The 56,705-nt window shown below is 68.6% G+C and carries 57 protein-coding genes and 1 riboswitch (2 of these 58 cut by a window edge); of the genes, 14 read left to right on the forward strand and 43 right to left on the reverse strand.

Going from position 1 to position 56,705, the window contains the following annotated elements; all coding sequences use genetic code 11:
- On the forward strand, positions 1 to 641 hold the 3' portion of the coding sequence (locus VKV57_15240; protein ID HLW61256.1) for a DMT family transporter. The gene continues 349 nt to the left of window position 1, outside the view; only the last 641 of its 990 coding nucleotides appear in the window; its start codon lies beyond the left edge, outside the window; its stop codon occupies positions 639 to 641.
- 33 nt (positions 642 to 674) lie between these two features.
- Here the strand turns inward: VKV57_15240 and dnaB are convergent, their stop codons facing one another.
- The 21 genes from dnaB to lexA all read right to left on the reverse strand — a co-directional run bounded on the left by dnaB (position 675) and on the right by lexA (position 22,471).
- Positions 675 to 3,767 (reverse strand): replicative DNA helicase, encoded by a 3,093-nt coding sequence (gene dnaB / locus VKV57_15245; GenBank protein ID HLW61257.1) that lies wholly within the window; start codon positions 3,765 to 3,767, stop codon positions 675 to 677.
- A gap of 219 nt (positions 3,768 to 3,986) precedes the next feature.
- Complete coding sequence (rplI, locus tag VKV57_15250; protein ID HLW61258.1) at positions 3,987 to 4,433, reverse strand: 50S ribosomal protein L9; 447 nt, start codon at positions 4,431 to 4,433, stop codon at positions 3,987 to 3,989.
- The gene (locus VKV57_15255) at positions 4,430 to 5,515 is read right to left on the reverse strand and encodes a DUF2232 domain-containing protein (GenBank protein HLW61259.1); all 1,086 of its coding nucleotides are present in this window, start codon (positions 5,513 to 5,515) and stop codon (positions 4,430 to 4,432) included. The genes rplI and VKV57_15255 overlap by 4 nt, the downstream gene beginning before the upstream one ends.
- Positions 5,516 to 5,554: 39 nt before the next feature.
- Positions 5,555 to 5,815, reverse strand: coding sequence for a 30S ribosomal protein S18 (rpsR, locus tag VKV57_15260; protein HLW61260.1), 261 nt, complete (start codon positions 5,813 to 5,815; stop codon positions 5,555 to 5,557).
- Positions 5,816 to 5,868: 53 nt separating this feature from the next.
- The gene (ssb, locus tag VKV57_15265) at positions 5,869 to 6,282 is read right to left on the reverse strand and encodes a single-stranded DNA-binding protein (protein HLW61261.1); all 414 of its coding nucleotides are present in this window, start codon (positions 6,280 to 6,282) and stop codon (positions 5,869 to 5,871) included.
- Positions 6,275 to 6,706 carry a 30S ribosomal protein S6 gene (gene rpsF, locus VKV57_15270; GenBank protein ID HLW61262.1) on the reverse strand — a complete coding sequence of 144 codons (432 nt, stop codon included), beginning with the start codon at positions 6,704 to 6,706 and terminating at the stop codon, positions 6,275 to 6,277. The genes ssb and rpsF overlap by 8 nt, the downstream gene beginning before the upstream one ends.
- A 243-nt stretch (positions 6,707 to 6,949) precedes the next feature.
- A complete protein-coding gene (ychF, locus tag VKV57_15275; GenBank protein HLW61263.1) occupies positions 6,950 to 8,047 on the reverse strand; it encodes a redox-regulated ATPase YchF in 1,098 nt (365 codons plus the stop codon).
- A gap of 63 nt (positions 8,048 to 8,110) precedes the next feature.
- The gene (locus VKV57_15280) at positions 8,111 to 10,372 is read right to left on the reverse strand and encodes a diguanylate cyclase (protein HLW61264.1); all 2,262 of its coding nucleotides are present in this window, start codon (positions 10,370 to 10,372) and stop codon (positions 8,111 to 8,113) included.
- Positions 10,373 to 10,549: 177 nt separating this feature from the next.
- Positions 10,550 to 10,792 carry a DUF951 domain-containing protein gene (locus tag VKV57_15285; protein HLW61265.1) on the reverse strand — a complete coding sequence of 81 codons (243 nt, stop codon included), beginning with the start codon at positions 10,790 to 10,792 and terminating at the stop codon, positions 10,550 to 10,552.
- A 7-nt stretch (positions 10,793 to 10,799) separates the two neighbouring features.
- Positions 10,800 to 12,293, reverse strand: a complete 1,494-nt coding sequence (locus tag VKV57_15290; GenBank protein HLW61266.1) for a fused MFS/spermidine synthase — start codon at positions 12,291 to 12,293, stop codon at positions 10,800 to 10,802.
- Positions 12,278 to 14,914, reverse strand: coding sequence for an ATP-dependent chaperone ClpB (gene clpB / locus VKV57_15295; protein ID HLW61267.1), 2,637 nt, complete (start codon positions 14,912 to 14,914; stop codon positions 12,278 to 12,280). The genes VKV57_15290 and clpB overlap by 16 nt, the downstream gene beginning before the upstream one ends.
- Before the next feature lie 23 nt (positions 14,915 to 14,937).
- Positions 14,938 to 15,927, reverse strand: coding sequence for a DnaJ C-terminal domain-containing protein (locus VKV57_15300; GenBank protein HLW61268.1), 990 nt, complete (start codon positions 15,925 to 15,927; stop codon positions 14,938 to 14,940).
- A 34-nt stretch (positions 15,928 to 15,961) separates the two neighbouring features.
- Positions 15,962 to 16,573 (reverse strand): nucleotide exchange factor GrpE, encoded by a 612-nt coding sequence (locus tag VKV57_15305; protein ID HLW61269.1) that lies wholly within the window; start codon positions 16,571 to 16,573, stop codon positions 15,962 to 15,964.
- Between the two features lie 47 nt (positions 16,574 to 16,620).
- Positions 16,621 to 18,534, reverse strand: a complete 1,914-nt coding sequence (gene dnaK, locus VKV57_15310; GenBank protein ID HLW61270.1) for a molecular chaperone DnaK — start codon at positions 18,532 to 18,534, stop codon at positions 16,621 to 16,623.
- Between the two features lie 85 nt (positions 18,535 to 18,619).
- A complete protein-coding gene (locus VKV57_15315; protein HLW61271.1) occupies positions 18,620 to 19,006 on the reverse strand; it encodes an Hsp20/alpha crystallin family protein in 387 nt (128 codons plus the stop codon).
- A 51-nt stretch (positions 19,007 to 19,057) separates the two neighbouring features.
- Positions 19,058 to 19,423, reverse strand: coding sequence for a MerR family transcriptional regulator (locus VKV57_15320; protein ID HLW61272.1), 366 nt, complete (start codon positions 19,421 to 19,423; stop codon positions 19,058 to 19,060).
- 508 nt (positions 19,424 to 19,931) lie between these two features.
- Positions 19,932 to 20,270 carry a thioredoxin gene (gene trxA / locus VKV57_15325; GenBank protein ID HLW61273.1) on the reverse strand — a complete coding sequence of 113 codons (339 nt, stop codon included), beginning with the start codon at positions 20,268 to 20,270 and terminating at the stop codon, positions 19,932 to 19,934.
- Between the two features lie 123 nt (positions 20,271 to 20,393).
- Positions 20,394 to 20,939 (reverse strand): tetratricopeptide repeat protein, encoded by a 546-nt coding sequence (locus tag VKV57_15330; GenBank protein HLW61274.1) that lies wholly within the window; start codon positions 20,937 to 20,939, stop codon positions 20,394 to 20,396.
- A 125-nt stretch (positions 20,940 to 21,064) separates the two neighbouring features.
- Complete coding sequence (locus tag VKV57_15335) at positions 21,065 to 21,547, reverse strand: reverse transcriptase-like protein (protein ID HLW61275.1); 483 nt, start codon at positions 21,545 to 21,547, stop codon at positions 21,065 to 21,067.
- A gap of 4 nt (positions 21,548 to 21,551) precedes the next feature.
- Entirely contained in the window at positions 21,552 to 21,848 is a 297-nt protein-coding gene (locus VKV57_15340; GenBank protein HLW61276.1) for a hypothetical protein, read from the reverse strand.
- On the reverse strand, positions 21,839 to 22,471 hold the full coding sequence (lexA, locus tag VKV57_15345; protein ID HLW61277.1) for a transcriptional repressor LexA: 633 nt from the start codon (positions 22,469 to 22,471) through the stop codon (positions 21,839 to 21,841). Before lexA ends, VKV57_15340 begins: the two co-directional genes overlap by 10 nt.
- 239 nt (positions 22,472 to 22,710) lie before the next feature.
- Between lexA and VKV57_15350 the strand changes: the two genes are divergently transcribed.
- The 9 genes from VKV57_15350 to VKV57_15390 all read left to right on the forward strand — a co-directional run bounded on the left by VKV57_15350 (position 22,711) and on the right by VKV57_15390 (position 31,253).
- On the forward strand, positions 22,711 to 23,643 hold the full coding sequence (locus tag VKV57_15350; GenBank protein HLW61278.1) for an SMP-30/gluconolactonase/LRE family protein: 933 nt from the start codon (positions 22,711 to 22,713) through the stop codon (positions 23,641 to 23,643).
- A 427-nt stretch (positions 23,644 to 24,070) separates the two neighbouring features.
- On the forward strand, positions 24,071 to 25,168 hold the full coding sequence (locus tag VKV57_15355) for a sugar ABC transporter substrate-binding protein (protein ID HLW61279.1): 1,098 nt from the start codon (positions 24,071 to 24,073) through the stop codon (positions 25,166 to 25,168).
- Between the two features lie 84 nt (positions 25,169 to 25,252).
- Entirely contained in the window at positions 25,253 to 26,761 is a 1,509-nt protein-coding gene (locus VKV57_15360) for a sugar ABC transporter ATP-binding protein (GenBank protein ID HLW61280.1), read from the forward strand.
- Positions 26,758 to 27,759 carry an ABC transporter permease gene (locus VKV57_15365; protein HLW61281.1) on the forward strand — a complete coding sequence of 334 codons (1,002 nt, stop codon included), beginning with the start codon at positions 26,758 to 26,760 and terminating at the stop codon, positions 27,757 to 27,759. Before VKV57_15360 ends, VKV57_15365 begins: the two co-directional genes overlap by 4 nt.
- Positions 27,760 to 27,767: 8 nt before the next feature.
- Positions 27,768 to 28,760 (forward strand): ABC transporter permease, encoded by a 993-nt coding sequence (locus VKV57_15370; GenBank protein HLW61282.1) that lies wholly within the window; start codon positions 27,768 to 27,770, stop codon positions 28,758 to 28,760.
- Positions 28,761 to 28,804: 44 nt separating this feature from the next.
- Entirely contained in the window at positions 28,805 to 29,647 is an 843-nt protein-coding gene (locus tag VKV57_15375) for a cyclase family protein (GenBank protein ID HLW61283.1), read from the forward strand.
- On the forward strand, positions 29,644 to 29,880 hold the full coding sequence (locus VKV57_15380; protein ID HLW61284.1) for a hypothetical protein: 237 nt from the start codon (positions 29,644 to 29,646) through the stop codon (positions 29,878 to 29,880). The genes VKV57_15375 and VKV57_15380 overlap by 4 nt, the downstream gene beginning before the upstream one ends.
- Positions 29,870 to 30,886, forward strand: a complete 1,017-nt coding sequence (locus VKV57_15385) for a TIGR03617 family F420-dependent LLM class oxidoreductase (protein ID HLW61285.1) — start codon at positions 29,870 to 29,872, stop codon at positions 30,884 to 30,886. The genes VKV57_15380 and VKV57_15385 overlap by 11 nt, the downstream gene beginning before the upstream one ends.
- A 31-nt stretch (positions 30,887 to 30,917) precedes the next feature.
- Entirely contained in the window at positions 30,918 to 31,253 is a 336-nt protein-coding gene (locus VKV57_15390; protein ID HLW61286.1) for a nitroreductase family deazaflavin-dependent oxidoreductase, read from the forward strand.
- Between the two features lie 109 nt (positions 31,254 to 31,362).
- Here the strand turns inward: VKV57_15390 and VKV57_15395 are convergent, their stop codons facing one another.
- The 10 genes from VKV57_15395 to metG form a co-directional block, all read right to left on the reverse strand.
- Entirely contained in the window at positions 31,363 to 31,704 is a 342-nt protein-coding gene (locus tag VKV57_15395) for a hypothetical protein (GenBank protein HLW61287.1), read from the reverse strand.
- A gap of 307 nt (positions 31,705 to 32,011) precedes the next feature.
- Positions 32,012 to 33,514, reverse strand: a complete 1,503-nt coding sequence (gcvPB, locus tag VKV57_15400; protein ID HLW61288.1) for an aminomethyl-transferring glycine dehydrogenase subunit GcvPB — start codon at positions 33,512 to 33,514, stop codon at positions 32,012 to 32,014.
- Complete coding sequence (gcvPA, locus tag VKV57_15405; GenBank protein ID HLW61289.1) at positions 33,511 to 34,854, reverse strand: aminomethyl-transferring glycine dehydrogenase subunit GcvPA; 1,344 nt, start codon at positions 34,852 to 34,854, stop codon at positions 33,511 to 33,513. The genes gcvPB and gcvPA overlap by 4 nt, the downstream gene beginning before the upstream one ends.
- Complete coding sequence (gcvH, locus tag VKV57_15410; protein HLW61290.1) at positions 34,851 to 35,237, reverse strand: glycine cleavage system protein GcvH; 387 nt, start codon at positions 35,235 to 35,237, stop codon at positions 34,851 to 34,853. The genes gcvPA and gcvH overlap by 4 nt, the downstream gene beginning before the upstream one ends.
- A gap of 72 nt (positions 35,238 to 35,309) precedes the next feature.
- A complete protein-coding gene (gene gcvT, locus VKV57_15415; GenBank protein HLW61291.1) occupies positions 35,310 to 36,410 on the reverse strand; it encodes a glycine cleavage system aminomethyltransferase GcvT in 1,101 nt (366 codons plus the stop codon).
- A gap of 1 nt (position 36,411) precedes the next feature.
- Positions 36,412 to 37,074 (reverse strand): phosphoribosyltransferase family protein, encoded by a 663-nt coding sequence (locus tag VKV57_15420; GenBank protein ID HLW61292.1) that lies wholly within the window; start codon positions 37,072 to 37,074, stop codon positions 36,412 to 36,414.
- Positions 37,075 to 37,130: 56 nt separating this feature from the next.
- Entirely contained in the window at positions 37,131 to 37,601 is a 471-nt protein-coding gene (locus VKV57_15425; GenBank protein HLW61293.1) for a DUF4446 family protein, read from the reverse strand.
- An 82-nt stretch (positions 37,602 to 37,683) separates the two neighbouring features.
- Complete coding sequence (locus VKV57_15430; protein ID HLW61294.1) at positions 37,684 to 38,577, reverse strand: alpha/beta fold hydrolase; 894 nt, start codon at positions 38,575 to 38,577, stop codon at positions 37,684 to 37,686.
- Between the two features lie 64 nt (positions 38,578 to 38,641).
- Positions 38,642 to 39,064 (reverse strand): hypothetical protein, encoded by a 423-nt coding sequence (locus VKV57_15435; GenBank protein HLW61295.1) that lies wholly within the window; start codon positions 39,062 to 39,064, stop codon positions 38,642 to 38,644.
- A 92-nt stretch (positions 39,065 to 39,156) separates the two neighbouring features.
- Positions 39,157 to 41,142: a methionine--tRNA ligase gene (gene metG / locus VKV57_15440; GenBank protein ID HLW61296.1), complete on the reverse strand. Its 1,986-nt coding sequence runs from the start codon at positions 41,140 to 41,142 to the stop codon at positions 39,157 to 39,159.
- 439 nt (positions 41,143 to 41,581) lie between these two features.
- Here metG and VKV57_15445 point away from each other — a divergent pair, with 439 nt between their 5' ends.
- Positions 41,582 to 42,499, forward strand: a complete 918-nt coding sequence (locus VKV57_15445; GenBank protein ID HLW61297.1) for an NAD(P)-dependent oxidoreductase — start codon at positions 41,582 to 41,584, stop codon at positions 42,497 to 42,499.
- Positions 42,500 to 42,559: 60 nt separating this feature from the next.
- Here the strand turns inward: VKV57_15445 and VKV57_15450 are convergent, their stop codons facing one another.
- The 8 genes from VKV57_15450 to rsmI form a co-directional block, all read right to left on the reverse strand.
- Positions 42,560 to 43,366 (reverse strand): hypothetical protein, encoded by an 807-nt coding sequence (locus VKV57_15450; GenBank protein HLW61298.1) that lies wholly within the window; start codon positions 43,364 to 43,366, stop codon positions 42,560 to 42,562.
- A 117-nt stretch (positions 43,367 to 43,483) separates the two neighbouring features.
- Entirely contained in the window at positions 43,484 to 44,698 is a 1,215-nt protein-coding gene (locus tag VKV57_15455) for an aspartate kinase (protein HLW61299.1), read from the reverse strand.
- Positions 44,695 to 45,597: a homoserine kinase gene (thrB, locus tag VKV57_15460; protein HLW61300.1), complete on the reverse strand. Its 903-nt coding sequence runs from the start codon at positions 45,595 to 45,597 to the stop codon at positions 44,695 to 44,697. The genes VKV57_15455 and thrB overlap by 4 nt, the downstream gene beginning before the upstream one ends.
- Positions 45,594 to 46,688, reverse strand: coding sequence for a threonine synthase (gene thrC, locus VKV57_15465; protein ID HLW61301.1), 1,095 nt, complete (start codon positions 46,686 to 46,688; stop codon positions 45,594 to 45,596). Before thrC ends, thrB begins: the two co-directional genes overlap by 4 nt.
- The gene (locus tag VKV57_15470) at positions 46,678 to 47,982 is read right to left on the reverse strand and encodes a homoserine dehydrogenase (GenBank protein ID HLW61302.1); all 1,305 of its coding nucleotides are present in this window, start codon (positions 47,980 to 47,982) and stop codon (positions 46,678 to 46,680) included. The genes thrC and VKV57_15470 overlap by 11 nt, the downstream gene beginning before the upstream one ends.
- A gap of 148 nt (positions 47,983 to 48,130) precedes the next feature.
- A complete protein-coding gene (locus VKV57_15475) occupies positions 48,131 to 49,039 on the reverse strand; it encodes a dihydrodipicolinate synthase family protein (GenBank protein HLW61303.1) in 909 nt (302 codons plus the stop codon).
- Positions 49,036 to 49,266, reverse strand: coding sequence for a DUF2007 domain-containing protein (locus VKV57_15480; GenBank protein ID HLW61304.1), 231 nt, complete (start codon positions 49,264 to 49,266; stop codon positions 49,036 to 49,038). The genes VKV57_15475 and VKV57_15480 overlap by 4 nt, the downstream gene beginning before the upstream one ends.
- Before the next feature lie 4 nt (positions 49,267 to 49,270).
- Positions 49,271 to 50,152: a 16S rRNA (cytidine(1402)-2'-O)-methyltransferase gene (gene rsmI / locus VKV57_15485; protein HLW61305.1), complete on the reverse strand. Its 882-nt coding sequence runs from the start codon at positions 50,150 to 50,152 to the stop codon at positions 49,271 to 49,273.
- A 136-nt stretch (positions 50,153 to 50,288) separates the two neighbouring features.
- A riboswitch (cyclic di-AMP (ydaO/yuaA leader) is annotated at positions 50,289 to 50,429 on the forward strand.
- Positions 50,430 to 50,526: 97 nt separating this feature from the next.
- On the opposite strand from rsmI, the gene VKV57_15490 reads away from it, so the two are divergent.
- Genes VKV57_15490 through VKV57_15500 form a run of 3 tightly spaced genes read left to right on the forward strand, consistent with a single transcriptional unit; the run spans position 50,527 to position 54,713 of the window.
- Positions 50,527 to 52,839: a bifunctional alpha,alpha-trehalose-phosphate synthase (UDP-forming)/trehalose-phosphatase gene (locus VKV57_15490; GenBank protein ID HLW61306.1), complete on the forward strand. Its 2,313-nt coding sequence runs from the start codon at positions 50,527 to 50,529 to the stop codon at positions 52,837 to 52,839.
- A complete protein-coding gene (locus VKV57_15495) occupies positions 52,832 to 53,512 on the forward strand; it encodes a DUF5752 family protein (GenBank protein ID HLW61307.1) in 681 nt (226 codons plus the stop codon). The genes VKV57_15490 and VKV57_15495 overlap by 8 nt, the downstream gene beginning before the upstream one ends.
- Positions 53,502 to 54,713, forward strand: a complete 1,212-nt coding sequence (locus VKV57_15500; protein HLW61308.1) for a glycosyltransferase — start codon at positions 53,502 to 53,504, stop codon at positions 54,711 to 54,713. The genes VKV57_15495 and VKV57_15500 overlap by 11 nt, the downstream gene beginning before the upstream one ends.
- A gap of 9 nt (positions 54,714 to 54,722) precedes the next feature.
- Here VKV57_15500 and VKV57_15505 read toward each other — a convergent pair whose 3' ends face one another.
- The 4 genes from VKV57_15505 to VKV57_15520 all read right to left on the reverse strand — a co-directional run.
- Positions 54,723 to 55,559 (reverse strand): arsenite methyltransferase, encoded by an 837-nt coding sequence (locus VKV57_15505; protein ID HLW61309.1) that lies wholly within the window; start codon positions 55,557 to 55,559, stop codon positions 54,723 to 54,725.
- Between the two features lie 30 nt (positions 55,560 to 55,589).
- Entirely contained in the window at positions 55,590 to 55,943 is a 354-nt protein-coding gene (locus tag VKV57_15510) for a metalloregulator ArsR/SmtB family transcription factor (protein HLW61310.1), read from the reverse strand.
- Between the two features lie 93 nt (positions 55,944 to 56,036).
- Entirely contained in the window at positions 56,037 to 56,462 is a 426-nt protein-coding gene (locus VKV57_15515; protein ID HLW61311.1) for a DoxX family membrane protein, read from the reverse strand.
- Positions 56,455 to 56,705: the 3' portion of a tetratricopeptide repeat protein gene (locus VKV57_15520; GenBank protein HLW61312.1), read on the reverse strand. 232 nt of this gene lie beyond the right edge of the window; only the last 251 of its 483 coding nucleotides appear in the window; its start codon lies off the right edge, out of view — the gene reads right to left on this strand; it ends in the stop codon at positions 56,455 to 56,457. The genes VKV57_15515 and VKV57_15520 overlap by 8 nt, the downstream gene beginning before the upstream one ends.

Below are 56,705 nucleotides of genomic sequence, written 5' to 3' on the forward strand. Positions count from 1 at the left end.
AGTTCATCTCCTCCGCTCGCGCCGCTCTGATCTTCGCCACGATGCCGTTGCTGACGATGGTGCTGGCGGCCGCGTGGGGGCACGAGCGGGTGACCTGGACGAAGTCCCTGGGAGTTCTCTTGACCCTCGCCGGGGTCGGGTTCGCGCTGGGGGAGCGGGCCGTTGCTGGGGCGGGGGGCGCCGCCGAGTGGATTGGTGACGCTGCTGTGTTCGCGAGTGCCGCGAGCGGGGCGGTCTGCAGCGTCTTGTACCGTCCCTACCTGCGAAAATATCCGACACTGTCGGTGAGTGCGTTTGCCATGCTCGCTTCGGTTGTCTTTCTCGCCTTCCTCGCCGGGGGGGAGGGGTTTTTCAGTTCACCGCCGCGCTTGACCACGGGCGGGTGGCTGGCGGTCGGCTTCATCGGGGTCAGCAGCGGCATCGGGTACTACCTCTGGCTGTGGGCGCTGAATCACGCGACACCGACCAGGGTCACCGTGTTTCTGGCGCTCAGTCCCATTACCGCGACGGGAATGGGGGCTCTGTTCCTCGCAGAAAAGATCACCGCGCTGTTCGTGGTGGGGCTGGTCAGTGTGGCCTTGGGGCTGTGGCTGGCGCACCGGCAGGACGGCGCGGCGGATGGACCGGTGGCTTCGCCGTGAGGCCGGCCGATCGCGCGCGGACACGCCGCCGCATCACGTTCCGCGCCGCTTGGCCAGGTTCTCGAACCGGCTGAACTCCTTGTGGAAGAAGAGTTCTATGCTGCCGATCGGACCGTTGCGGTGTTTGGCGATGATGATTTCGCAGACGTTCTCTTTGTTCTCCTTCTGGGCTTTGTCGACGTCGTAGTAGTCCTCGCGGTACAGGAACATGACGAGGTCCGAGACCTGCTCGATTTCTCCGGAATTGTGACTCACTATCCCGTCCGCCAACCACGACGCCGGCCCCGGCACGGTAAGATCGAACACTTCCTCTACCCCGGCCGGCTCAACGGCCACCACGCCGTCCCAGGACAGGTTGGCGGTCGCGTCGGGGGACGGGATCGCCTCGTCCCGGAGGCTTGCAGGCGCCGGGACGGCGTCGCGGGGCGGGAGGAGGCCTCGGTGGGGAGACGCTCCCGGGTCCGTCCCGGATGTGGCGGCCGGCAGGCGGCGCGGGACCGCCGCGGTCGCTCTTTGCTTGTGGCCCGCCGCCACGAGACCGGGGTGGGTTCGAGCGATCCCAAGCCGGTCGCCGACGATCAAGTCCTTGACGCGGACCCATCCCGCGGTGCCGTACAGGCGATGCATCGGGGTGGCGCGGATGGAACGGCCGCTCGCCAACCGGACCTCAAAGAGAGGCCGGGGCCCCACGGCCCAAACGAGATCGGCCCGCGCGGGGAGAACGCGCCCTTCGGGCGATAGGGCGAGCACGGACGGTGTGGTCCCAACGAGATCCCGAATTGGCACCCGCCGCCCATCGGCGAGCCACACGGGCGTATTCCCCGTCACGCATTCTCGCAGGTGGCTGAGCATCGGCCGTTTTGATCCCAGGGTCTCCACGGCCCGGCTGAGCTGGGAGACCGCGATGATGGGGATGTCGAGCTCCTTGGCGAGCGACTTGATGCCCCGGGCGATCTCGCTCAGCTCCTGAGTGCGGTTCTCGGTATGCTTGTAAGACTGGATCAACTGGATGTAGTCGATCACGATCAGCCCCAGCCCGTGCTCCGCTTTCAACTTCCGGGCCTTGGCCCGCATCTCCATGACCGAAAGGCTCGCCGAATCGTCGATGAAGATCGGCGCCTCGCTGAGGTTGCCCATCGCCCGGGCGAGCTTCCGCCAGTCCTCGTCGGCGAGATACCCCGTGCGGAGCTTGGTGTTGTCCACCCGAGCCTCGGAGCAGAGAATTCGTTGCACGAGCTGTTCCTTGCTGGTTTCGAGGCTGAAAATCGCGACCGGGATCTTGTGGGTGAGCGCGGCATGTTGTGAAATGTTGAGCGCCAACGTGGTGTTGTGGACGCAGATGTCGTTGGCCACAAAGTTGTGCGTTTGGGGGATGGTGAGATCATAGACCTGTTTCGGTCCGACCCACCCGATCGACGTGATCTCGTCCCAGCAGACATCGCCGGCCGGGAGGCGTTCTGGATCTTTCGGCATCGCCGCCCGGACGCCAGGGCGGCCGGACACGGCACCAGGATCGGGGCTCGACGTGCGGTCGGGGGCGTCGGGGAGGGCGCGCACCTTTTCGATCTGCCCCTCCTTCCCAAAGATCCCGATGTCGCGCGCAAAGGCCCGGACGGCTCGCGGATCGGCTATCTGGAGCCGCCAGGACGAACGGCGTGCCCCGGGGTGCGCGACGGCGCGTTTCCGCAGTCGCGAGATGATCCCGAAGCGGAGCAAGAGGTGCTGGACCTGTTTCCCCATCCGCTCGCTGGGGGTCGAATACCCGATGTGCGCCGACTGGCCCGCTGTGATCCCTACCCATCCGTTGGTGGCGAAGAGGCGGTTCAGAAACAGCGCGAGTTGCGAGCGCGGCAGGGTGAACACCGCCGGCGGAGTCGACCGGCGGTGCGCGTCGTTGCCCCGCGCCGTGTGTTCGATGAGCCAATGAGCCAGAACGCCTTGGGTGTTCCCGCCGCCTGGCATCGAGTGACCCACCGAGCGTCGGATCCAGGCGGAGCTGACGATGAGCTCCCGATCGCGCCCTCGGACAGTTTTCAACGCCCGGACCGCCGCCTCGAAGTCCCGGACGATCCTGGCGTCGGCGTTGGCGGGCAGGGCGTTCCCGCTGGCGCGCCCGCCCCCGGCGAAGTACGCAAGCAGCTTGACCTCACACTCGCGGAGCGGGCGACTGCCGAAGGTATCGACCTTGCTCGGCACGGCGACGCGCTCTCCGGCACGGAGGGCGGACAGGGGGAGCCAGCCCGCGGGCGTCAGGAACGGGTGGGCGGCGGTGCACTCGACCGCCCGGCCGAGGTATGTTGTTACCCGAAACACCGGTTTGACTCCGTCGTCGACAAACGCCGACGGCTCGGTCCATCTGAACTTCCCATCGCCTCCGAGCGTCATGAGCCGTCCTTCGCGCCGTCGGTAGATTTCCTCGATGGTGGCCAGGCTGCCGTCCTCGAGCAGGATCTCCGAATCGGCACTGAGGCATTTCCCGACGCTCGGCCTGGCCGCCACGATGACCATGTCGGCCGGTTGGAGCCCGGAGGTCAGCATATCGAAGTCCGAAAAGCCTGTCGCGACCCCGGTGACGGTCCCCTTCTCCCGGTAGCGCTGGTCGATTTTCTCGAAGCTCGCTTTGAGGATCTCCTTGATCGTTTGGAAATCCTGAATGTTGCGGCGCGCGGCGATGCCGTAGACGAGCTTCTCTGCCTGGTCGATGAGGTCCGACACATCGTCTGCGCCGTCGTATCCGAGCGAGGCGATCTGCGTGCCCGCGGTGATGAGAGCGCGCAGCATGGCCTTTTCCAGGACGATCCCGGCGTAGAATTCGACGTTGGCGGACGTGGGCACCGTGTTCGGCAGGGAGGTGAGATAAGTGGCGCCCCCGATGTCTTCCAGCTTGCCCATGCTGGCGAGCTTGTTGGTTACGGTAATGAGGTCGACCGGTTCGCCGCGCTCAAAGAGGTCCAGAATCGCCGTGTAGATCGTCCGATGCAGGTCGCGGTAGAAATCTTCCGGCCGGAGCGCCTCAACCACACGTGCGATCGCATCGCGATCGAGCATCATTGAGCCGAGCACGCTCTGCTCGGCGTCCAAATTCTGAGGGGGGATGCGCGGTTCGACTGGCCGGGTGATGCTCACCTGTGGGGGCCTCCGTGGGGGTCGTCGAGGCCATTATACAAACATATGTTCGGTATTGTCAATGCCCCTTTGCCCAACCGTCATCATGGAACGAATCTCCTCAATGCGAGATGAACGTTGTGGATTCCCTTCAGGACTACCTGGGGATTCATCGGTTTTTTCTTGTGGAGGGCGGGGAATCGGTGTGGAGGATGTGCGTAAGCTGGGGATGGCGGCGGCTCAGGCGGTCCCCACCACGTTCACCTCGACCAAGGCACTGATCTTGGGGTGGATATGAACGGGGATTCGATAGAAGCCTGTGACCTTGATGGGCTCGGGGATCTCCACCTGCTTCTTGGAGATCTCGATCCCCTTACGGAGGATCGCCGCCGCGATGTCCTGGGCCGTCACCGAGCCGAAGAGCCGTCCGCCCTCCCCGGCCTTCGCCGGTACCTCGATCACCAACGCTTCGAGCTGAGCTTTAAGGGCCGCCGTCTGCTGGAGGATCCGGGTGTCGCGCTCTTGCGCCGCCGTCCGGGTCTTCTGGAGATTCTGGAGGTTTGCCTCGGTCGCCAGCGCCGCCAGGCCGCGAGGCAGCAGGAAGTGGTGGGCATACCCCTCTTTCACCTCGCGGATCTCGCCCGTCCGGCCGAGCGAGGGCACGTCCTGAAGGAGGATGACCTTCACTGCGGATGGGCCGCCTTCGCCTGGGGTGGGGTCTCTGCGGGCGGCAGGGACGTCTCGACGCGGGTGTCCGGGCCTTCGCAGTGGGGTGACCGCGCGAGATGGCGATAGTCATGCCACGTATCGAGGATGCCGACCATCGCCAGCGCGAGTTGCGGCAGGAGCCCCGCGGTAAAGAGCAGCACCAGGACCAGGATCTGTGCGATCCGGGGGATCTGTCGGGTGTTCATCCAGGTGATCCCCACCAGCGCTCCTTGAAAGCCGAAGACGAACAGCGTAAGGATCATGGCGTTCCACACCGCACCGTTGAGCGCCGCGACCCAATGGCTGGCCACCGACAAAGCGCAGAAGGTCCAGAGCATCGCCGCGGCGAGCGGCGCCGACAGGCGCCAGGTGAGGATGGCGGGGACCCCCGGGATCTCGTGGCCGATCCGGCGGAGAACCGACCGAGCCAGCGCGTAGCATAGGTAGGCCCAGAGGAGCGCCCCTAGGGCCAGCATGACCGGGAGGAGCGTCCGGATCAGTTGAGGGAAGGCCGCGGGATCACAGTGGTGCTCGCCGCACGTGGCATCGACGAGGGCGCGCAGCTGCTCGACCTGCTGCGGCGGGGCGCCCAGGCGCTGTTGAAGGGAGACCGCCATCTGCATGCCCTGCACCTGGGTCTGGATGAACTGGTCGAGCACGTCTTGGTGGAGCACGGTCATCGTCAACCCCACCGCTGCGATTGACGACGCGAGAAACGCCGCCGCCCCGACGAGCACGGTCAGTTGTGCGCCGATCCTGCGTCGCACCCCCCAACCCAGCGCCAGCCCGAGCGGCGCGAAAACGCCCGTGATGGAGAGGGCGTTGAGCGGGCCGACGAACTGCAGCAGGATCAGGCCGGCGACGACCGCGGCGAGCACCGCGGTCCGGAGCCCCCAGCGAATCACGAGCAGCATGACCGGGATGGGCGCGAGGAGGACGCCGACGAATGGCGCGACCAGACCGACCGCTGCCGCGACCGCGCTCAGCGCAGCAAGGATGGCGCCCTCGGTCAGCCCGCGAGTCGGGCGACGTCCCGCAGGCGTACCCAACACGGCTCTCACCGGATGATCCCACGCCCCGAAGAGCGGGACGCGTGGCGGCTATTCGCCCGTGTAGGGAAGGAGGGCGAGCTCGCGGGCCCGCTTGATCGCGACCGCCAACACACGCTGGTGCCGGGCGCAGTTCCCCGAGACCCGCCGCGGTAGGATCTTGCCGCGCTCGGTAACGAACCGGCGCAGTCGCGGAATATCTTTGTAGTCAATGTGCGTGGCTTTTTCCGTGCAGAATGAGCAGACTTTGCGCTTCGGTCGGCGCCGGTAATCGCGGCGCGGTCGTGCGTCTTTGTCCCTTCCCTCTGGCATGCGTGTCCTCCCGTACTTGCCGGATCGCCCCTAATCGCTGCTGCGCCTGGGCGCTAAAATGGCACGTCCTCGTCCGTACCGCCCTGGGCGGGTTCGTCCGTGGCGCTCTGCGCCACCGCCGGGGCGGCGGTCTCCGCGGTGCTCGGCCGGCCGCGGTCCAAAAACCTCACGCCGTCCGCGACGACCTCGGCGACCTTGCGCTTCTGGCCGTCCTGCGTTTCGTAGGAGCGGATCTGGAGCCGGCCCTCGACGGCCACCATTCGGCCCTTGGCCATATACTGACTCACCTGCTCGGCCAGCTTTCGCCACGCGACGATGTCGATGAAGTCCGTTTCGCGATTCCCCTGCTGGTCCCGGAACGGTCGGTCCACCGCCAGCGTGAAACTGGCGACCGGGGCGCCACTCGGTACGTAGCGGAGCTCGGGATCGCGCGTGAGCCGCCCGATCAGGATGATCCGGTTATACATGTGGGGTGTCCGGCGAAGGGACCGAAGCCGGAGCGCTCGGCGAAGTCGGTGCCGCGGCAGGGGCGGCTGTTGGCACGGGGGCGGCTGCCGGCGTCGGGGTCGGCGCCGCCGCGGGGGCGGGCGCCGCCGGGGTCGGCTTGGGGTGATGCGCGGAGAAGGCGAACCTGAGCACGTCCTCGTGCAGCCCAAGTGTTTGCCGGAGCGTTCCAATTCGATCCGCATCGAGCGAGAATACGAACAACGCGTAGAAGCCGTCGCGGTGTTTCTTGATGGGATAGGCGAGCCTGCGCTTGCCCCAGCGGTCGAGGCTGACGAGCGTGCCCCCGTGTTCGGCGACCCGTTGGCTCACCCGCTCCAGGGCGGCGCCCAACCCCTCTTCATCGAGGTCGGGTCGAAGAACAGCGACGATCTCGTAAGTGCCCACTTGGCACGCTCCCTTCCTCTGGACTGCAACCGGGACTCCTCGGTCCCGATTGGGACCATGCTCCCGGGCGGCCCTTCGCGGTGGTCCTCGGCGCGGTGCTTCCGGGGGTCACGCAGGGCAGGAAGGATCCGATCGCGCGGCGCGACCGTTTCCATCTTCAGTTCGCTGCGAACGCACAAATTGTACCATGCGCGGGAGGGGTTCACAAGGGAAATTGGCGATGCGGGCGGCCCGGCGCATGCGCTACACGGCGAATCGAAACGTCACAATGTCTCCGTCCTGGATTTCGTAGTCCCTGCCCTCGAGACGGACCATCCCGCGCTCACGAGCGGCAGCGACCGATCCGAGCGCGGAGAGATCCCGATAGGCGACGACTTCAGCCCTGATGAACCCCCGCTCCATATCGGTATGGATGCGTCCCGCCGCTGCGGGGGCGCGCGTGCCGGCCGGCACGTGCCAGGCTCGGACCTCGCTCGAGGCGATCGAGAAGAAAGTGCAGAGGTCGAGGAGCGACTCGCACGCCCGGATCAGCCGCGGGAGGCCGCGCTCGTTGAGCCCGACCGCAGCAAGGAACTCGGCCGCCTCCGCCTCCGGCAGATCGGCGAGCTCCAGTTCGAGTTTGGCGCACAGGCCCAGGGCCACAGCGCCCGCGTCCGCAGCGTGGCGGGAGATCGCGTCCAGACACGGACTGTTCGCCACCTCTCCCTCATCGAGGTTGGCGACGTAGAGGACGGGGCGCCCGGTCAGGAGGCGCAGCGGGCCGGCCGCCCGCGCCATCGACTCGTCCCCCGCGGGTCGGGAGACGATCTTGGCGGCCCGTCCCGCGGCGAGGTGTGCCTCGAGTTGCGAGAGGGCGGCGTCCGCCTGCCGCGCCGCCCGGTCGCCCGTGCGCGCCCGGGGAATCGCCTCCGCGCGGGCACGCTCGACGGTGGCCAGATCGGCCAGCAGGAGTTCGGTCTCCACGATGCCGATGTCGCGGAGGGGGTCCACCCCGACTTCCACGTGGCCCACATCTCCTCGGAAGCAGCGGACGACGTGGAGGAGGGCGTCGACCTCCCGGATCCGGCCCAAGAATTGATTCCCCAGGCCCTCCCCCTTGTGCGCGTTTCGGACGAGGCCCGCGATGTCGACCAGTTCCAGCGTCGCCGGCACCACCCGCTTGGGGTGGGTGATCTCCGCGATCGCCTCGAGGCGAGGATCGGGGACCCGGACCACGCCGACGTTTGGGGTGATCGTGGTAAACGCGTAGGGGGCGATCTCCGCCTGGGCGGCGGTGATCGCGCGAAACAATGTGGACTTCCCCGCATTGGGCAGTCCGACAAGACCGCAGGTCAGGGGCACGGCGGGCCTCCCGGTGGACCACTCGGGCCTGCCCCACCGCCGTGGTGGGGAGTCAGTGCCCGACTAGGAGGACTTCGCCAAAGCGACCGCGTTTCCGCCGCCCTCTTTGGCCCGATACATGGAGCGGTCAACGGCCTCGACGAGCGTGTCGGTGCTCTTGCCGTCCGCGGGATATCCGGCGACGCCGAGGCTGAGGGTAACCGAAGCGACCTCGCGGTCGCTGATGAGGGGGGTGCTGTCGACGGCGTTCCGAATGCGCTCGGCGATCTCGGCGGCAATGGGTTTGGTGGTGTGGGGGAGGAGGATCATAAACTCATCCCCGCCGTAGCGGGCCACGAGATCGATCTGGGCGCGGTGTTCCTGGCGGAGGACTTGGGCAACGAGTCGGATGACCTCGTCGCCGCGGAGGTGCCCGTACGTATCGTTGTAGCGCTTGAACTTATCGATCTCGATCATGATGAGGGCGAGGGGGATTCCGTAGCGCATCGAGCGTTCGAGTTCGCGTTCCAGGGCTTGCCAGAAGGCGCGGTAGTTGAGCAACCCGGTGAGGCCATCGGTGGTGGCGAGCGCCTGCGTTTGCTCGTACAGCTGGGCCTTGCCGATGGCGACCGACGCGTACCCGGCGAGGGTGGTGAGAAGATCCAGATCCGCCTGGTTCAACGTCGGCTCTATCGCTTCCACATCGATCACGCCGATGACGTCGTCGTTGCTCACGATGGGCGCGCAGGCTTCCTGTGTCACCCGGGGATCCGTCGCCACATAGTCGGGGTCGCCGGCGACGTCGGTGACCAGAACCGCCTTACCGGTGCGGGCGACTCGTCCAATCACCCCCCGTGTGGTGGGCACGAGATCATCTGCGTTGGTGTAGCCCCGGTGGGCCATCAGCCGGAGGTGCCCGCCGTCCAACAGCCGGACCGTCGCCAGCGCGTAGTTGAGCGTCGTATGCAGTTCTTCAACCAGCGTGTCGAGGAGCTCGGTGGGCCGCAGCGAGCTGGCCACCCGGGTCACCGCTCGGTTCAGCAGCGCAAGCTGATGGGCTTTCCGCTCGGCTTCTTCCAGCAGCTGGACGTTCTGCGCCGTCAAGGCTTTGACGCGGGCCAGCGTTTGCTGCGATTCCTGATAGAGGCGGGCGTTGTTGACCACCAGCGCGGCCTGCGCGGCCAGCAGGGCTACGGCGCGCTCCTGGTGTTCGGTAAAATAGTCGGGGATCGGTTTGGTCGCGGCGAGGATCCCGACAGGTTCGGATCCCGCGAGAAGCGGCACGAAGATGGCGGAACGCACCCGCCCTGACCCGAAGATCTCCGCGCTGCGCGGTGCCCGTCGCGGATCGCGCTCGTAGTTGGCGATTCGCACCGGCCGACGCTGCGCCAATACCCATCCCGTCGCGCCTCGGTCGAGCTCCCCCGGCTCGGGCCTGAGCAGGGCGGGGTCGATCCCTGGGGTGCGGGCTAGGACGACGTCATCCCCGGACGGCCCTCGGAGGATGATCCACAGCATGTCGGGCTTGGTAATCCGCTCCACGTTGTCGGCCAGCCGATTGAGCAGCTCGTCGAGGTCGAGCGTCTGGAGCAGGGCGGTCACCGCGCGGTGCACACCGACGAGTTCGTGCGTGATCTGGGTGCGGGAGGCGTACAAGAGGAGGACGATCTCCGCGATGATCGCGGGGATGAGGACGTACCCGATCTCCGGCGCCCGCGCCCCCGCACCCAAAAACAGGAGGGTGATGACCAGGCCGGATGCTCCGAGCACCGCGGTGGCGCTCACGCGGATCAGCATGTTGCCGGTCAAAATCCGCCAGAACGGTTCCCGGCGATTGACGGCAAGCGAGGCGCTGACCTGGACGGACGTTGCCAGGACGTAGACCACAATGCTTCCGATGACTGCCGGGAGAATGGCCTCGCTGGCCCGCGAAAGATCCGGGAGGCGGAGGGAGGGGGCACCCGACTGGATCATGTTCCACGTCAACCCGGTCAGGAGCACGGTGAGCGTGCGCTGCCCCGCATTGAACGCGGTCTTCTCCAGCGATCGGCGCCGCAGGACGCCGTTGCCGACCGCCATCCCGATCCCCGCGATGAGTGCCGCCGGGCCCGGGCCGATGATCAGGATCGCCGGCAGCGTCACGACGGGGCCGAAGGTCTGATAGCCGGCCTGGGGCAGGGGGATGGACAGCCATTCCATCAGAATGGCCAGGAACGCGAAGATGACGAGGATCCCGGGGGAGCCGAGCGGCGCCCCGCGCAGGGCCTCCAGCAGCGCCATCCCCCCGAAGACCGGCGAGCCCCAGATGATGATCACACGGCCGAGGGTACGTAGGCGGTCTGCCAATTCGGGTGGGCTCCCGGAATGCACGCTGCTGTATTCTGACTCTGTTCAGGAATGTATGCCCCCGTTGAGCGAGGCCTAGACAGGCGGTTCCCGAGGCGGGAGCGGAGGGTGTGCGGCCCCGGACGCCTTGGCGGCTAAGGGGCACACCCGGTGGGAGGCCGGGGCCGGTGGGGCGGGTTAGATTTCGGGCCGGGGCGGGGGGGCTGGCTCCGCCGGGGGGATGTCGGCCTGGCCGCGGCGCACGAACTCCTTGATCCGCCGCTCCAACTTGGGCCGGGGCATCAGAACCCGCCGGCCGCAGCCGAGGCACCGGATGCCGATGTCCGCTCCCAGACGCACGATCTCCCACTGGTCGCTCCCGCAAGGGTGGGTCTTTCGCGTGCGGACAACGTCGCCGAGGTACAGTTTCAGCACCGGCACGGGGTCGTCACCGGATCGACGGGATCAGGGTGTCGGTGGGGGCATAGTCATCCGTCAGCAGGGGGACGTCGCCGGTGTCGATCGGGGCGTCTAACAGGTCGGCCGCGTCTTGGACGATTCCCTCGATCCGGATCCGCCCCGTCCGCGCCGCCGTCTCGGCTTCCGCCAAGACCTCTCGGCGGTTGAGCGGGGGCGCTGCGGTCCCCACCAGGATGATGTTGCGAAGCGATTCCGGCGCGCCGCCGCCCACGGGAAAAACATAGACGCTCGGGAACACCGAGCGAAACGTCTTGTAGATCGCCCGGAACAACCGGCTGTCCGGTCCGCGGACCGCCCCGATCACGTTGCTTGCCACCGCGCCGTGGGGGGTCAACCGGGCGGCGGCCTCCTGGTAGAACTCGCGCGTGGCGAGGTGGAAGGGGATGGTGTCGATGAGGTACGCGTCCAGGATGATGATGTCGTACCGCTCGGTCGCGCGCCGCAGCCAGAGACGACCGTCCATCACATGCACCCGGAGGCGCTCGTCGTCCGGGACGGCGAAGAACCGCCGCGACGTGGCGACGACCGCGGGGTCGAGCTCCACGACCTCGATCATCGCGGTCGGGTAATCGCGGTGAAACCGGCTGGGGGCCGTGCCTCCTCCCATGCCCACAAAAAGCACCCGGTGGAAGCGGGGGGCGAACAGGACGGGAAGATGGAGATAATCGGTGTAGGGGAAGACTGTGCGCAGCGGGGCGTCCCGATCGCGCGCGCTCTGCCAGTAATTGTCCAGCTTGAGGTAGCGGATGGCCCCCTCATCCGACACCGTGATGCGGTGGTACACCGTGTCCTGGGTGAAGACCGTGCCGCTTGCGCTCGGCGGTACGCCCCCCGCGACCGTCAGCAGGCCCGCCGCGACGACCGCGGCGCCTCCGGCGGCGAGTCCCCCGCGGGCCCAAATTACCCCCAGGACGGCCAGCCCCATCTCGGTCATCCCCAGGATTTGGACGATCGTGCGGACCCCGAAGACGGAGATCAGCACGAACGCGGCCAGCAGCGTTCCGGCGATGCTCCCCAGCGTGCTCAGCGCGTAGAGCATCCCCGCGACGTTTCCCACCCCTTCAACCGACTGGGCCTTGAGCCGGACCGCGTACGGCGAGACCGTGGCCATCAGCGCGGCGGGGATGAAGAAGAGCGCCGCGCTGCCGAGCAGGGGGTTGCCGCGGGGCCCGTAGTCGTGGGCCGCGATCTGGCCGAGGACCGCGCCCGCGAAGTGTGGGATCGGGAATGTCGCCGCCCCCGCGGCGAAGACGAGCGCCAGGAACGGGCCCCGATGCGGCCACCGTGTGCTGATCCGGCCGCCGAGAAAGTACCCGAGGCTGAGCGCGGCGAGGAAGACCCCGATCAGGCTGCCCCAGACGTACACCGAGTTCCCGAAGTAGGGGGCGATGATCCGACTCGCGACGATCTCAAGGGCGAGGAGGATCCCCCCGCTGATGAAGACGATCAGCTCAAGGATGATCCGGCCCCTCTCCCCCGCCGCACCGGGGCCGCGGCGGCGCCGCGCACCACGATCTCGCCGGCCTTCGCCTCGACGACGACCGTCTCCCCCTCTCGGATCTCGCCGGCCAGGAGGGCGCGGCTGATCGCGTTCTCCACGGTGCGCTGGATGAGCCGTCGCAGCGGGCGCGCGCCGAAGTCGGGACTGTAGCCCTCGCGGGCCAGGTAGGCTTTCGCCTCCTTTGTGACTTCAAGCTGCACTCGGCGCTCGGCGAGGCGCGCCGCCAAGGCGCCCAACTGCAGGTCCACGATCCGCACGAGATCCTCGCGGCTCAGCGGACGGAAGACGATGATCTCATCGATCCGGTTCAGAAACTCGGGTCGAAGCGTCCGCCGGAGTTCCTCCTGGATCTGCACCCGCACCAGCTCGAACGCCGGCTGGTCCGCCGGGTCCAGATTGCGGAGGTACTGGCTGCCGAGGTTGCTGGTCATGATGATGATCGTATGGCGGAAGTCGACGGTGCGCCCTTGTCCGTCGGTCAGCCGTCCGTCCTCGAGGATCTGCAGCAGCACGTTGAAGACGTCGGCGTGGGCCTTCTCGATTTCGTCAAAGAGGACCACGCGGTAGGGGCGGCGGCGCACCGCTTCGGTGAGCTGGCCGCCCTCATCGTACCCGATGTAGCCAGGCGGGGCGCCGATGAGCCGGCTGGTGGTATGCTTCTCCATGTACTCGGACATGTCGAGGCGTACCATCGCCTCCTCGTCGTCGAAGAGCAGGGCGGCGAGCGCCCGGGCCAGCTCGGTCTTGCCGACCCCGGTCGGGCCGAGGAAGAGGAACGACCCCACGGGGCGCTTCGGATCGGCCAGGCCCGCCCGGGACCGGCGGATCGCGTCCGCCACGGCCCGGACCGCGTCGTCCTGCCCGACCAACCGCTCGTGCAGCCGGTCCTCGAGGTGGAGGAGCTTCTGCATCTCGCCCTCCATGAGGCGCGTCACGGGGATTCCGGTCCAGCGGCTGACGACGTCGGCGACATCCTCCGAGTCGACCTCCTCTTTGAGGAGCCGGCCCTCGCCCAGGGACTCCAGGCGGGTCTGCGCGGCGTTGAGCTGCTGCTCCAGGTCGCGGAGCGTCCCGTAGCGAAGCCGGGCGACGCGCTCGAGGTCGGCCGCCCGCTCCGCCTTCTCGATTTCCCCGCGGGTCTCATCGATCTTCGTCCGGGTGGCCCTGAGCTCGGCGATCACCGCTTTCTCCCGGTCCCACCGCGTCCGCAGGGCCTGGCTCTGCTCCTTCAGGTTTGCGATCTCGCGCTCGATCCGGTCCAGCCGCTCACGGGAGGCCGGATCGGTCTCCTTGCGCAGCGCTTCCCGCTCGATCTCGAGCTGCATGATCCGACGGTCCGCCTCATCAAGCGGGGCGGGCTTGCTGTCGATCTCCATCCGCAGTCGACTCGCCGCCTCGTCGATCAGATCGATGGCCTTGTCGGGCAGAAAGCGATCGCTGATGTACCGGTCCGAGAGGGTGGCCGCCGCGATCACCGCGTTGTCGGTGATCCGAACGCCGTGGTGGACCTCGTACTTTTCCTTGAGGCCCCGCAGGATCGAGATCGTCTCCTCGACGCTGGGCTCCCCCACCATGACGGGCTGAAACCGGCGTTCGAGCGCCGGGTCCTTCTCGATGTGCTTGCGGTACTCGTCGAGCGTCGTCGCGCCGATCGCGTGCAGCTCACCCCGCGCGAGCATGGGCTTGAGCATGTTGCTGGCGTCCATCGCCCCTTCCGCTGCGCCGGCGCCCACGACCGTGTGCAGTTCGTCGATGAACAGAATGACCTCCCCCGCCGACTCGGCGATCTCGCGCAATACCGCCTTGAGGCGGTCCTCGAACTCTCCGCGGAACTTCGTTCCTGCGATGAGCGCGCCAAGATCAAGCGCCACCACCCGCTTGCGGCGGAGTCCCTCGGGGACGTCGCCGCGCACGATCCGTTGAGCCAGCCCTTCCACGATCGCGGTCTTGCCGACCCCGGGGTCCCCGATGAGCACGGGGTTGTTCTTGGTCCGGCGGGCGAGTACCTGAACGACGCGGCGGACTTCCTCGTCGCGGCCGATGACCGGGTCGAGCTTGCCCTCCCGGGCCATCTGGGTGAGGTCCCGCCCGTACCGCTCCAGCGCCTGATACTTGGATTCCGGTGACGCGTCGGTGACCCGCTGGCCGCCGCGGATCGTCTGCAGCGCGGCGTAGAGCTTTTCCCGATCGACGCCGGAGGCGGCGAGGAGACGGCCCGCGGCCGTGCCGCGGTCGCTGGCGACGGCGAGCAGGAGATGTTCGGTGCTGACGTACTCATCTTTGAGGCGCTGGGCTTCTGCCTGAGCGGTCTCCAGCGCCCGCCGGAAGCCCGGGCCGGCCGCCGGCTCCTCGGGTCCGTAGACTTTGGGCTGCCGCGCGAGCGCCTGCTCGAGCTGGTTCCGCAGCGCCTCGACGCCCACGCCGATCCGGCCGAGCACGGAGACGGGGATCCCGTCGGGCTGGCTGAGGAGCGCGAGGAGGAGATCCTCCGCTTCCAGCTGGCCGTGGTGCTGTTCTTTGGCCAGCGTTTGAGCCTGGACGATCGCCTCTTGTGCCTTCTCCGTGAACCGGTCAAACCGCATCGCCATCGGCGTACCCTCGTCGTCTATGAATTGGCACGGACCTCGTGCAGCCGCCGCATCTCCTCCAGCAGTTCGCGATCGCGCGGGGAGAGTGGCTCGGGTAGCGAGAGGCGGACCTTGACCAGTTCGTCACCCGCCCCCGTTCCCCGCAGGTGAGGCAGCCCCCGCTCCCGGAGCCGGAACGTTCGAGCATCCCGGGTCCCCGGAGGGATCGTCACCGTCACGGGCCCGCCAAGTGTCGGCGCTTCGATGGTTCCACCGAGCGCCGCCGTCCATACCGGGACGGCCACCTCGCACAGCACGTCGTCGTCTTGGCGCGTGAAGGTCGGATGCTGGGCGATCTGCACCAAGAGATACAGATCACCGCCCTGCCCCTGACCTGCCACACGGATGCGCTGGCCGCTTCGCACGCCCTTGGGGATCGTGACCTCGATGCTGCGGTGCTCTCGCCCGCCGCCCGCGGGGATCGTGACGGTGCGCGCCGTGCCGCGGTAGGCGTCCTCCAAGGTGATCTCGACCGTGCCCTCCACGTCCTGGCCGCCGGTCTGCGGACCGGCCCCTCCCCCGCGGCGGCGGGCGAATTCCTCACCCCGGACCCCGCCCCGCCTCGAGCGCCCCTGGCCGCCGCGGCCAAGGTGCTCCGCGAGCCCCCCGCCCCCAAACTCCCCAAAGAGTTGCCGGAAAAAGTCGCTGAAGGACCCGAGGTCCTCAGGGGAGCCGTACACGGTATAGGTCCCGTCGCCCGACGATCCCCTTCCGCGGTGCAGCAGGTCTTCCCATCCGCCCCCCCGCTGCCGGAGGTCGAGGAGTTGATCGTACTTCGCCCGGCGCTCGGGATCATTCAGGACTTGATAGGCTTCGTTCACTTCTTTGAAGCGCGCCTCCGCCTGTTTGTCCCCCGGATTGACGTCCGGGTGGAGCCGGCGCGCCAGCTTTCGAAAGGCCTGACTGATCGCCTTTTGGTCGGCGGTGCGTTCGACCTCGAGGATGTTGTAGTAGTCCTTGAACTCCATCGCGTTCGTCTGCTCCGCCCGTCGTTCTCGGCCGCTACGGCGCGGGGCGCTCACTCCCGCCGACCACGGTGACCTTCGCCGGCCTGAGGATGTCGTCGTTGAGCAGGTAGCCTTTGAGGACCTCATTCGCCACCGTCCCGCTGGAGGGGCCGGAGGCCTGCGGCGGGACGACCCCCACCGCCTCGTGGAACTTCGGGTCGAACGGCCTGCCCACCGCCTCCATGGGGCGGACGCCCACGGCCTCGAGCTGGCTCAGGATCTGACGATGGGTCATCCGCAGGCCATCGACCAGCGCCTTGCCGGATCCCCCCCCTACGTCGCCGAATGCCAGCGCCCGCTCGAGGTTGTCGAGCACCCCCAGCACCAAGCTGAGCATCTGCCGACGAGTCCGCTCCACCGCGTCCTGCCGGTCCCTCGCGGCCTGCTTCTTATAGTTTTCCAGATCGGCGGCGGAGTGGAGGAAGTGCTGCCAGTTCCTCTGGGTATCCTCCCGCGCCTGCCGGAGCTTTGCCCTGAGTTCGTCGATCGTGAGGTCCTCCGGGCCGTCCGCGCTGAGCGCGCCGGAGTCCGCCGGTTGGCGGTGTTCCCCCGCCTCGCCCGCCGCTTCGTCCCCCTCTGGACGCTCGCCTCCGTGTTCCGTGCTCATCTTCACACCTCGGTCTGCTCGCGCCTTGCTGTGTCCGTGGCGGACCGCTAGGCTTTGTCGGACGGTTTGAACTCGGCGTCGATGACGTCCTCGCTCCCCTTGCTGCCGTCGGCGGACTCCGCCTTCGCCTCACCGGCGCCCGCCCCCGCGGTGGTGCGCTTATACATCTCCTCGCCGAGCTTGTAGCTGGCCTGTTGGAGGCCCTCGGTAGAGCGCTTGATCCGCTCGCCGTCGCCGGACTTCAGCGCTTCCTTGAGCTCGGCGAGCGAAGCTTCGACCTTTGCCCGATCCTCCGCGGAAACTTTGTCGCCGACCTCTTTGAGCATTCGCTCGGTCTGGTAGGCCAGGCTGTCCCCGCGGTTCTTGATCTCTGCGGCGTCGCGCTGCTTCTGATCTTCGGTCGCGTGCGCTTCCGCCTCCTTGACCAGTCGATCCACTTCCCCTTTGTCCAGCGTGCCCGTCCCGGTGATCTTGATCGACTGCTCGCGACTGGTGGCCTTGTCCTTGGCCGCGACGCTGAGGATCCCATTCGCGTCGATGTCGAACGTGACCTCGATCTGCGGCACGCCGCGGGGGGCGGGTGGGATGCCGTCGAGCAGAAACTTGCCCAGCGTGCGGTTGTCGCGAGCCATCGGCCGCTCCCCCTGCAGGACGTGGACGTCGACCGCCGTCTGTCCATCCTCCGCCGTGCTGAACGACTCCGCCTTGCGCGTGGGGATCGTCGTGTTCCGCGGAATGAGGATCGTGTTCACCCCACCAAGCGTCTCGATGCCCAGCGAGAGCGGCGTGACGTCGAGGAGCACGACCTCCCGCACCTCGCCGGCGAGGACGCCGGCCTGGATCGCCGCCCCCATGGCGACGACCTCGTCCGGGTGAACCTCCTTGTTGGGCTCCGTGCCGGTCAACCGGCGGACCAGTTCCTGGACACTCGGCATCCGCGTCGCGCCGCCGACCAGGATCACCTCGTTGAGGTCCCGCTCGGTCAGTTTCGCGTCGCCCAGCGCCTGCTTGAAGGGGCCGATGCAGCGCTCCACCAGGTCGGCCGTCAACTCATCGAACTTCGCCCGGCTCAGCACCATATCCAGGTGCTTGGGGCCGGTGGCGTCCGCCGTAATGAACGGGAGGTTGATCGAGGTTTGAACGACCGTGCTGAGCTCGATCTTCGCCCGCTCCGCTGCTTCACGCAACCGTTGGAGGGCCTGGCGGTCCGCTCGGAGATCGATCCCCTGCTGCTTCTTGAACTCGTCGGCCAGCCAGTTGACGATCCGCTCGTCGAAATCGTCCCCGCCGAGATGGGTGTCGCCGTTCGTGGCTTTGACCTCGTAGACGCCGTCCCCGATCTCGAGGATCGAGACGTCGAAGGTTCCGCCGCCGAGATCAAACACGAGGATCGTTTTGGCGTGTTTCTGCTCCAGCGCGCGCCCGTAGGCGAGGGATGACGCCGTCGGCTCGTTGATGATCCGCAAAACCTTGAGGCCGGCGATCTCCCCGGCGTTGCGGGTGGCGGTGCGCTGTGCATCGTTAAAGTAGGCAGGAACGGTGATCACCGCCTGCTCGACCTTTTCGCCGAGGTAGGCTTCCGCGTCGGTCTTGAGCTTTTGCAGGATCATCGCGGAGATCTCTTCGGGCGTGAACGTCTTTCCCGCCGCCGGGATGTGAACGACGGCCGTCCCGGTTTTCCCTTCCTCGACCTTGTACGGCACGATCTTCCGCTCGCTCTCCACCTCGCTGAAACGCCGTCCCATGAACCGCTTGATGGAGTAGACGGTGTTCTCCGGGTTGAGGATCGCCTGCCGGCGGGCCATCTGACCGACCAGTCGCTCCCCGGCTTTGGTGAAGCCAACCACAGACGGCGTGAGGCGGCTCCCTTCGGAGTTGGGGATCACGGTCGGCTCGCCGCCGATCATCACCGCGATGACAGAGTTGGTCGTCCCTAGATCGATTCCCACAACCTTCGGCATACCCGTTCCTCCCGGCGGCGGCCTGGCGCCGCGTCACGGTGTCGGCCGGCGCCCGGGGATGAGCCCGAGCGCCGGCGCGCGGTTCCTAGCCGACCTGCACCTTCACCGACGTCGGTTTCACCCGCTCCGACTTGGGGATCTTCACCTCGAGCACTCCATCCCGGTAAGTCGCCTTGGCGTCGCCGCTGTTCACCTCGGTCAGGAGCGGCAGCGTGCGCATAAACGTCCCGGTCCGTAGTTCGCGCCGAACGTAGTTGCGCCCCTTGTGCTCTTCCTCGGTCTTGGTTTGTCCTCTCAGCGTAACGGCGTCGTTCGTGACCGTGATGTCGACCTGGGTGGGGTCGATGTTGGGGAGTTCCGCCCGGACGACGATCTCACCGTCGGTTTCAAACATTTCGACCGCCGGCTCCCACGCGGGCGTGCCGTCCCGGGGCAGTCCCCCACCGAAGGCATCGTCGAGCAAGCGATCCACCGATCGACTCAGGGGTCCACACATCCTGGAAAGGATCCCACCGCACGATATTCATCGCCTCTTCCCTCCTTCTTGCTCTCCTCGATTAGTCTTGCCCGGCTTGCTCTCGTGTTCGCTCTCAGGCCACTCAAACAACTCCCCGTCGCTGTAGACCCAGGTAAACTCCTCGTGATAATGCTCCTGGATCTCCAGGATCATCCGGACCCCGGCGAGGTTCAGTCCCTTCTCCTCGGTGAGGAAGCGGATCATCCGCACCCGGTGAATGTCCCGCGCCGAGTACAGGCGGATCCGCCGCCGCCGCGTCGGCGACAGCAGCCCCCGCTCCTCATAGATCCGCAGCGTTCGCGGGTGGCATCCGATTAACTCGGCCGCCACGCTGATCACGTAGACCGGGGTGTCCGGCTCGAGCTTCTTCACGGCTTACCTCTCCGCTGCGACTAAAGCGAGTATAACAAACCGGCTCATGGCATGTCAAGATAGTTGACAACATCATTGTCAACTCTAATGTCGTATGTGATGCTATTCTGTGCACCGGGGGCTGGGGGTCGTTCCCTGGCGGGGTCGGAAATGGACCACCCCGGGCACATCTTCACGGCCCGGGGTGATTTGGGTCCAACACTGGAGGGGTGAGGAGTTACGCCGCCGAGCTTCTCCTTGGGCTGGGAGTCGCCCTCCGAGCTCGACCGCGGGGCGCCGGATGCGGTCTTGCGAGCGCGATCCGGTGTTGCTCCCACAGCGCTTCGAGTTGGGCCGTAAGCTTACTGATCTCAGCCCGGTCGGTCGCCGTCAGCCCAGGAAGCTTGCCCCAGAGTGCCTGGCGGCGTTCCGCGACCCTCCGGATCTTCGCCAAGATCGGCGATTCGACCGTGGCTCGCTTGGCTTTCATCGTCGGCAGCAGGCGTCTCAAGGCGTGACCGGATGGGATCTACACCCGAGAAGTCAGCGCGGCATCAATGCGCCTCTTGAGCTGTTCCTTGGGCATATAGCCGACGATGCGCTCGACCAATTCCCCCTTGTTGAAGATGCCAAGGGTCGGAATGCTCATCACGTTGTATTTGGCGGCCACCCCACCGTTCTCATCCACGTCGAGCTTGAGGACCTTGAGTTTCCCGACGTATTCCCCGGCGAGATCCTCTACGATCGGAGCGATCATCTTGCACGGTCCGCACCAGGCAGCCCAAAAATCGACCAGCACCGGGGTCGTGGACTTGAGCACCTCATTTTCGAACGTCTGTTCGGTAACCGCCTGAGTTCCACCAGCCATGGATGATGCCTCCTACTCGTTTGCTTACCGCCTCTGGTGAACCGCCCCTCACCTTGTTTTATTCCCCCCTTAGCCGCCTCTCATGCGTTGGGCGATTTTCCGGGTCCGGGCCTCGTGCGGGGGTTATGACAGCCTGAACGCCGCGGCGGCGGCGAGGATCGCGAGGATGACCATCCCTCCGGAACCCAGACAGCCGGTCCGGCGGCCCATGGCCGTTCGGCCTGCTCCCCCCGTGCCGGCGGCGGGGGCCCGCAGCGACAGGCGGGTCGCGATCTTGAACTCGCGCACGGCCTCCCCGACGCGTCCCTGCTGCTTGTAGACGACCCCCAGGTTTTGATGGGCGATCCAGTAATCCGGATCCATGGAGATCGCCTTTTGGTACTGTGCGATCGCCTCGTCGAGCTGCCGGCGCTCGCGGTAGACGTTGCCGAGGTTGCTGTGCGCGGGTGCGTAGGTGGGATCGAGTTGGATGGCGCGCGTGAATTCGCCGGCGGCGGCGTCCCACTGCTTCTTGTGGACATACACGATTCCAACCTTGCTGTGAGCCAGCGCGGACGTTGGGGCGGCCGCCGCGGCGCGGAGAAATGCCTGGAGCGCGCCGTCCAAGTCGCCGGCGGTCAGCTTCGCCTCACCTTCGGCAATGATCGAACCGGGATCCTCAGGATTCATCACGTGTGAATGTCCCACTCCGCACGCTCCACGACGCCGGAGCGAGGGATCTCAGCGGCGGGGCGGCGGATCGAGCCTAATGGGTTTCGGAGGGGGGTTGCGAGGTTCCTTTCTGCCCGCGCCGTTCAGGCGGTTGACCGCTCCTCCATCACCCCTGACCACAGCGGCAGGTCCTCAACCGTTTCATCGACGTCGCGGTCCAGCGCGGCGTCCGCGAGCGCCTGCGCGGCCTGCGGCCAGAATAGATCCTCGGCTCCGCGCGCGCTGAGCTCGATTCGCGCGACGCGATACGCGTGCAGGAGCGCCCGCACCTCGAGATACGGGCCCACGCACTCCTCGTCGACGTCATGGTAGCCGTTGATCTGCGACACGACGTCTGGATCGGCGCAGTGGATCACCACGCGGCGCGATCCCAACCGGCGTGAGTGCCAGAGCGCGTAGATGATGCCACGAAACGCGGCCAGGCTGCGCCGGCTGACCCCCGGGAGTGCCCGGCCGATCTTGCGCAGTGCCCGGCCGTGCGGATCGACAAACACCACGCCCATGCCGGTTCGACCACCCAGGGGCTCCGCGGCGGCGACGTACGCGTGCAGTGTTGTGGGGCCCATCCGCTTACGCCACGAGCTCCAGGGCCGCGGTCATGATGAGGAGGGTGGCGAGGAGCGCGATCTTCACCCCCACCAACTCGCGGTCGTCCTGAAGCTTCTCCCAAAGCGTCTTCGGGCCGCTGGGCGCAACGCACGGCGTGAGGGATTTTCCGCAAAACAGCCACGGTTCGATGCTTGGTCGGTCCCCGCCGGTCACGATCCGCGCCTCCGCCGCGCGTCGAGTCGGTCGGGCCCGTACATGAGTGATCCGGCGGCGGGGCCGACCCCGAGTCCCCGGTAGGCTGGCGGCTGTTACGCCCATGCGTGCACCTCCTGGTAGGCGCGAAGAACCCCGACCACGCGCCCAATGACTTGGAACTCGCGACGGATTGGTCGATAGGCCGGATTCTCAGGCATGAGGACCGGCGCTTGCTGGTCCATCGCCAGACGCTTCACGGTGGCCTCATCCCCCAGAAGCGCGACCACGATGTCCCCGGTCGTCGCACGGGGTTGGGGACGGACGACGACCAAGTCGCCCTGAAGAATGCCCGCTCCGATCATGCTATCCCCCCGGACGCGCAGCATGAAACATCCCCGCACGTCTCCGAACAGTTCGGGAGGAACATCTACACGCTCGTCTGTCTGTTCCTCCGCCAGGGATGGCTGCCCGGCCGAAACCCGGCCGACGAGGGGGAGCGTGATGCTGTTCCCGGTCTGGACGAGGGATTTGTCCATGATCTCAAGCGCCCTCATGCGATCCCCGTTGCGCCTGATACAGCCTTTGTGCTCCAAGGCGGCCAGATGCTGGTGAACGGTGGATGGCGATCGCAGGCCGAGCGCGGAGCCGATCTCCCGGACCGACGGGGCGTAGCCTTTGTCCCTCACCTGATGAACGAGGTACTCGAGGATTTGCTGTTGCCGCGCCGTCAGCCTACGCTGCGCCACCTGCGGTCACCCCCTCCGGACCTCGACCTGGATTAATGCCCTGACCCTTCGCTGCTTCCATTATATCGAACATCTGTACGCATTCAATGACCGATATACACGAACAAATGTACGATAGCATGAGAATTCGTGGGATTAGCAAGCCTCCTCGCTCCCACGCGCAATTGCGGGCTCAAGCTCGTCCGCAAGCGGCCGAGCGCTGAGAATTTACCCTCCAGAGAGGAGCCGCCGGCGCGGGCATGAAGTTTCCCCTGGCGGCAGCGCAGGGGGGGCGGGGAGAGATGTCGGTCGAGGTTCGCGATCCTCGAATTGTGTCGGTGGTTGGGGCGGCTTCGGCTTCCGAGGTTGAGCGTATCGGGACGGGCTTTCAGTTCACGGAAGGGCCTGTCTGGCATCCCCTGGAGCGGTTTCTTCTCTTCACCGACATTTCGGGGGACTGCATCTGGCGGTGGAGCGAGGAAGGCGGCGCGCAGGCCTTCCGGACGCCGAGCCACATGGCCAACGGGCTGACCTACGACCGACAGGGCCGGCTCATCGCGTGCGAGCACGCGACCAGCCGGGTGACCCGAACCGAACGCGACGGAGCGATCACGGTCCTGGCGAGCCGCTACGAAGGGAAGGAGCTCAACAGCCCGAACGACGTCGTGGTGCAAAGCGACGGGGCGATCTATTTCACCGATCCCCCGTATGGACGAATGGCGCCGCATGGAGTCCCGCGTCCGCAGCAGCTGAGCTTTCAGGGCGTGTATCGGATCGCGCCGGGGGACGGTGCCCTGCGGCTCCTCTGCGCCGACTTCGACCGGCCGAACGGCTTGTGCCTCTCCCTTGATGAGCGCCGTTTGTTCGTGAACGACAGCGGGCGCAACCACATCCGGGTTTTCGGTCTTGATGCGGGGACCCTGACGGGGGGTCGGGTGTGGGCGGAGACCGTCGGCGAGGGCGGGGGAGTGCCCGACGGGATGAAGATCGACAGCGAAGGCTATCTCTACTCCTGCGGGCCCGGAGGCCTCCACGTGTTTGATCCGGACGGCACTTGCCTGGGGGTGATCGGGGTGCCGGAAACGCCGGCGAACTTCACCTGGGGCGGCGCCGATCTGCGCTCTCTGTTCATCGCCGCGTGCACCTCCGTGTATCGCATCCGGGTTCGCGTGCCGGGACGGTCCGTCTTCTGATCCGAGGCCCGATCGGCCGGGACGAGGAAGGGAGAGGAGGGCGGCGCGCGCGGATCAACGCGGCCAGTTCGGCCCGACGCGCTGCTCGGGATGCCCGGGACCGCCCGGGTGATCGATCCCTCCATAGCCTCGAAGAGCCGATGCCCGTGTGGCCCGGACGGTCTCACATCGTCAGCGCTCTGAGCGGCCGGGCCGGGCCAGGAACTCAGTGGTTGACTGACCTCCTTCCTCACGAGCTCACCGCCACTCTCGGCGCGCCCCGCGCTGGTCCCGGAGCGCGCGGGCGAGGCCTCTCCCGTGCGCGCGCTTGGGGTGGGAGGGGTGCCCCCGGCCCGGAGAGAAAGCCCTTGCGGGAGTCAGGGATGCGCGCGAACGACCCTGGCAGGACTCTCGATACCGGGAACCTGTGCAGTGGAGGTGGCGAGGGATGAGAGCAAAGGTGCGGTCTGGCGTTGCGTTCCTTCTCGCGATCACTGTGGTGGGGAGCATCCTCATTGGGGGTGTGGTCGCCCCGGGCATCGCCGCCGGGCCGCCGACCATCAAGCCTAAGAACCCGCCGTACCGGATTGATCTGGCGAACTCTTTCATCGGCAACACGTGGCGCATCGAGATGGAGAACCTGTTCAAGGCGGGGGTGCAGATGCCCCCGTACAAGGGTCTGGTGAAGGCCGAGGTGTTTAACTCGGGGAACAACGTCCCCGCCCAGATCCAGCAGATGGACAATCTGATCACGTCAAAGGTGGACGCGATCGTCATCAACGCGGCGTCTCCCACGGGCCTCAACGGCGTGATCGGCCAGGCCTGCGCGGCGGGGATCCTGGTGGTTTCGTACGACAACGTCGTCACCGCACCGTGCGCGGTGAAAGTCAACACCGATCAGTTCAAGTTTGGCGAGCAACTGGCCGAGTTCATCGTCAAGGAGCTGAACGGGAAGGGGAACGTGGTGATGGACACGGGGGTGCCCGGCACCCACGTCGATGAACAGCGGAACGCCGGCGCCGACAGTGTCTGGAAGAAGAACCCGGGGATCAAGGTGCTCACCCGCTTCAGCGGGATGTGGGACTCGGCGACATCCGAGCAGAAGATTGCCCCGCTGCTCTCCACCTTCCCGAAGATCGACGGCGTCTGGGCGCAGGGTGGGACGGATGGGGTGATCAACGCGTTCATCAAGGCCCACCGCAAGCTGCCGGTGATCGCCGGCGAGGCGGAGAACGGGTTTCGGGTGGCGATGGTGAAATACAAGAGCCAAGGCTTCCGCGGTCTCTCCATCGGCCAGCCGCCCTTTCTCGTGCTGATCTCCCTTGCGCTGGCGGTGGAGGTGTTGCAGGGGAAGCGAAAGGCGGAGGACATCACGATTCCGTTCCCGGTCGTCACCTCGGACGACGTCAAAGAGGGGGCGACGGCGTTCCCGAAGCTGCCGAGCAGTTTCTTCGATGATTTTACCGGCGCCGACGCGCCCATCTGCGTCGAGGCCGCGCAGACCGGCAAGCCCTGTTCGGGGGAGTTGAAGATCCGGCTCCCGTAGACTCCCACAGGGTGGGTGATCGCGACCGGCCCGCACGGCCCTCCGGCCGTGCGGGTCGGTCGCGCTATCGCCATCGAGGTCCCGATGCCGTACCTTGAAGCCGTCGCCATCTCTAAGTCCTTCGGGGGCGTTCACGCCCTGCAGGAGGCGTCGTTTGACGCCGACCGCGGCGAGGTGCACGCGCTCGTCGGTGAGAACGGCGCCGGCAAGAGTACGCTGATCAAGATCCTGAGCGGGCTGCTGCGGCTCGACCGGGGCCGGATCCGGCTGGATGGTCGGGACGTCCGGATCGACCGGCCGGCGGCGGCGCAACGTCTCGGCATCGGCACGGTGTTTCAGGAGCTGACGCTGCTCCCCCACATGACCGTCGCCGAGAATCTGATGCTCCGCCGCGAGCCGCGGGGGCGCCTGGGGCTGATCCGCCCCCGCGCGCTGGTGCGCGACGCGGCGCGCCTGCTGATGGACCTGGGACTTCCGCAGATCAGTGTGGATGCCACCGTCGGCAGCCTTCCGCTCGCCCAGCGTCAGCTGGTCGAGATCGCCAAAGTCGTCTCCCGCTCGCCCGGGATCCTCCTCTTCGACGAGCCGACTTCGGCGTTGACCGAACGTGAGGTGGCGTGGCTGTTCGACCTGATCCGGCGTCTCAGAGGCGAGGGGCGGATGATCGTATTCACCTCCCACCGCTGGAACGAGGTCCGGGACCTCTCCGATCGCATCACGATCTTTCGAAACGGCCAGCGCGTCGGCACCTTTGCCGCGGCGGCCATCGATGAGGACCGCGCGGTGGAGCTGATGACGGGCCGGCACCTCAGCGCCATGTTCCCTCCGCTGCCGGCCGTGGGGACCTCCGAGCCCGTCCTCGCCGCCCGGGGGCTGGCGGCGGGCCGGGTGCGCGACGTCGGGTTCACCGTCCTGGGCGGGGAGATCCTCGGCATCGGCGGCCTTCAGGGTCAGGGCCAGCGGGATCTCTTCTTGGCGCTGTTCGGCGCGCAGCGTCTTCGCGCCGGAACGATCGCCGTCCGGGGGCGGACGGTGACGATCCGCCACCCCCGCGACGCCATCGGCGCCGGGATCGGAATCGCCCTCGTGCCGGAGGACCGAAAGGCGGAAGGGCTGCTCCTGCCGATGTCGGTGCGGCAAAACATGACCCTGCCCGTGCTCACCGACCTCAGCCGGGTCGGTTATCTGGATCTGGCGGCCGAGACGAAGGTCGTCGATGGAATGATCCGGCAGCTCGATATCCGCACCCCGGGGCCCGATCAGGCCGTGGAAACCCTATCCGGCGGAAATCAGCAAAAAGTGCTGATCGGCCGCTGGCTGCTCACAAAAGCGGTGGCGCTGCTCCTCTACGATGTGACACGCGGCGTGGACGTGGCCACGAAGCACGATATCTACGAACTCGTGGCGTCGCTCAGCGCCGATGGGCGGGCGATCCTGTACTACTCGAGCGACACCGCGGAGATGGCACACCTCTGCCACCGCGTTCTCGTGATGCGCGAAGGGCGGGTCGCCGCCGAGCTCCGCCGGCCGGACATCACCGCCGACGCGTTGGTGCGCGCCTCGCTCCAGGTGGGGGCGGAGGCCCCGGCGTGAGCGCCGCCGAGCTCCGGGGCAGCGCGGCGGGGGGGAGTTGCCTCAGGCGCTACGCGGCCCGCAACGCCTCGCTCGTCCTCAGTTACCTTGTGCTGGCGGTGATGGGCCTGTACTACGTCAGCTATGCTCTGGGCCACGGCCAGCTGTCGGTGTTTTCAGTTACCTCGGTGTTCAATAACACGATGCCGTTGTTGATTGCGGCGATCGGCCAAACCTTCGTTGTGCTCACCGGGGGTATCGACCTGTCGGTCGGCTCGATCATCAGCCTCACCAACAGCCTCGCCGCGGTGTACATGAAGGACACGCTGAGCAGCAGCCTGGGGTGGTCGGGGCTCATCCTGCTGGTCGGGTCCGCGGCGGGGGCGGTGAACGGCCTACTCGTCGCGGTCGGACGAATCCAGCCGATCCTGGTGACGCTGGCCAGCCTCTCCATCTGGGCCGGCGCCGCCCTGTTCGTGCTGCCGCAGCCGGGGGGCGCCATCCCGCCGGGGTTCACCGCGGTGCTCGCCGGGAACGCCTGGAACGTCGTGCCGGCGTCGGCGGTGACGCTGCTCGTGCTCATCGGGTTCTGGATGCTTTTCCGGCGGACCGGCCTGGCCGTCGCCTTGTACGCCGTTGGCGACGACGAGCGCAGCGCACGCGCGAACGGGGTGCCCGTGGTGGCGGCGAAGATCGCCGCCTACGCGTTGTCCGGGCTGTTTGCCGCGCTGGCGGGATTGTATCTCTCCGCGGTGACGACCTCCGGAGACGCCACGACCGGAGCCGTCTACACGCTCACCTCGATCGCCGCGGTCGTCCTGGGGGGGGTGAGCCTCTTCGGCGGGCGGGGCAGCGCCGCGGGGAGCATGGCGGGGGCATTCGTCCTGACGCTGATCGTGAACATCCTGTTCTTCGCCAACATCAACCCCCTGCTGCAGGAGTTCTTCCAGGGACTGGTGTTGATCCTGGCGATGGCGGCGAGCGTGCTGGTGAATCTCCTCCTGGGGCGCGCGGGGTAGGAGCGGCGATGGCCGGACGGCCCAACGCGACCGCCGAGCGCCCCCTCCGGTTCGCCGACCCGGTCCGGCGGAGCATCGTGCTGACCTTTGGGGCGGCGGTGCTCCTCTTCCTCATCGGCGGGGTGATTCAGCCGGGGTTCCTCCGGCTGGCCAATGTGTTCTCGGTATTGGTGGTGGCCTCGTTCACCGGGTTTGTCGCCGCGGGACAGTCGCTGGTCATCCTGACGGGGGGGATCGATCTCTCCGTGGCCTGGGTCATCAACGCGGGCGGCGTGATGCTGACGTCGCTGGCGGCCGGCAGCGACCTCAACGCGGCGTGGGTGGTGCCGGCCACCTTGTGCATGGGCCTGGCGGTCGGAGCCGTGAACGGGTTGGGGATCATTTTGCTGGAAGTTCCTCCGGTGGTGATGACCTTGGGCATGAACGGGGTGATGCAGGGCCTGGTGCTCGGGCTCACCAACGGGTTCACCAGCAGCGGGGCGAAGGCGTACGCTCCCCGCGCGGTCAGCCAGGTGGTGAACGGGGTGCTTCCCGGCGGTGTGCCGGTCCAGCTGCTGCTGTGGGTGGCGCTCGCCGCGGCGCTCTGGGTCGTGCTCAGTCGGCTGACCTTCGGGCGCTGGGTCTACGCCTTGGGGAACAATCCCGTCGCGGCGTACCTGGCGGGCGGCAGCACGCGCCGGATCACGGTCACCGTCTACGCGCTGGGGGGCGGGTTCAGCGCGCTCACCGGCATCATCCTCGCCGGCTACGCCGGCCAGGCGACGCTGGGGGCCGGGGATCCCTATCTCTTCGCCAGCATCGCCGCCGTGGTCATCGGCGGGACGTCGATCCTGGGGGGAACGGGGCACTACTTCGGCACGATCGCCGGCGCGATGATCCTCACCGTGCTCACCGATGTTTTGACGCTGCTGAGCATCCCCGAGGCCGGCCGCAGCGTCCTGTACGGCTTCGCGATCCTCGCAGCCCTGCTGCTCTACGGGCGGCAGCCAGAGGAAGCCTAGGAGGCGGGGCGCCCGTCCGACGCCCCGAGAGGAGCCAGCGGGAGATGGATCAACGAGAGGCCGCGGGTGGAGCGGGTTCCATCGCAGACGTCCTGGCGGAGTATCCGGTCATCGACTTAACCGTGACCAACGGGGAGCGCTGGCCGTGTTGGTGGCCGATGCAGATGCCGTTTCAGCAGAAGGTGTGGAACTGGTTCGCGGAGTCGGGCGCGCCGGCGCCCGTCCACGCGTACATGGGCCCCGTCCAGGTCCGCTGGATCACCCTCGACGACCACTGCGGCATCCACGTCGACGCGCCCAGCCACTTCGTTCCCCCCGCCGACTCCGGGCTTCCCCACGCCGGGCTGCTCGGGCGGCAGACCGGCGTGCAAATCTCGCTCACCGACTTGATGGGGCCGGCCGCGGTAGTGGACGTGACCGAGTTGATCGGCGCGGGGGGCCCCGGGGTGAGCCCGTGGATCACCCCGGACCATCTGCGGGCGTGGGAGGCGCGGCAGGGTCCTCTCCGCAGCGGGGAGATCGTGCTCCTGCACACCGGGTGGGACCGGTACTACCAACCCTGGCCGGCGGGGCGGGCGTACGCGTTCGATCCCGTCGTCACCCGAGCCGGCCCGGGATGGCCGGCCCCGCGCGCGGCGGCGATCGACTACATGCGCGGGCGCGGGATCACGACTCTCGGCATCGATGCGCCGAGCATCGGCGCGGCGCACGATGCGCTCTCCCCGCACTACACCGGACTCGAACACGGCATGCGTTACGTGGAGAATCTCTCCGGCCTCGACCAGCTTGCCCCCCGGGGCGCCTACTTTATCTTTCTCCCACTGAAGGTCGAGGGCGCCTCCGGATGTCCGGGGCGGGCGATTGGGATGCGCCGGCGTCGGGCATGACGGCGGCGACGGCGCGTGAGGAGGATCGGCGTGAAGATCACGTACCTCGGCCACGCCGCGGTCTGCTGCGGAGCGGCCCCACCGCGATCCTGGTCGATCCCTATAACGAGAAGGTCGGATACCCCGTGCCGCGGGTCGACGCATCGGTGGTGCTCGATGATGAGCTGGCGCTGACCGGCCGCGAGGATGGAGCGGTCGCCGCCAAAAGAGGGGCGCGTCGGCGTGAAGCTTGATTGCGCGCTCGCCATGGACGCCTTGGAGGACGTGCCGGACATCGCCCGCGCCGCCGAGGCGGTGGGCTTTCAGGGGTTGTGGGCCAACGACACCAAACACAATCCCTTCGTCACGCTCGCCGTGGCGGCGCAGCACACGACGCGCCTGGAGCTGGCCACCGGCGTGGCCGCCGCGTTCGCGCGGAGCCCCATGGTGGTCGCGCAGACGGCGTGGGATCTCTCGCGGCTCTCCGGGGGGCGGTTCCTGCTGGGGCTCGGGACCCAGGTGCGGGCGCACATCGAGCGTCGGTTCGGCATGCCCTGGGATCCGCCGGCGCCCAAGCTGCGCGAGTACGTCCAGGTGCTCCGGGCGGTCTGGCGGACGTGGCAGGAAGGCACGCCGCTGCGGGTCGAGGGGACGTACTATCGGATCAACCTGATGGGCCCCTTCTTCGATCCGGGCCGGAACCCGCACCCGCGGATCCCCATCTTTATCGCCGGCGTGAACCGCCTGCTCTGCCGGTTGGCGGGAGAGGTGGGGGACGGATTCGTCGTGCACCCGCTGCATTCCGTCACCTACCTGCGAGAGTTCGTCCTCCCGCATCTGGCCGAGGGACTCGCCCGCTCGGGGCGGTCCCGCGGCGACGTGCAGCTCTACGCCCCGGTGTTCATCGCGCCCGGGAACACTTCCGCCGAGGTGGACGCGGCGGTCGCGCGGGCGCGGGCGCGGATGGCGTTCTACGGCTCGACCCCGACGTACCGGCCTCTGCTGGACGTTTTGGGGTACGGGGACGTCGCGGATCGGCTCCACCGACTGGTGCGGGAACGGCGGCCGGAGGAGCTCGCCGCGCAGCTGCCGGACGCGGTGGTCGACGCCGTCGTCCTCCGCGGGGGCTACGAGGAAGTCGGGCGGGCGCTCCGCGCCCGATACGCGGGGCTGGTCGATCGGGTCGCGTCCTACTGGCCGTTCACGCCCGCAGACCGAGTGGGGTGGACACGGATGGTGGAGGCGTTCCACCGGACCTAATCGGCACGGGGGAGCGGGGGCGCGCGCGGGCATGGGCGTCGATCGGCCTCAATATCTCTACCTGACGACGACGGGGCGGAAAACCGGCCTGCCGCGCGAGATCGAGATCTGGTTCGTCGAGGCGGGGGGCGTGCTGTACGTGCTCGCCGAGGGGTTTCACGACGCGCAGTGGGTGAAGAACATCGTGCGCCACCCCCACGTGCGGGTTCGGCTCGGCGATCGAGAGTTCGGCGCCGCGGCCCGCCCGCTCGATCCGACGCGGGACGGTGAAGAGTGGGAGGCGGCGCGGCGCCTCGCCCGGGAGAAGTACGGGTGGGGCGAGGGGTTGCCCGTGCGGATCACGCCCGACCGGGACGAAGTCGCCTAGGGCGGCGTGGCCTCGCGCCAGTTCGCCTTCACCACGGCCAGCGGCTGCGATCCCGGAGTGATCAAGCACTCGTTGGTGGTCGGGAAGTACGGCGGGGCGAACCCGCGGCTCATCCGCGTCTCGAAGGTGAACGCGCGTCCGTACCCCCCGCCATCAGCACGGCCTGGATGACGAGGTTGTTGGGCGCCGAGGGGCCGATCACGATGTCTCCTCCCGAGGAGTAGACTGCCAAGAGGTTCGTCGGGTTCGATGTGGGATCGGAGGGATTCGGCGGCGTCTGATCTTGGATATTCCCGGTGATCGTGACGGTGTCCGACGCCGCGATCGTCGTCTGTTCGTTCTGTCCCAGCGTTCCGCTCAGCGAGTTGATGGCGCCGTTGATGTAGACGATGGTCGCGTTCGCCTCCCCCGGCCCCTGGTAGCCCTTCGGCACGCCGTTTGCGAAAGACACGCGGGGACCGATGGAGGGGCCCCCCAGGAGTGTGCGGGATCTGGTGACGATGGAGCGGGCTGCGATGACTGCGCTTCGGGGTTGCATCCGGGCGGGGCCCCTCTCCCCACCGATGTTCATGCCCCCTTTCACCGGGAGACAGACCTCGCGATCGGATCCGGCGGCGGGCTATCCCGCGTGCGAGGGAGTTGGCTCCCGGGTTGCGGCGAGGTGCCGCCGAAGGTACGGCGATCCGCCCGGGTCTCTTCCGAGCACAGGCGGCGGTCCGGAAGCCCGGGTGGAGCGGTGAACGGGTGGGGGCGATGCGCTAGGGGCGCCACCGGAGGACCGGCTTTCGCGCCGCGGCGACGTCGTCCAGCCGCGTCACCGGCGTTTCGTGCGGGGCCTGCCGGACGATCTCCGGATCGGTTTCGGCCTCCCGGGCGATCGCGATCATCGCCTCGATGAACGCGTCGAGGGTCTGCACGCTTTCGGTTTCGGTCGGCTCGATCATGATCGCCTCTTCGACGATCAACGGGAAGTAGATCGTCGGCGAGTGGAACCCGTAGTCGAGGAGGCGCTTCGCCATGTCCTTTGTGGTGACGTGGTGCCGGTCGCGTTGCCGCCGGCCGGAGAGCACAAATTCGTGCTTGCAGATGCGATCGTAGGGGAGATCGAAGTGGTCGCGGAGCCGGCTGAGCATGTAGTTGGCGTTGAGGACCGCGGTCTCGGAGGCCTCGCGAAGCCCCACGGCGCCCATCGTCCGGATGTACGTGTACGCGCGCACCAGATTGCCGAAGTTGCCGTAGAAGGCGCGGATCTTGCCGATGGTCTTCGGGCGATCGTCGTCGAACGTAAACCGCTGCCCCTCGCGCTCGATGGTGGGGACCGGCAGGTAGGGAACGAGGTGGGCGCGCACCCCCACCGCCCCCGCGCCGGGCCCGCCGCCTCCGTGCGGGGTGGTGAAGGTTTTGTGCAGGTTGAAGTGCATGACGTCAAAGCCTTGGTCGCCCGGCCGGGTGATCCCGAGGATCGCGTTGAAGTTCGCCCCGTCCAGATACAATTGCGCTCCGACGTTGTGGACCGCGCGCGCCACCTCGAGGATCTGCTCCTCGAACAGCCCGAGGGTGTTCGGGTTGGTCAGCATCAGGGCGGCGACCTGCGGGGTGAGCGCGGCCTTGAGCATCTCCAGGTCGATGTTGCCGCGGCGATCGCTTTTCACCTCGACCACCTGGTAGCCGGCGATCGCGGCCGAGGCCGGGTTCGTGCCGTGCGCCGAGTCCGGGACCACGACGGTCGTCCGGCGCTCCCCGCGCTCCTCGAAGTACTTGCCGAGCATGAGCAGGGCCGTCATCTCCCCGTGCGCCCCGGCCGCCGGCTGGAACGTCACCCGATCCATGCCGCTGATCTCGGCAAGATCGTGCTCCAGTTCCCACAGCAGCTGAAGCGCCCCCTGCACGAGCTCCTCCGGCTGATACGGGTGGAGCCGGGCGAACCCGGGTTGCCGCGCCGCGTCCTCGTTGATCTTGGGATTGTACTTCATCGTGCACGATCCGAGCGGGTAAAACCCTTCGTCGATGGAGTAGTTTCGCCGACTGAGCGCCGTATAGTGCCGCACGACGTCCAGCTCGCTGACCTCGGGCAGGGCCGCCGGGCGAGCGCGGCGGTGGGCGGCCGGGATGATCGCGTCGAGGGGAACCGCCGGGACGTCGCTGGGGGGGAGGCTGTAGCCCACCCGGCCGGAGGCGCCCCGTTCGAAGATGATCGGCACGGGCCGCTTCGAGAGCGGGGTCGCCGCCGCCGGCCCGGACGTCCGCGCCGGAGCGCTCATTGCATGGCCTCCAGGTACCCGACCAGCTGGTCGATCTCCTCCCGCGTCCGCGACTCGGTCACGCAGAGGAGCCAGCAGTCGCGCAGTTCAGGATAGAACCGTCCCAGCGGGAGGCCGCCGAGGATCCGGTGGGCGAGCAGCCGGCGGTTGATCTCCTCCGGGTCCACCGGGCAGCGGACGACGAACTCATGGAACGTCGGCGCGGGGAACGCGATCCGGTATCCGGGGAGCGCGGCGATGCGCTGGCGGGCGTAATGGGCCTTCCGGGCGTTCAACTCGGCGACGTCCTGGATGCCCTGGCGGCCGAGCGTGGAGAGGTACACCGCCGCGATCAGCGCGTTGAGCGACTCGTTCGTGCAGATGTTGCTCGTCGCCCGCGCGCGACGAATGTGCTGCTCGCGGGTCTGCAGCGTGAGCACGTACCCCGGTCGTCCCTCGGTGTCCACCGTCCGACCCACCAGGCGTCCGGGGAGCCGGCGGATGAAGGCCTCCCGGGTCGCGATCATGCCGAGATAGGGCCCCCCGAAATTCAGCGCGTTTCCCAGCGGCTGGCCCTCCCCGGTGACGATGTCGGCGCCGGCCTCGCCCGGCGGCTGGATCAGGCCGAGGCAGATGGGATCGGCGATCACGACGACCAGCAGCGCGCCGCGGGCGTGGGCGAGCGCCGCCAACGCCTCCCCCTCCTCCAAGCACCCGAAAAAGTTGGGCGATTGGATGATGAGCGCAGCGGTGTCGTCGGTGAGGGCCTCCCGCACGGCTTGGGGGGTCGTCACCCCGTCCCGGGTGGGGAGATCTTCCACCGAGACTCGGAGGTGGCTCGTGAAGGTCCGCAGCACCCGGCGGTACTCCGGGTGGACGGCGGTGCTGACGAGAACCTGTGCCCGCTTGGTGAGATCGGCGGCCATGCTGGCCGCCTCGCCCGTCGCGCTCGCCCCGTCGTACATGGAGGCGTTGGCCACGTCCATCGCGGTCAGCTCGCACATCAGGGTCTGGTACTCGAAGATCGCCTGGAGCTCCCCCTGCATCAGCTCCGCCTGGTAGGGGGTGTACGCGGTCAGGAATTCGGGTTTGAGCGCGAGGTGGGGGACCGTGCTGGGGACGAAATGGTCGTAGGCGCCCGCGCCCAGAAAGCAGGTCAGCCGGTCGCAGTCGGCGTTGCGGTCGGCCAGCTTTCGCAGGTGGGCGAGCAGGTCGGGGTCCGGCATCGCCGCCGGAAGGTCGAGGGGTCCGCGGAGCCGGACCTCCGCCGGGATGTCGCGAAACAGATCGTCGACGCTCCCGACGCCGATCGACCGCAGCATCCGCTCGCGCTCGGCGGGCGTGACCGGGATGTACTTCACGACCGCTGCTCCCCGATCAGAGCCATGTACGCGTCCGCGTCCATGAGCTGCCGGAGCTCTCCTGGGTCTTTGGGGTCCACGACGAGCATCCACGCCGCCCCGTGGGGATCGGTGTTGATGATCTCGGGTTTCTCAACGACCGCCGCATTGATCTCGACGACCTTACCGGAGACCGGGGCGTAGAGATCGCTCACCGCCTTCACCGACTCCACGACCCCGAAGGTCTGCATGAACGTCACCTCGCTGCCGACCGTCGGCAGCTCGACGTACACCACATCCGAGAGGCGGTCGGCGGCGAACTTCGTGATGCCGATGCGGACGCGCGTGCCCTCCACCTTCGCCCACTCGTGCTCCTTCGAATAACGCAGTTCCTTCGGATACACGTGGCCCTCCCTGGATTGGAACGTTCAGCCGCCCCGCGCCGCCGCACGCGGGCGCGATATCGCTTCGCCCCGCTACGTCCCACCTCCCGCCTGGCGCTTGTAGAAGGGCAGCTTCGTGACCGTCGCCCCCACCCCCCGGCTCCGGATGTCCACGAGGAGGTGCTGCCCCGGTTCGCCGAACGCGGGGGGCACGAATCCCAGACCGATGCTGCGGCCCACCGTCGGGCCGAAGCTCCCGCTGGTCACACGTCCGATTGCCGTCCCGTCCTGCCGCAGCGGGAATCCGTGGCGGGCGATGGTCCGCTCGGCGAGCGCGAAACCGACGAGCTTCCGCGTCACGCCCTCGCTCTTCTGCCGCCGGAGCGCGGGGGCGCCGATGAATTCGCCCTTGGCGAGCTTGACCGTCCACCCCAGGCCGCACTCGAGCGGGGTTGTGGTCTTGTCCATATCGTTGCCGTGGAGGAGGTACCCGCTCTCGAGCCGGAGCGTGTCGCGCGCTCCCAGGCCCGCGGGCCGGGCTCCCGCCTCGAGGATGGCTTCCCACACCGCGACCGCATGGTGGGCTTCGGTGTAGACTTCGAACCCGTCCTCACCCGTGTAGCCGGTCCGGGAGACGAGGGCGGGCCGGCCGGCGACCTCGACGTGGTCGCGGAATGCGTAGTAGGGGATCGGCGCCAGGGGGACGGGGGTCAGCCGCTGCAGGATCTCCTGGGCCCGCGGCCCTTGGAGCGCCAGCAGGGCGATCTCGGCGGTGCGGTCGGTGATCCGCACCTCGCCCACCGTGTGGTCGCGGATCCAGGCGAGGTCCTCCGCCGTGTTCGCCGCGTTGACGACGAGCATCAGGTGGTCGTCCCGCAGCCGGTAGACCAAGAGGTCGTCGATGATCCCCGCGTCGGGCGTGCACATCGGCGTGTACAGAGCCTGGCCGGTCGCCAGCCGCTGCACATCGTTCGTCACCAACTGCTGTACGAGCGGCAGCGCCCCCGCGCCCACCAGGTCGACCTCGCCCATGTGGGAGACGTCGAACAGCCCGGCACGGGTGCGGACCGCTTGATGTTCTTCGATGATCCCCGTGTACTGCACGGGCATCTCCCACCCGCCGAACGGAACCAGGCGCGCGCCCGCGGCGACGTGGGTGGCGTAGAGGGGGGTGCGCTTCAGCGGCTCGTCCATATCATCGCTCCTCCCCCGGCGCTTCGGCTCGTCCCCAGGCGCGCCCGAGACAGGACTGCACCTCACCGTCCTCGATCTGATGGAAGTCCTCGTACGCCTCGCCGACGGCGACGAGCTCGGCCGGCCGCAGGAGGCAGATCACCCGGTCCGCCTCCCCTTCCAACCGGCGGACGGCCTCGGGCGGTCCGACGGGGATGGCCACGGCCACCTCGCGCGCCAGCGCGTGGCGCAGCATCCGGACCGCGGCGATCGCGGTTGCCCCGGTGGCCAGGCCATCGTCAACGAGTACGGCCGACCGATTCCGGAGATCGGGCTCGGGGCGCGACCCCCGGTAGGCGAGGCGCCGGCGGGCGATCTCGGCGATCTGCGCCGTGATTTCCTCGCGGAGGTACTCGTCCGCGATGCGCAGCGTTCGGGTCAGCCGGCGGTCCAGGTAAATCACCCCCTCGCCGGTGACGGCCCCGAAGGCCAGTTCGGGGTTGTTCGGAGCCCGGAGCTTCCGGGGGATGACGACGTCAAGCGGCCAACCGAGGTTCCGGACGATCGCATCCGCCACGACGACGCCTCCTCGGGGGATAGCGAGGACCGTGGACGGCCCAAGCCCCAGCGCGCGCAACTGCCGGGCGAGCTGTTCCCCCGCGTCCCGACGGTCTCGGAACCGCATCGCCGCTCCTTACACGACTTCACCCAAAGGCCGGAGGCCGTGCCGGTGGGTCCGGGTTAGGCGCGGGTCCCCCCGCGGGCGAGCGCCAACGCCTGCCGTTCTTCCTCGGAGAGCGGATAGCTCGAGGCTCCCGCCTCCACCGCCTTGCCGTAGACCCGCGAGCCGTCGCGGCCGGTCAGCACGCTCACGACCACGCCGTTGGCGCGTCCGTCGAGCAGAGCGAGGCTGAAGCTCATATTGCTCCCCATCTCGGCGAAGGGATTGTAGCGGACGATCCCCACCCCCTGCACCGTGCGGGGGAGGGCATCGGCGACCCGCCCGATGCTCTCCTCGAGGATGGTCAGCCGCGCGTTGATCGCGGACACTTCCCGGCGGAGCGATTCCTCCGCCGTCAGCGGTCCGCCCGGCTGCGTGCCCCGGGAGCGGAGGGCCCGGACGAGGGTCACGAGCGCCACCAGGACGCCAAGCGCGGCGAGCGCGATGATCACGATCAGCCACGCTTGAACATCGTTGAGCGCAGTGAACACCGGGACGTCCTCCGAAGTTGTCGGACCCTGATTCTTTGCGGGGGCGAGCGTTCCCTCCGCCGGAGGAAGGCGCCGGGGCGCATCACCCGGTTGCCGCGAGAAACTCCTCCAGGGCGTTCAGGACCTGCTCGGGCGCGTCTTCCTGCAGGAAATGGCTGGCCTCCTCGATCTCACGCGTGACGGCGTGGGGGAGGCGGGCCTGCCACGAGCGCAGGACCTGGGGCGGGAGTACCGGATCCCGCATCCCCCATACCAGGAGGGTGGGGGTGGACGCGAACAGCGTCAGGCGCTCCTCGATCCGTTTCATCTCGGGATACGAAGGGTCGGCGTCGGAGACGGGGATGTCGCGCGACCAGCAGAGCAGCGCGCGGCGGGACGCGGGGGTGGGGAACGGGGCGCGGTAGGCCTGCATCACGGTCGGCGTGAAGCGCTCCGGATGAGCGGTCGTGCCGAGGAGCGCCGGATCCAGGTAGCCGTTCCGCTCGAGCACGAACCGCTCGCCGCGCGCGGAGCGGATGAGCTCGATCAGCCGGGGGAACGGCGCACCGGGCCACGGCGCGGACGCCCAGGTGTTCATCAGGACGAGCCGTTTGATGCGGTCGGGATGGCGGACCGCGACGCCCAAGCCGACCGGCCCCCCCCAATCGTGGACGACCAAGGTGGCGGCGCGCACGTCCAGCGCCAGCACCAGCGCTTCGAGGTTGGCGATGTGGTGGCCCAGCCGGTACGGGTCGGGATGCGCGGGCGCCTCGGATTTGCCCATCCCCATGTGATCCGGCACGATGCACCGCCGGCGGCGCGCCAAGGCCGGAACGAAGGTCCGGTACAGATACCCCCAGGTGGGATCCCCGTGCAGCAGGACGACCGGCTCGCCGGCGCCCTCATCCAGGAAGTGCAGGCGGACGCCGTCGACCGTCAAGTAGCGCGGCGCGAACGGGAACGTTCCCCCAAACGTCTCGTTGCGGATCTCGAGCATGCCCGTTCCAACGGGAAAGGCCCGGGGACCGCCGTGCCGTCCCCGGGCCCGTCCTCTGGCGGTGCTAGAACATGTGGAAGTTGGCGTCGGGGAGCGCCTTGCTCAATCCCTGGGCCAGACGCTGGGCCCACTGGTGCGCCAGCTCCAGCGTGGTGACGCCCGTCCCCGCCGCGTCATCGGGGACCACGGTGATGACGAGCCGGTCGCCGACGAGGATCTCCGCGGCGTTGCCCAGCGGATGGACGGCGACGACCGCGCCGCCCGTGCGGAACTTCGGCGTGCTCAGCACCTCGGTGATCCGCTTCGTGACCTCCACCACCCGATCCCCCGCGGAGTACCCCGCGGCATCGTGCGTGATCTTGAAGGCCCACACCCCTCCGACGGAGATATCGTTCACCTCGGCCATCGCCGGCCGGAGACCGGCGGCGACGGGGCCGACGGCGAGGACGCATGCAAGGACAACACTAAACATGCGATCGGCGCGCATCAAACCTCCCCCTTTCCTGCCTGCAGTGGGCATCGTTCTCTCTCCCTGCCTACTATTCCCTCCTGCCACCCCGCTCAATCACGGCGAGATCCTTACGAGACGCGCACCCCGCTCGGCACGTCCGAATCGGGCGCGAGTAGGACCGCCCGCGTCCCGTCGTTGGCGGCGAGCAGCATCCCCTGCGACTCGACGCCGCGGAGGCGGCGCGGCTGGAGGTTCGCGACCACGACGATCTTCCGGCCGATTAGGGACTCGGGTGCGTATTGCTGGGCGATCCCCGCGACGAGCGTGCGGGTCGACTCCCCGATCTTGATGCGAAGCTCCAGGAGCTTGTCCGCGCCGGCCACCCGCTTCGCCTCGAGCACCTCGGCCACCCGGAGATCGACCTTGTTGAAGTCGTCGATCGTAATCTCGCTCATCGCACCGCCTCCTTTGTCGCTGGAACTCGGGCCGGCCCCATCCGCCGCACGGGCCGACGGCGTTCGCCCGGCACCGGCGCGTCGAGGGGGCGGCGCCGGGCGGGTCTCGATCCTCGGGAAGAGCGGGGCGCCGAGCCGGATGCCCGCCCCCGCGGGAAGCCCGCCCCACACGCGGGCGTCGGCGAACCGCTGCGCGGACAGCGGAGCCGCGATCCCGAGTTGCCCCCACACCCGTTGTGCCGCCGTGGGGAACACCGGGGTGAGCAGGATCGTCGCGATCCGGAGCGCTTCGAGGGTGTTGTACACGATCGCCCCGGCGCGGGCGGAGTTCCCCTCCTTGAGCGCCGTCCACGGGGCCGCTTCGTCGATGTACTTGTTGGCGACCCCCAGGAACCGCCAGATCTCCGCCAACCCCCGCGTGAAATCGAACGTGCCGATCCGCGCATCCGCCGCGTCCGGCACCGCCGCTGCCGCCGCGTGGAGCGCTCCGTCCGGTCCCTGCGGCGCCCCGGGGGCGGGAATCCGCCCGCCGAAGTGGCGGTCGACCAGCGGCAGCGTCCGGTTGAGCAGATTCCCGAAGTCGTTCGCCAGGTCGGCGTTGAACCGGTGGACGAGCGCGGCGTGCGAGTAGTCCCCGTCCTGTCCGAAGGGGACTTCGCGCAGCAGGGTATACCGGAAGGCGTCCGCCGCCACCTCCCACTCCGCCCCGCTCGTGGCGGCGAGGCTTGTGATCTCCGCGATCGGATCGATGAAGTTGCCGCGCGTCTTGCTCATCTTCTCGCCCCCCACCGTCCAGAAGCCGTGCACCCACACCTGCTTGGGGGACGGCAACCCCACCGCCTCGAGGAAGCACGGCCAGATGACCGAGTGAAACCGGTTGATGTCCCGACCGATCAGGTGGTGCGCCTGGGGCCAGAACCGCTGGTACCGCTCCGGGTGGTCCAGGTAGCCGATCGCGGTCACGTAGTTGATGAGGGCCTCGACCCACACGTAGATCGTCTGCGCCGGATCAAACGGCACCGGGATCCCCCACTTGACCGAGAGGCGGCTGACCGCGAGGTCGCGGAGGCCGCCGCGCACGAAGCTCAGCATCTCATTCCGCTGGGTCTCGGGTTGGATGAACTGCGGGTCGCCCTCGATCTTGCGGAGGATCCAGTCCTGGTACTGGCTCAGCCGGAACACGTAATTTTCCTCGGCGGCCCACTCCACGCCGCGCTTGTGAATGGGACACGTCTTTCCCTCGAGCAGTTCGCCTTCGGCGTAATAGGCCTCGCACGACGGGCAGTACCATCCCTCGTAGGTCCCCTTGTAGATCGCCCCCCGCTCGTAGGCGCGCTGAAATAGATGCTGGGCCACGCGGACGTGGCGGGGCTCGGTCGTCCGGATGAAATCGTCGTTCGAGATCCCGAGGCGTTTCCACAGCGCCTGCCACTTTGGGGCGATCAGATCACACCACGCCTGCGCGGACATGCCGGCCTCGCGCGCCCGGCGCTCGATGTTGACCCCGTGCTCATCGGTGCCGGTGAGGAAGAAGACCTCCGCCCCGCATAGGCGCTTCCAGCGGGCGATCGTGTCCGCCGCCATCGTGGTGTAGGTGTGCCCGATGTGCGGCACATCGTTGACGTAGTAGATGGGCGTCGTGACGTAGAAGGGCTCCATCGCCGTCTCCTCAAACAAAACCGCCCCCCGTCCTAGGGACGGGAGGCAGCCGCCTCCGTGGTACCACCCACGTGCGCCCACACACGATGCGGGCCTCACCGGTCCTGGGCCATCAGGCTTGCCGCCCGGGACCTCGGCCTGTCACGCCGGCCGCGCGTCGCCGCCTACTCCGCCGGCCGCACCACGGTCGACGATTCGGCGCGCCGCTCCGGAGCCATGTTCCGCTCGTCGCCTCCGCCGGCTTGCACCCTCCCGGCTCGCTCCCCCACGTTGCGCGGGGTCCGGTCGGCGGTCGAGCTTACTCCCGCTCCATCATCGCATTTCTCATCATGCTACGGTGCGCGCGGGGGAATGTCAAGGTCGCTGGTCCAATACCCGCCCTGGGCAAAGGTCGTCGGCGGCGCGTTGTCGTCGCACCCGGGCGGGAGGGGACTGATCGATGGGACTGCCACGGATCGGATTCATCGGCGTGGGCAAGATGGGGGGACCGATGGTGCGCCGCCTGCTCGCCGCGGGATTCGCGGTCACCGTTCACGACCTCCGCCGCGACGCGGTGGCGGAGGTATGCCGGTCGGGGGCCGCGGCGTCGGACAGCCCCGCCACGGCCGCCGCCGGGGCCGATGTGGTGATCACGATGCTGCCGGACGGCCGCGCCGTGGAGGGCGTCGCGTATGGAGCGCGGGGGCTTCTCGCGGGCCTGCGGTCCGGGCAGACGCTCATCGAGATGACCTCGTCGAGCCCAGGCGTCACTCGCCGTCTCGCGGCCGTCCTCGACCCCCAGGGGATCCGACTGCTCGATGCGCCGGTGTCGGGGGGCGTCCGCGGCGCCGTCGAGGGGACGCTCTGCATCATGGTCGGCGGGCCGGCGGACCTGCTGGAAGCCTGCCGCCCCATCCTGGAGTGTCTCGGCCGCGACCTCGTGCACGTCGGCGACGCCCCGGGGGACGGGGACACGGCGAAGACGATCAACAACTTCCTCTCCGCGACGACCGTGTGGAGCGTCGCGGAGGGCGCGGCGCTGGCGGCGAAGGCCGGCCTCTCGCTGGACCGGGTCATGGCCGCGGTGAACCGATCGACGGGGCGCAGCTACACGACCGAGACGAAGGTGCTGCGCTACATGCTGCCGCGCCAGTTCACCTCCGGGTTCACCGTGGCGCAGTACCTGAAGGATCTCACGATCTGTCTTGAGCTCGCCGGCGAGCTGGGCGTGCCGATGCTGCTGGGGTCGATGCTGCGGCAGGCCTGGCTGCTCGCCGCGCAAGAGGGGATGGCGGAGCAGGACCATACCGCCCTGGTGTGCCTGCTGGAGCGGTGGAGCGGGGTGGGCACGGACCGGCCGCGAGACGGGGCAGGGTGAGTCTCCCCCCGGCGCCGCTCCCTCGGGTCCTCGCGATAGGGCCCGTCAGCCCGGAGGCGGTTAGAATCCGAACGGCAGCGCCAGATACCAGCGCCCGTCGTACTTCTCGAACGCCACGCTCTCCGGATTGAAGCCCGCCTGGGCCCCGTCGCCCGGCTCACCCGCGTCGCTTTCCACGACCGGCGTCCCGTCCGGCTTCGTGACCACAACCACCTGGCCGGCGATGGAGAAGAGCAGGCCGGTCCGCTGGAAGGGCTTCATGTGGAACTGTGGGGCGGCGAGCATCCGCTGCGAGTCACCGAGCACCCACTGGAAGACGCCGATCCCCTCGGGGTAGATCGGCGCATCCTCTTCCATCGCCTTCGCGTAGAGCTTGCCCAGCCCGGCCCCGTCCCGGCGGACCAGCGTGGCGTAGTAGGATTGCAGCACCGCCAGGATCGCCTCGCGGTCCGCGTCGGTCAGGTGCAGGGGCGGTTGGGGGTGGACGTGGACCGTGAAGGCCAGGGTTTTCACGACGCTGGCACCCCGCGATTCTCCCGGCGGGCTGTGGAACCTGGCGACCTCCACCCTTCGAGGTTCTTTGGCGCGGGTTTCGACCGCCACCGTCAAGCCGACCCGGGAATCGCTGGTATACTCCACCTCAAGCTCGTTGTGACCGTCGACGAGGTACTTGCTGATGTACAGGGGGAGGCTGATCGAAATCGCGGCCCCGCTGGCGACCGTGGCGCCGTTGAGGGCGACGCGGTGGAGGTATGCCCCGTCGCTCCAGAGGAACTGGTATTCAGTGGGGTCGGTGCCCGCGGCCGCCGGGAGCGTCAGCAGCAGGACCAGGATGCAGAGCAGGCTCTTCGCGCACGTCGCCGCCATTCTACCCCCCTGTATGCCCTCCCAGAGGGGAGAAGCGGACCTCACCCGGCTCGCGCGAAGCGTTCGTCGGGCCGGGCGGGGGACCCCGCCGGCGGGGGCGGCGGCCTTGCCGGACGGCTATTCGCGGTCCAGTTCGAACTCCGTGTGCAGCGCGCGCACGGCGGCAGCCACCTGTCCCGCGGGGATCACACAGGAGACTTTGATCTCCGAGGTGGCGATCAACTCGATGTTGATCCCGCCCCGCGCGAGCGCCGCGAACATCCGTGCCGCGACGCCGGGGTTGCTGATCATTCCCGCCCCGACGATGCTGATCATCGCCACGCGGTCATCCGACAGGATCTCCTCCGCGCCGATCTCCCCGGCGACGGCGCGGGCGGCTTCGACCGCCGCCGTCATGTCGGGCTTCGCCACGGTGAAGGAGATGTCCGCGCGCTCCCGACGCGGCACGCTCTGGATGATCATGTTCACGTTCACGTGGCGCTCGGCGACGGCGCGGAAGAGAATGTGGGCCGTCCCCGGCCGGTCGCCCACCCCGGTGGCCGTGATCTTGGCGACGTTGGCGTCGTGGGTCACCCCCGTCACGACTCTCCGCCGCTCGAACGCGCGATCCGTCACCATCGTCCCCCCCCGGTCCACGAAGCTGCTGCGCACCTCGAGGGGCACCTGCATCTGCTTGGCGAGTTCCGCCGCGCGCGTCTGGACGACCAGCGCCCCCGAGCTCGCCATCTCCAGCAATTCGTCGTAGGAGATCTCGGGAAGCTTGTGGGCCTCGGGGACGAGGCGGGGATCCGCGGTGAATACCCCCTCCACGTCCGTGCAGATCTGGCACAGGTCCGCGCCGAGCGCCGACGCCAGCGCCACCGCCGTGGTATCCGAGCCCCCCCGGCCGAGCGTGGTGATCTCCTCTTCGTCGGTGATCCCCTGGAACCCGGCGACGATGACGATCCGGCCGGCGGCGAGTTCGCGATCGATCCGCGTGCGGTCGACGCCGAGGATCCGGGCGCGGGTGTGGACGCGCTCCGTCCGGATCTGGGCCTGTCCGCCGGTGAGCGAGATGGCATCCGCGCCCTGGGCGTGGATCGCCATCGCCAGAAGGGCGATCGAGATCTGTTCGCCGGTTGCCAGCAGCATGTCGAGCTCCCGGGCCGGCGGGTGGTCGGTGACCTGTCTGGCCATCCCCAGCAGATCGTCCGTGGTGTCGCCGGGCGCGGAGACCACGACGACGACGCGATGGCCGGCTCGGTGGGTGGCCACGATCCGCCCGGCGACGCGCGTGATGCGTTCGGGCCCCGCGACCGAGCTGCCGCCGAACTTCTGAACGATCAGGCTCACGGGCCGCCCTCCGCCACCGCGCCCTCGCCGTCGAACTCCGCGTGCAGGATGCGGCACGCCGCGCCCGCGGCCTCGAACGCCTGCGCCATGGCCGGGCCGATCGCGGGGGCGTCCCCGAACGCGAGCACGGCAGGGCCGGAGCCGCTGAGCGCCACCCCGTGGGCGCCGGCGCGCCGCGCGGCCGCAAACACCTCGGTCAGCCCGGGCACGAGCTGTTCCCGGTACGGCTGGTGCAGCCGGTCCTGGGTCGCTTCATCGAGCAGATCCGGACGCCCCCCAATCAGCGCCGCGACCAGCAACGCGGCCCGGGTGACGTTGAAGACGGCATCGGGGAAGGGGACGCGGGCGGGAAGCCGGCGCCGCGCTTCGTCCGTCGACACGTGGTAGTCCGGCACCGCCAGCACGACCCGCAGGGTGGGGGGCGCCAGACGCATCCAACGGACCCCGGTGGGGGTCCGGGCGCAGACGACGAGCCCGCCGAGCAGGGCGGGGGCGACATTGTCGGGGTGCCCTTCGATCTCCGTGGCCAAGTCGATCAGGGCCCGCTGGTCGAGCGGGCCGCCCAAGAACGTGTTGGCCGCGACCGCCCCGCCGATGATCGCCGCGGCGCTGCTTCCCAGGCCGCGCGAGAGCGGGATGCGGTTGTGCTGGTGGAGCCGGAAGGCCCGAGAGGCGGCCGCGTCCTCGCCCTCCACCCGCGCCACGACCGCCATCACCGCTCGGTAGGCGAGGTGCGTCGGATCGCGCGGCAGCGATCTGGCTCCTTCGCCGTCGATGTCGATCTCCGGCCTCTCCGCCGGCTGAAGCGTGAGGTCGTTGTGCAGGCGCAGGGCCAGCCCTAGGGCATCGAACCCCGGTCCCAGGTTGGCGGACGTGGCGGGGACCCGAACCGTGATCATCGGACCGCCATCATCTCGTCCACGATCCGCTCGAGCGCCTCCGGCGTCGCCGGGACGGCCTCGGGCCGCCGTTCGGTGCGGAGCACCGACTCCGGGTCCTTGAGCCCGTGGCCGGTCACCACGCAGGCGATGAGCAGGCCCGGCGGCAGCCGCCCCTCGCGCGCCCGTTTGAGGAGCCCGGCGACGGGCGCGGCGGAGGAGGGCTCGATGAAGACCCCCTCCTCGACGGCCAGCAGCCGCCGCGCGGCGAGCAGCTCCTCGTCGGTGACCGCCTCGAACCCCCCGCCCGACTCTCGCGCCGCCGTCACCGCGCCCTCCCAGGAGGCCGGCCGGCCGATCCGGATCGCCGAGGCGATCGTCTCGGGGCGCTCCACCGGGTGGCCGAGGACGAAGGGCGCGGCCCCCGCAGCCTGGAAGCCCCACATCTTCGGGAGGGCGGCGATCCGGCCGTCGCGGTGGTATTGGACAAACCCGCGCCAGTAGGCGGTGATGTTGCCCGCGTTGCCGACGGGGATGGCGAGCACGTCCGGCGAGCGCCCCAACGCGTCGCAGATCTCGAACGCACCGGTCTTCTGTCCCTCGATCCGGTACGGGTTCACGGAATTCACCAGCGTCAGGCGAAACCGCGGGGCCGTCTCGCGGACGATTCGGAGCGCTTCGTCGAACGAGCCTTCCACCGGGACGACGCGCGCCCCGTGGGCCATCGCCTGCACGAGCTTGCCCACCGCGACCCCGCCCGCCGGGACCACCACAAAGCAGGGAAGGCCGGCCCGGGACGCGTAGGCCGCGGCCGCGGCCGCCGTGTTCCCCGTGCTGGCGCAGACGACCGCCCGGCTTCCGTCCTCCAGCGCCTTCGACATCGCGAGGGTCATGCCCCGATCCTTGAACGAACCGGTCGGATTCTGCCCCTCGTATTTGATGTACACCTCGATCCCGGGCAGGTGGCGCATGAGACGCGAGGCGCGCAGCAGCGGGGTGGCGCCTTCCAGCAGCGTCACGAGCGGTGTGCTCGGGGTGACCGGCAGGTAGGGGCGGTACTCCTCGATCACCCCGCGCCAGGTGCGCAGCGCGCCCCCGGCGTCACTCCTCACCGTCGACCACCCGGATGACGTTGCGCACCGTTCCCACGACGTCGAGGCTTTCCACCCGGCTCAGCACGCGCCGCATCTGCTGTTCGCGCGTCGTGTGCGTGACCAGCACGATGTCCGCGGTCTCCCCCCGGCTCTTTTGCACGACGGAGTCGAGGCTGACCCCCTCCTCGCCGAACACCGCCGCGATCCGGGCGAAGACGCCCGGGCGGTCGGTGACCTGCATCAGCAGGTAGTACGGCGAGGTCGTCTCCTCCATCGGCCGGAGCGGGCGGGGGGACATCGGTCGGAACCCGACCCGCCCGTGGGCCGCCGCGCGGCGGTTCCGCGCGATGTCGATCAGGTCGGCGACGACCGCGCTCGCCGTCGGCGCACCCCCCGCCCCGCGCCCCACGAACATGACCTCGCCGACCGCGTCCCCGCGGACGAAGACGGCGTTGAGCTCGTTGCCGATCGCCGCGAGCGGATGGGCGAGGGGAAGGAACGCCGGGTGCACGTGCGCTTCGATCCGCCCCTCCTCCTCGCGCGTAATCGCCAAGAGCTTGACGGTGAACCCCAACTCCTCGGCGAACTGGATGTCCTGCGGGGAGATCCGCGCGATGCCTTCGCGATAGACGTCATCGGCCCTGACCGGCGTCCCGAAGGCGATCGTCGCCAGGATAGCGAGCTTGGCCGCGGCGTCGTGCCCTTCGATGTCCGCGGTGGGGTCGGCCTCCGCGAAGCCCAGGCGCTGAGCTTCCGCGAGCGCGCGCGCAAACTCCCACCGTTCCTGCGCCATCTTCGTCAGGATGTAGTTGGTCGTACCGTTCAGAATCCCGACGACCTCGCGGAACCGGTTGGCGGCGAGCGACTCCCGGAGCGGTTGAATCAACGGCAGGCCTCCGCCGACGCTGGCTTCGAACCGGAGGTCCACCCCCGCCCGCTCCGCCTCCACGAACAGCTCCGGCCCGTGCTGGGCCATCAGCTGCTTGTTGGCGGTGACCACGCTCTTGCCCCGTCCGAGCGCGTCGAGCAGCAGCGCGCGGGCCGGCTCGATGCCGCCGATCACCTCCACGATCACGTCCACGCCGGCGTCGGCGATCACCGCGCCGGCGTCGGCGGCCAGCACCCCCGGATCGAAGCGGATCTCCCGCGGCCGCCCCGGATGGGCGGTGGCGACGCGGACCAGGCGGAGGCCGACGCCGGTGCGCCGGCGGATCTCCTCCCCATTCGTCTGGAGGAGGCGCACCACCGCGCTGCCGACGGTCCCGCACCCGAGCAGACCGATCCGGAGTTCGTCGACCACCTTGTGCGGCATCCCGGGCGCTTCCAGAGCGGGCACGCTGCTTACGGTGCCCCGATCAGCGTTTGTCGGGCACCGGCCCAAACCCGCCGATCCGTCCGCTCGAGGGCCGGCGGGAGGGAGGGAGCAGGCCCCGACCGGCGGGCCGGCCGTCGGCGAGGCGTCACGCCGTCACCCCGATGGCGGCGAGGTCGCTGCGCATTGCCCGACGTTCTTCGTCGGTGAACGCGAGGGCCGGTGGGCGGACCGTGGCGTGCCGGCTGAGGCCCACGGCGGCCATCGCCTCTTTCACCACCACAAACGGCGGCGCGTCCGCGGTGTACAGTCGGCGCACCGGCGCCGAGGCGCGGTGGCGCTCGGCCGCGGCCTCGAGGCGGCCGGCCCGCACGTCCGCATAGATCTGCACAAACGGATCCGGCCAGTAATTGGCGGATCCCGGGACGCATCCGTCCCCGCCGGAGAGCAGCGTGTTGAGCAGGTGGTAGTCCATCCCGGCGAGCACGGAAAACTCCGGCCGGGTGCGCTTGACCAGTGCGATCGTCTCCACGATGTGGGCGGCACTGTCGATCGTGTCCTTGAGCCCCGCGATGTTGCGGTGCTCGGCGGCGAGCCTGGCGACGAGAGCGGGGGTGATGCTCCGTCCCGTCAGCGCCGGGAAGTTGTAGATGTACACCGGCAGCGCGGTGCCCATCGCCAGGAGGCGGTAGTGCTCGTGGATCGACCGCTCGGAGGGGAGCCAATAGTACGGCAGTACCGAGACCACGCCGTCGGCGCCGGCCTCCTCGGCCTGACGCGCGTAGGCGATCGCTTCGTCGGTCCACGGGCTGCCGATCCCGACGAGCACGGGCACCCGTCCCCGGGCGGCGCGCACGGCCAGCCCGGCGAACGCGTGGCGTTCCTCCCGCGAGAGCGAGGTGAATTCTCCGGTCGTCCCGAGCGCGAAGATCCCGTGCACGCCCCGTCCGATCAGCCAGTCGATGTGCCGGGCGTTCGCCTCCTCGTCCACGCGCCCCCGCTCGTCGAAGAGCGTCGGGATCGGAACGACGATGCCGGCGAGGGGCGGGGCGGTCATTGGGGACTCTCCTCCTTCACGGACTTCAGGTATCCGGCGACGAGGTCCGCGGCTTCCGCGGCGCGGTCGTCCGGGACGAAGAGGTCGCCATCCCACGCGCCGCCCACGGGGCGGTTGTAGCCGGGGATGAGGTTCGACCGCAGCAGGACGGGGATCCCCGCGTCCTCGAGCATGCCTTGGAGCATCACCGCCTCGACTTCCGTCGTCGCCGTGTGCACCTTTTTCATCCCGTCACCGCGCCGCTTCCTGCTTCAGCGACAGCCATAGCCGGTACACCCGATTCCGACGCAGCCCCGTCGCCTGGGCCGCTCGTCGCACCGCCTCAAATGGTGCGATCCCATCCTTCAACGCGTCGCGCAGGATCGATCGCGCCGACTCCTCCGCCTCGGGAGCGGCGGCATCGGCGATGACGCGGTCGACCGGCGTGAGATCCGCCCCGGCGAGCACGAGGGTGAACTCTCCTTGGGGCCGGTGCTCGGTGAAATGCCGAATCGCGTCGCCGATCGTGCCGCGAAAGAGCTCTTCGTGGATCTTGGTCAACTCGCGGGCCACCGCGATTTTCCGGTCACCCCACGCCGCGGCGAGCGCCTGCAGCGTCTTCATCAAGCGGTGGGGAGCTTCGTAGATCACCAGGGTGTGCGCCACCGAGCGGAAGGCGTCGAGCACTCGCTGGCGCTCGGACGCGGCCGGCGGAAGGAAGCCGAGAAACGTCACCGGCTCGGTGGGAAGCCCCGAGGCGACCAGTGCCGTGACGAAGGCGCTGGGGCCCGGCAGCACGATGACGGGCACCCCGTCCTCGACGGCGTGCTGCACCAGGTCGACGCCGGGGTCGCTCAGCCCGGGGGTCCCGGCGTCGGAGACGAGGGCGATCGACTCGCCCGCGAGCAGCCGGGCGATCAGCTCCGGCGCGCGCGCGCGCTCGTTGTGCTCGTGGACGCTCACCACTCGGGCGGGGATCCCGTGATGCGTCAGGAGCTTGCGGGTCCGCCGGGTGTCCTCGGCGGCGATCAGGGCCACTTCCCGGAGGATGCGCAGCGCGCGCAGTGTGATGTCCTCCAGGTTGCCGATCGGGGTGGCCACGAGGTAGAGCGTTCCGACTTTGGTCGCTGTCACACCCCCACTATACCAGAGTGCCCCGCGGCGCGGGGCGCTCCGCCGGGTCCGCGGCGCGACGACGTCTCGAGACGTTTGAAGTGGACTTCCCCGGGGGAACCACTATAATGGAAACCGGACGACCATCAAACAGGCCTGTGTGGTTGTGCCGAGTCCCTGCCGCGGGCAGGGAGCGGGGGATCCGGATGGTGGGGCGCAGCTCGCGCGCGGCGCGAGTAGGGGAGTCTCTCTCGACCCGAGCCCGACAGCTAACCCCGTAGGCGGCGAGGGAGGGTGGCCGGGACAACGAGCACGCCCGGAGGCCCCGTCTCCGGGCGATTTGTATTTCTCCCTCGCGCGATCACTCAGGACGACTCCGGGGGGGGTGATGATCGGTGCATGGGCATGGTGGGCTTCCGAATCGCCTGCGCGGGGTCCTGGCCGACCGCCCGTTGATCGTCGTCAGCAACCGGGAGCCGTACACGCACCGCCGCAGCGGGGGCGCGGCGAAGGTCGAGCGCCCGGTGGGCGGGCTCACCGCGGCTCTCGATCCGGTGATGCAGGATCTCTCCGGGACTTGGATCGCCTGGGGGGATGGGGACGCGGACTTCGACGACGTCGCCGCGGGGGGGAGGGTTCCGGTTCCCCCCGAGGCCCCTCGCTACACGCTGAAGCGCATCGCCCTGCCGCATCCCGAGGTCGAGGGATACTACTACGGGTATGCGAACCAAGCCCTGTGGCCGCTCTGCCACATGGCCATGAGCCAGGCTCGGTTTCGGGCCCGCTATTGGGCGGCGTATCAGAGCGTGAACGCCCGGTTCGCCGCGGCGGTTCGGGAGGAGGCCGGCCGGGAGGCCCTCGTGTGGATCCACGATTACCACCTGGCGCTCTGTCCCCGTGAGCTCCGCCGCACCCGCCCCGATCTGTTCCTCATGCATTTCTGGCACATCCCCTGGCCCGCCTGGGACGTTTTTCGGATCTGCCCACAGGGCGCCGAACTGCTCGACGGGCTGCTGGCCAACGACTTGATCGGCTTTCAGCATCCCCGCCATGTGGAGCACTTCCTGGAGTGCGCGGAGCGCGAGATCGGCGCTCGGGTCGAAGACGGCATCGTCGAGTACAAGGGCCGGGTGACCCACGTCGAGGCCTTCCCGATCAGCGTGGATGCCGCGGCCTTGGACCAGCTGGCGAGGTCCCGGTCGTGTGAGCGGTGGATGGCTCGGTTGCGCCGGCGGTTCGCGCTCGAGGGGCGGACCGTGGCGGTGAGCGTCGACCGCCTCGACTACACGAAGGGGATCCCCGAGCGGCTCAAGGCGATCGACCTGTTCTTCAAGCGGCGGCCGGAGTACCGGACCCGGGTGGTCTTCATTCAGAAGACGGCTCCCAGCCGGACCCGGATCAAGGCGTACCGGGACCTTGAGAGCCAAGTCGAGGAGGCGATCGCGCACCTGAACGCGGCGTATGCGGTGGAGGGGTGGCAGCCGGTGATCTCCCTGCCGCAGCCCCTGCCGCCCGCGGGGATGGCCGCCCTCTATCGGATGGCGGATCTCTGCGTCGTTAGTTCCCTGCAGGATGGGATGAATCTCGTCGCCAAGGAATTTGTCGCCTGCCAGGTCGACCGCCGCGGCGTGCTCGCGCTCAGCGAGCTGGCGGGCGCCCGCGACGAGCTGTCGTGGGCGATCCCCATCAACCCGTATGACGTGGAGGGCTGCGCGGACGCGCTGGCGCGGGCGATTGAGATGCCGGTCCTGGAGCGGCGGCGGCGGCTGGACCGCCTCCGGACCGACGTTGCCGAACACGACATCACCCACTGGGTGGACCAGCACCTCGAGGCGGCCGCCCACCTGCTCGGGGCCCGATCCGCGACCCGGCAGCTGTTCGACGCCGCCGGCCGGATCGATCCCACCGTGGGGAGGGGGCGCCCGCTGGCCCTGCTCATGGACTTCGACGGTACCCTGACCGGGTTTGCCGATGATCCCGACTCCGTGCGGATCCCGCCGCGGATCCAGGCGGCGCTCGCCCGAATTGCCCGTGCCCCGGACACGTTCGTCGCCATCATCAGCGGACGCGCGCTCGACGACATCCGGCTCCGCGCCGGCATCGACGGGATCGTCTACGGGGGGAATCACGGGCTGGAGATCGCCGGGCCGGGATGGACCTGGACGGTGCCCAAGGCCGAGGAGGCACGCGGGGCAATCGGGCCGTGCTGTGTGCGCCTGCGCGCCCGCCTGCGCGGAGTGCCCGGTGTCTGGGTCGAAGACAAAGGCCTGACCGCCAGCGTTCATTACCGGCGAAGTCCCCACCGTCATGTGGAGCAGGTCCGGATGGCCGTGCTCGAAGAGCTGGCCCAGCTTTCCCCGCGGACGCTCGGGGTTCGGCAGGGGAAGCACGTGCTCGAACTGCGGCCGGACATCTCCTGGGACAAGGGCGCCGCGGTGCGGTGGGTGCTCACCCGAGCGCTCGGGGACGACTGGGCGGCAACCGCGTCGGTGGTGTACCTCGGGGACGACCGGACCGACGAGGACGCCTTCGAAGCCCTGGCCGCCCCCGCCGTGACGGTGAAGGTCGGGCCGAACGCCCACCCGACCGCGGCGCGCTACGCCGTGCGGAACATCGACGAGGTGTACCGGTTCATCGAGACGATCGACGCCAGGCGGGCCGCGTTGTCGGTCCCGGCCGGGGCGGCCGCGGGCGGCGCGGGTGGGTAAGCGCGCCGCGAACGCGGCCTTCCGATTTACGTCCTGCCACGGGCTCCAACAGATGCTCGGCCGGGTGGCGCGGGACGAACTGGAGCTCCTCCAACACCTGGACGAGGTCCCGATCGAGAGCATCCACCATCACACCCACGCGTACTTTCTGCGCCACCATTATCTGGCCGGGGCGTACCCCAACGACTTTGCGACGTGGGCGGCGATCCAGGTCCGCGACCGCGTGCTGGGAGAGCGGCTCGCGATCGTGGACCCGTTCGACTTCCAGGATCTCGAGGCGCTTCGCTCCACGCTCATCACGATCGTCGACGACCACCTCACGCACACCCCGGTGGTGCCGCGGGTGGTGTACGGGGAGCCGTTCTACTTCATGATCACGACGCTCGCCGAATTCCCTACGGGGCTCGAGGCGCGTACGCTGCGGGAGTTCCGCGACGGCCTGGCTCGGGCCGAGGTGTCCGTCGTCTACTTCCATCTGTTTGAGGCCCCCCGCCGCCGCCTGCCGACGTTCGGGGCCTGGCTGGAGATGCAGGGAGAGGCGGGACTGGCGGAAGAGGTCCGGCGGCTCCATCCCTACACATCGGATCTCGAGGGATTGCGCGCCCGCCTGCTCACGCTCTGCGACGCTGCCCTGGCGGGCCGGCTCGAGGTGAAAGGTCCCCATGGCGACTGACGGGAACTCCCTCGACCGGTACCGGGACGTCGCTCCCCCGGGCTCGGTCGACGCGCTGTACCGGTTCGGCGAGCGGGTGCGGGGCAAGCAATTCGTGCACGTCAATTCGACCCGATACGGCGGCGGGGTGGCCGAGATGCTCCACCGCCTCCTCCCGCTCCTGAACCAGCTGGGGGTGGAGACCCGGTGGGAAGTCCTCCAGGGCGACGAGGAGTTCTTCCGCATCACGAAGAGCTTCCACAACGCCTTCCAGGGGGACGAGCAGGCGATCTCCGCGGAGATGCTCGAGCACTACCTGGAGGCGAACCGGCGAAACGCTGCGCGGCTTGACCTGGACGGCGATCTCATCCTGATCCACGATCCTCAGCCGGCGGCGCTGATCGAACGCCGGGGGCGGGGCGCGTGGGTGTGGCGGTGCCACATCGACGCCTCGCACCCGCAGCGGCGCGTCTGGGCCTTCTTTCGCCCCCTCATCTCCCGGTACGACGCCGCGGTGTTCTCGCTGCCCCGGTTCGCCCAGCGCCTAGGGATCCCGCAGTATCTGATCTACCCGAGCATCGATCCGCTCAGCGACAAGAATCGAGACCTCCCCGCGGAAGAGGTCCAGGCCGTGCTGGCCCGGTTGGGGATCCCCCAGGACAAGCCGATCCTGCTCCAGGTGTCCCGGTTCGACCGGTTCAAAGACCCGGTGGGGGTCGTTCAGGCCTACCGGTTGGTGAAGAAGCACGACGACTGCCGACTGGTGTTGGCGGGCGGTGGTGCGGTCGACGATCCCGAAGGCCCCAAGGTTCTCGCGGAGGTCCAAGCGACGGCGGCCGGCGATCCGGATGTCCACGTCCTCGTCCTGCCGGATAACGCCAACGTCGAGATCAACGCGCTCCAGCGCGCCGCCACGATTGTGCTCCAAAAGTCCACTCGCGAGGGGTTCGGGCTGACCGTCGCGGAGGCGATGTGGAAGGGGAAGCCGGTGATCGGCGGATTTGCCGGGGGGATCACCGTGCAGATCGTCTTCGGGACGACGGGATACACGGTGAACTCTCCGGAGGGTGCCGCGTTCCGGGTGCGCTACCTGCTGAACAATCCGCAGGTGGCCATGCGGATGGGAGAGAACGCGCGCGAGTACGTCCGGCGAAACTTCCTGATCACCCGCCACCTCGCCGATCTTCTGGCGCTCCTGGCGCTGCGCACCCGGGCGGCGTGAGGCCCGCCGCTAGCGCCGCGGGCGATCCTGCCGCGCCGCGGGCTTGCGCGCCCGAATGAACGCGCTCATCACCCGGCCGTCGATGCGCGGTGCATGGGCTTCGACATCAACCCCGCAGCCGGAAAGGAATTCGCGCGCGTCGTCCACGCGGTAGACGCGGGTGGGCTCCACGCCAATCGCCTCAAACCCCGCCCGCCCCAGCTTTTCGGCGTACTCGCGCACCTCCAGCGCCCCCGCGACGCAGCCCACCCACAGTTCCATGCTGCGCCGGAGGTCGTCCGGCATCTCCCCCTGGATCACGACGTCCGACACGGCGAGGCGCCCGCCGGGCCTGAGGACGCGGAAAGCTTCGGCAAAGACCCGGTCCTTCTCGCCGGAGAGATTGATCACGCAGTTCGAGATGATGACATCGACCGAGTCATCGGGCAGGGGGATGCGCTCGATCTCGCCCATCAGGAATTCGGCGTTGCGAACTCCCGCCCGGTGCTGATTGGCCCGCGCCAGGGCCAGCATTTCCTCGGTTATGTCAAGCCCGTAGGCCTTTCCGGTGGGCCCGACGCGTTTGGCGGAGAGGAGGACGTCAATCCCACCCCCCGATCCCAAATCGAGCACCGTTTCTCCCGGGTGCAGGTGGGCCAGCGCCGTGGGGTTCCCGCATCCCAGGGAGGCCCGAAGGGCTTCCGGCGGCACCTCGGCGACCTGTTCCTGATCATACAGGTTCGCCGTCACGGGATCGCCGGCGCCGGAGGGCCCGCAGCAGGCGCTCGCGCAGCACCCGCCCCCACCGCCGGCGACGCGGATCGCCGCCCGCGCGTATTTGTCCCGGATCGCGTCCTTGAGCTCCATCGATCTTGCCTCCCCCAGGGCCTAGTCCCGTCACACCGGCGTCCCCACCCACGCGACGGGGCGGGGATTGACGGCTTGGTTCCGGGTGCAACACTCCGCGTAGAGGAACCCCAACAGCTCACGTAGCGAGCCGGTGTGCGCGGCGTACCACAGGTAGGTGCCCTCGCGCCGGACGGTGACCAACTGCTCATGGCGGAGTTTCTCCAGGTGATGGGAGAGTGTGGAGTTCGGGATATCCAGCGCAGCCTGGATCTCCCCGACCACCAAGCCGCCGGGGTGGGCCGACAACAGCAGCCGCATGATGCGCAGCCGCGCTTCCGTCCCCATCGCGGCGAACATGTCGGCATAGCGGATGAGATCCCCGGGGTCGGGTTGCCGCGGCATCGCCTGAGGGTCCCCGCGCGGTCGCCGGTCCATATTTCCATAATAGCGGAAATAAGAAATATGTCAAGCCGCGCTCTGAGCGCGGCGCCGAAATTATCGGGAGAGGGAATCGCGCCCGACGGAGAACCGCCCGCCGCCGGCGAGGGCGAGCGCGAGGGCGACGGTGAGCAGCGTGAGCTCGAGCGCGAATCCGCCGACAAACCCCAGCGGCCAGACCACCTTGGCGATGGCGGTCGTCATCTCCACCACGAGCAGCACGCCGACCAGCCGGGTGCCCAGTCCCAGGAGGAGCAGGATGGCTCCCCCGGACTCGAGCGTGGCGACGGCGCGCCCGGTCACGCCGGGGAACGGCAGGTGCGCGGTCATCAGGATCGCCTCGAACCGGCCCATGCCGCCGGCCCATTTCGCGTATCCGTAGGCGCCAAAGACCGCGGCCAGGATCACCCGCAGCAGGAGCAGTGCGAGGTCGATCCTGGCCGCGCTTCCGGAGCTCAGACGCGCCGGGTGGGGCTCAGTCACTGTCCCCCAAATCGGGATCGTTCGCCTGGATCGCCTTGAGCAGATCCGCCGCCATCTTGGAATCCAGGCGCTTCACGATCTCATACTCGCGCATCGCGGCATCTTTGTTGCCCACCGCCAAGTAGGTCCGCGCCAGGTACTCGTGCGCGTTCGGGAAATCCGGCTTCAGGCCGACAGCCTGTTGGTAAGCGACGAGGGCTTTGCTGTACTGCGTGGTCTTGCGATAGGCGTGCGCCAGGTTGG

The sequence above is a fragment of the bacterium genome, assembly GCA_035307765.1.
In the GTDB taxonomy this organism is placed as follows: Bacteria; Sysuimicrobiota; Sysuimicrobiia; order Sysuimicrobiales; family Segetimicrobiaceae; genus Segetimicrobium.

Coding starts and splice junctions, on each gene's coding strand:
- rpsR (HLW61260.1), bottom strand. CDS start 5,815: ATGCCAGAGGGAAGGGACAAAGACGCACGACCGCGCCGCGATTACCGG.
- ssb (HLW61261.1), bottom strand. CDS start 6,282: ATGTATAACCGGATCATCCTGATCGGGCGGCTCACGCGCGATCCCGAG.
- clpB (HLW61267.1), bottom strand. CDS start 14,914: ATGCGGTTTGACCGGTTCACGGAGAAGGCACAAGAGGCGATCGTCCAG.
- VKV57_15300 (HLW61268.1), bottom strand. CDS start 15,927: ATGGAGTTCAAGGACTACTACAACATCCTCGAGGTCGAACGCACCGCC.
- VKV57_15305 (HLW61269.1), bottom strand. CDS start 16,573: ATGAGCACGGAACACGGAGGCGAGCGTCCAGAGGGGGACGAAGCGGCG.
- dnaK (HLW61270.1), bottom strand. CDS start 18,534: ATGCCGAAGGTTGTGGGAATCGATCTAGGGACGACCAACTCTGTCATC.
- trxA (HLW61273.1), bottom strand. CDS start 20,270: ATGGCTGGTGGAACTCAGGCGGTTACCGAACAGACGTTCGAAAATGAG.
- VKV57_15330 (HLW61274.1), bottom strand. CDS start 20,939: ATGAATCCTGAGGATCCCGGTTCGATCATTGCCGAAGGTGAGGCGAAG.
- VKV57_15335 (HLW61275.1), bottom strand. CDS start 21,547: ATGGGCCCCACAACACTGCACGCGTACGTCGCCGCCGCGGAGCCCCTG.
- VKV57_15340 (HLW61276.1), bottom strand. CDS start 21,848: ATGGGCGTAACAGCCGCCAGCCTACCGGGGACTCGGGGTCGGCCCCGC.
- VKV57_15350 (HLW61278.1), top strand. CDS start 22,711: ATGAAGTTTCCCCTGGCGGCAGCGCAGGGGGGGCGGGGAGAGATGTCG.
- VKV57_15355 (HLW61279.1), top strand. CDS start 24,071: ATGAGAGCAAAGGTGCGGTCTGGCGTTGCGTTCCTTCTCGCGATCACT.
- VKV57_15360 (HLW61280.1), top strand. CDS start 25,253: ATGCCGTACCTTGAAGCCGTCGCCATCTCTAAGTCCTTCGGGGGCGTT.
- VKV57_15370 (HLW61282.1), top strand. CDS start 27,768: ATGGCCGGACGGCCCAACGCGACCGCCGAGCGCCCCCTCCGGTTCGCC.
- VKV57_15375 (HLW61283.1), top strand. CDS start 28,805: ATGGATCAACGAGAGGCCGCGGGTGGAGCGGGTTCCATCGCAGACGTC.
- VKV57_15380 (HLW61284.1), top strand. CDS start 29,644: ATGACGGCGGCGACGGCGCGTGAGGAGGATCGGCGTGAAGATCACGTA.
- VKV57_15390 (HLW61286.1), top strand. CDS start 30,918: ATGGGCGTCGATCGGCCTCAATATCTCTACCTGACGACGACGGGGCGG.
- gcvPB (HLW61288.1), bottom strand. CDS start 33,514: ATGAGCGCTCCGGCGCGGACGTCCGGGCCGGCGGCGGCGACCCCGCTC.
- gcvT (HLW61291.1), bottom strand. CDS start 36,410: ATGGACGAGCCGCTGAAGCGCACCCCCCTCTACGCCACCCACGTCGCC.
- VKV57_15420 (HLW61292.1), bottom strand. CDS start 37,074: ATGCGGTTCCGAGACCGTCGGGACGCGGGGGAACAGCTCGCCCGGCAG.
- VKV57_15430 (HLW61294.1), bottom strand. CDS start 38,577: ATGCTCGAGATCCGCAACGAGACGTTTGGGGGAACGTTCCCGTTCGCG.
- VKV57_15435 (HLW61295.1), bottom strand. CDS start 39,064: ATGCGCGCCGATCGCATGTTTAGTGTTGTCCTTGCATGCGTCCTCGCC.
- metG (HLW61296.1), bottom strand. CDS start 41,142: ATGGAGCCCTTCTACGTCACGACGCCCATCTACTACGTCAACGATGTG.
- VKV57_15445 (HLW61297.1), top strand. CDS start 41,582: ATGGGACTGCCACGGATCGGATTCATCGGCGTGGGCAAGATGGGGGGA.
- VKV57_15450 (HLW61298.1), bottom strand. CDS start 43,366: ATGGCGGCGACGTGCGCGAAGAGCCTGCTCTGCATCCTGGTCCTGCTG.
- thrB (HLW61300.1), bottom strand. CDS start 45,597: ATGATCACGGTTCGGGTCCCCGCCACGTCCGCCAACCTGGGACCGGGG.
- VKV57_15470 (HLW61302.1), bottom strand. CDS start 47,982: ATGCCGCACAAGGTGGTCGACGAACTCCGGATCGGTCTGCTCGGGTGC.
- VKV57_15475 (HLW61303.1), bottom strand. CDS start 49,039: ATGACCGCCCCGCCCCTCGCCGGCATCGTCGTTCCGATCCCGACGCTC.
- VKV57_15480 (HLW61304.1), bottom strand. CDS start 49,266: ATGAAAAAGGTGCACACGGCGACGACGGAAGTCGAGGCGGTGATGCTC.
- VKV57_15500 (HLW61308.1), top strand. CDS start 53,502: ATGGCGACTGACGGGAACTCCCTCGACCGGTACCGGGACGTCGCTCCC.
- VKV57_15505 (HLW61309.1), bottom strand. CDS start 55,559: ATGGAGCTCAAGGACGCGATCCGGGACAAATACGCGCGGGCGGCGATC.
- VKV57_15510 (HLW61310.1), bottom strand. CDS start 55,943: ATGCCGCGGCAACCCGACCCCGGGGATCTCATCCGCTATGCCGACATG.